The organism is Streptomyces sp. NPDC048182, from assembly GCF_043202555.1.
Classification (GTDB): domain Bacteria; phylum Actinomycetota; class Actinomycetes; order Streptomycetales; family Streptomycetaceae; genus Streptomyces.
Map to the genome: position 1 here is coordinate 226,023 of NZ_JBIDAQ010000009.1, position 55,551 is coordinate 281,573.

51 protein-coding genes, 2 pseudogenes and 1 riboswitch (1 of these 54 cut by a window edge) are annotated in these 55,551 nt (G+C 73.2%); of the genes and pseudogenes, 19 read left to right on the top strand and 34 right to left on the bottom strand.

The genetic code is table 11. The annotated features are described in order from the left end of the window. A protein-coding gene (gene mnmA, locus ACGFZL_RS19730; RefSeq protein WP_393693238.1) for a tRNA 2-thiouridine(34) synthase MnmA crosses the window boundary here: on the bottom strand, positions 1 to 67 show its 5' portion. It extends 1,061 nt beyond the left edge of the window; the window shows 67 of its 1,128 coding nt (coding positions 1–67); its start codon is at positions 65 to 67; the stop codon falls past the left edge of the window. A gap of 60 nt (positions 68 to 127) precedes the next feature. Here mnmA and ACGFZL_RS19735 point away from each other — a divergent pair, with 60 nt between their 5' ends. Continuing rightward, positions 128 to 814, top strand: coding sequence for an N-acetylmuramoyl-L-alanine amidase (locus ACGFZL_RS19735; RefSeq protein WP_393693240.1), 687 nt, complete (start codon positions 128 to 130; stop codon positions 812 to 814). 9 nt (positions 815 to 823) lie between these two features. Here ACGFZL_RS19735 and ACGFZL_RS19740 read toward each other — a convergent pair whose 3' ends face one another. The 3 genes from ACGFZL_RS19740 to ACGFZL_RS19750 form a co-directional block, all read right to left on the bottom strand. Continuing rightward, positions 824 to 1,993, bottom strand: coding sequence for a cysteine desulfurase family protein (locus ACGFZL_RS19740; RefSeq protein WP_393693242.1), 1,170 nt, complete (start codon positions 1,991 to 1,993; stop codon positions 824 to 826). 71 nt (positions 1,994 to 2,064) lie between these two features. Beyond that, a complete protein-coding gene (locus ACGFZL_RS19745) occupies positions 2,065 to 2,331 on the bottom strand; it encodes a DUF4190 domain-containing protein (protein WP_355175978.1) in 267 nt (88 codons plus the stop codon). A 53-nt stretch (positions 2,332 to 2,384) separates the two neighbouring features. Beyond that, a complete protein-coding gene (locus ACGFZL_RS19750; RefSeq protein WP_355175979.1) occupies positions 2,385 to 2,552 on the bottom strand; it encodes a hypothetical protein in 168 nt (55 codons plus the stop codon). Between the two features lie 115 nt (positions 2,553 to 2,667). Here ACGFZL_RS19750 and ACGFZL_RS19755 point away from each other — a divergent pair, with 115 nt between their 5' ends. Beyond that, positions 2,668 to 3,342 carry a TetR family transcriptional regulator gene (locus ACGFZL_RS19755; RefSeq protein ID WP_393693245.1) on the top strand — a complete coding sequence of 225 codons (675 nt, stop codon included), beginning with the start codon at positions 2,668 to 2,670 and terminating at the stop codon, positions 3,340 to 3,342. Between the two features lies 1 nt (position 3,343). Here the strand turns inward: ACGFZL_RS19755 and ACGFZL_RS19760 are convergent, their stop codons facing one another. After that, positions 3,344 to 4,201, bottom strand: a complete 858-nt coding sequence (locus tag ACGFZL_RS19760; RefSeq protein WP_355175981.1) for a thioesterase family protein — start codon at positions 4,199 to 4,201, stop codon at positions 3,344 to 3,346. 133 nt (positions 4,202 to 4,334) lie between these two features. On the opposite strand from ACGFZL_RS19760, the gene tsaD reads away from it, so the two are divergent. Together tsaD and alaS are read left to right on the top strand one after the other, a co-directional pair. After that, on the top strand, positions 4,335 to 5,411 hold the full coding sequence (gene tsaD, locus ACGFZL_RS19765; protein ID WP_393693247.1) for a tRNA (adenosine(37)-N6)-threonylcarbamoyltransferase complex transferase subunit TsaD: 1,077 nt from the start codon (positions 4,335 to 4,337) through the stop codon (positions 5,409 to 5,411). Positions 5,412 to 5,451: 40 nt separating this feature from the next. Further along, complete coding sequence (gene alaS / locus ACGFZL_RS19770; RefSeq protein WP_393693249.1) at positions 5,452 to 8,094, top strand: alanine--tRNA ligase; 2,643 nt, start codon at positions 5,452 to 5,454, stop codon at positions 8,092 to 8,094. A gap of 30 nt (positions 8,095 to 8,124) precedes the next feature. Here the strand turns inward: alaS and ACGFZL_RS19775 are convergent, their stop codons facing one another. From ACGFZL_RS19775 to ACGFZL_RS19820, 10 genes are all read right to left on the bottom strand, one after another. Beyond that, positions 8,125 to 8,670, bottom strand: coding sequence for a cupin domain-containing protein (locus tag ACGFZL_RS19775; RefSeq protein ID WP_393693251.1), 546 nt, complete (start codon positions 8,668 to 8,670; stop codon positions 8,125 to 8,127). 102 nt (positions 8,671 to 8,772) lie between these two features. After that, positions 8,773 to 9,438 carry a trimeric intracellular cation channel family protein gene (locus ACGFZL_RS19780; RefSeq protein ID WP_355175985.1) on the bottom strand — a complete coding sequence of 222 codons (666 nt, stop codon included), beginning with the start codon at positions 9,436 to 9,438 and terminating at the stop codon, positions 8,773 to 8,775. Positions 9,439 to 9,525: 87 nt separating this feature from the next. Further along, complete coding sequence (locus ACGFZL_RS19785; protein ID WP_393693253.1) at positions 9,526 to 10,941, bottom strand: ABC transporter ATP-binding protein; 1,416 nt, start codon at positions 10,939 to 10,941, stop codon at positions 9,526 to 9,528. Next, the gene (locus ACGFZL_RS19790) at positions 10,938 to 12,035 is read right to left on the bottom strand and encodes an ABC transporter ATP-binding protein (protein ID WP_393693255.1); all 1,098 of its coding nucleotides are present in this window, start codon (positions 12,033 to 12,035) and stop codon (positions 10,938 to 10,940) included. Before ACGFZL_RS19790 ends, ACGFZL_RS19785 begins: the two co-directional genes overlap by 4 nt. Beyond that, positions 12,032 to 13,039: an ABC transporter permease gene (locus ACGFZL_RS19795; protein ID WP_355175988.1), complete on the bottom strand. Its 1,008-nt coding sequence runs from the start codon at positions 13,037 to 13,039 to the stop codon at positions 12,032 to 12,034. The genes ACGFZL_RS19790 and ACGFZL_RS19795 overlap by 4 nt, the downstream gene beginning before the upstream one ends. A gap of 69 nt (positions 13,040 to 13,108) precedes the next feature. Beyond that, positions 13,109 to 14,881, bottom strand: coding sequence for an ABC transporter substrate-binding protein (locus ACGFZL_RS19800; RefSeq protein WP_355175989.1), 1,773 nt, complete (start codon positions 14,879 to 14,881; stop codon positions 13,109 to 13,111). Between the two features lie 38 nt (positions 14,882 to 14,919). Continuing rightward, on the bottom strand, positions 14,920 to 15,918 hold the full coding sequence (locus ACGFZL_RS19805) for an ABC transporter permease (RefSeq protein WP_355175990.1): 999 nt from the start codon (positions 15,916 to 15,918) through the stop codon (positions 14,920 to 14,922). A gap of 409 nt (positions 15,919 to 16,327) precedes the next feature. Further along, positions 16,328 to 17,122, bottom strand: a complete 795-nt coding sequence (locus tag ACGFZL_RS19810) for an enhanced serine sensitivity protein SseB C-terminal domain-containing protein (protein ID WP_355175991.1) — start codon at positions 17,120 to 17,122, stop codon at positions 16,328 to 16,330. 58 nt (positions 17,123 to 17,180) lie between these two features. Continuing rightward, the gene (locus tag ACGFZL_RS19815; RefSeq protein WP_393693258.1) at positions 17,181 to 18,008 is read right to left on the bottom strand and encodes an enhanced serine sensitivity protein SseB; all 828 of its coding nucleotides are present in this window, start codon (positions 18,006 to 18,008) and stop codon (positions 17,181 to 17,183) included. 373 nt (positions 18,009 to 18,381) lie between these two features. Then, a complete protein-coding gene (locus ACGFZL_RS19820) occupies positions 18,382 to 19,026 on the bottom strand; it encodes an AAA family ATPase (protein ID WP_393693260.1) in 645 nt (214 codons plus the stop codon). 180 nt (positions 19,027 to 19,206) lie between these two features. After that, positions 19,207 to 19,315: riboswitch (glycine riboswitch) on the top strand. Between the two features lie 156 nt (positions 19,316 to 19,471). Here ACGFZL_RS19820 and gcvT point away from each other — a divergent pair. The 4 genes from gcvT to ACGFZL_RS19840 all read left to right on the top strand — a co-directional run bounded on the left by gcvT (position 19,472) and on the right by ACGFZL_RS19840 (position 23,820). Further along, on the top strand, positions 19,472 to 20,605 hold the full coding sequence (gene gcvT, locus ACGFZL_RS19825; protein ID WP_393693262.1) for a glycine cleavage system aminomethyltransferase GcvT: 1,134 nt from the start codon (positions 19,472 to 19,474) through the stop codon (positions 20,603 to 20,605). 92 nt (positions 20,606 to 20,697) lie between these two features. Then, entirely contained in the window at positions 20,698 to 21,075 is a 378-nt protein-coding gene (gene gcvH / locus ACGFZL_RS19830; protein ID WP_393693264.1) for a glycine cleavage system protein GcvH, read from the top strand. A 14-nt stretch (positions 21,076 to 21,089) separates the two neighbouring features. After that, positions 21,090 to 22,352 carry a serine hydroxymethyltransferase gene (glyA, locus tag ACGFZL_RS19835; RefSeq protein WP_393693266.1) on the top strand — a complete coding sequence of 421 codons (1,263 nt, stop codon included), beginning with the start codon at positions 21,090 to 21,092 and terminating at the stop codon, positions 22,350 to 22,352. Between the two features lie 100 nt (positions 22,353 to 22,452). Continuing rightward, a complete protein-coding gene (locus tag ACGFZL_RS19840; protein WP_393693268.1) occupies positions 22,453 to 23,820 on the top strand; it encodes an L-serine ammonia-lyase in 1,368 nt (455 codons plus the stop codon). A gap of 29 nt (positions 23,821 to 23,849) precedes the next feature. Here ACGFZL_RS19840 and ACGFZL_RS19845 read toward each other — a convergent pair whose 3' ends face one another. Then, a complete protein-coding gene (locus tag ACGFZL_RS19845; RefSeq protein ID WP_393693270.1) occupies positions 23,850 to 24,434 on the bottom strand; it encodes a TetR/AcrR family transcriptional regulator in 585 nt (194 codons plus the stop codon). A 101-nt stretch (positions 24,435 to 24,535) separates the two neighbouring features. On the opposite strand from ACGFZL_RS19845, the gene ACGFZL_RS19850 reads away from it, so the two are divergent. Together ACGFZL_RS19850 and ACGFZL_RS19855 are read left to right on the top strand one after the other, a co-directional pair. Continuing rightward, positions 24,536 to 25,456, top strand: coding sequence for an alpha/beta fold hydrolase (locus ACGFZL_RS19850; RefSeq protein ID WP_393693356.1), 921 nt, complete (start codon positions 24,536 to 24,538; stop codon positions 25,454 to 25,456). A gap of 199 nt (positions 25,457 to 25,655) precedes the next feature. After that, entirely contained in the window at positions 25,656 to 26,387 is a 732-nt protein-coding gene (locus tag ACGFZL_RS19855) for a hypothetical protein (protein ID WP_393693272.1), read from the top strand. Positions 26,388 to 26,409: 22 nt separating this feature from the next. Here the strand turns inward: ACGFZL_RS19855 and ACGFZL_RS19860 are convergent, their stop codons facing one another. Continuing rightward, positions 26,410 to 28,125: a hypothetical protein gene (locus ACGFZL_RS19860; RefSeq protein WP_393693274.1), complete on the bottom strand. Its 1,716-nt coding sequence runs from the start codon at positions 28,123 to 28,125 to the stop codon at positions 26,410 to 26,412. A gap of 70 nt (positions 28,126 to 28,195) precedes the next feature. Next, complete coding sequence (locus ACGFZL_RS19865; protein ID WP_393693276.1) at positions 28,196 to 30,259, bottom strand: hypothetical protein; 2,064 nt, start codon at positions 30,257 to 30,259, stop codon at positions 28,196 to 28,198. A gap of 218 nt (positions 30,260 to 30,477) precedes the next feature. Between ACGFZL_RS19865 and ACGFZL_RS19870 the strand changes: the two genes are divergently transcribed. Together ACGFZL_RS19870 and ACGFZL_RS19875 are read left to right on the top strand one after the other, a co-directional pair. Next, positions 30,478 to 30,891: a hypothetical protein gene (locus ACGFZL_RS19870; protein ID WP_393693278.1), complete on the top strand. Its 414-nt coding sequence runs from the start codon at positions 30,478 to 30,480 to the stop codon at positions 30,889 to 30,891. Positions 30,892 to 31,120: 229 nt separating this feature from the next. Further along, positions 31,121 to 31,959, top strand: a pseudogene (locus ACGFZL_RS19875) (sugar nucleotide-binding protein). Here the strand turns inward: ACGFZL_RS19875 and ACGFZL_RS19880 are convergent. Together ACGFZL_RS19880 and ACGFZL_RS19885 are read right to left on the bottom strand one after the other, a co-directional pair. Further along, positions 31,941 to 32,516, bottom strand: a complete 576-nt coding sequence (locus tag ACGFZL_RS19880) for a hypothetical protein (protein ID WP_355176004.1) — start codon at positions 32,514 to 32,516, stop codon at positions 31,941 to 31,943. The pseudogene ACGFZL_RS19875 and the gene ACGFZL_RS19880 sit on opposite strands and share 19 nt — an antisense overlap. Positions 32,517 to 32,589: 73 nt before the next feature. Next, positions 32,590 to 33,012: a hypothetical protein gene (locus ACGFZL_RS19885; RefSeq protein WP_355176005.1), complete on the bottom strand. Its 423-nt coding sequence runs from the start codon at positions 33,010 to 33,012 to the stop codon at positions 32,590 to 32,592. Positions 33,013 to 33,171: 159 nt separating this feature from the next. On the opposite strand from ACGFZL_RS19885, the gene ACGFZL_RS19890 reads away from it, so the two are divergent. The 3 genes from ACGFZL_RS19890 (at position 33,172) to ACGFZL_RS19900 (ending at position 36,116) form a co-directional block, all read left to right on the top strand. Next, complete coding sequence (locus tag ACGFZL_RS19890; protein WP_393693281.1) at positions 33,172 to 34,332, top strand: anion permease; 1,161 nt, start codon at positions 33,172 to 33,174, stop codon at positions 34,330 to 34,332. 32 nt (positions 34,333 to 34,364) lie between these two features. Further along, positions 34,365 to 34,595 carry a hypothetical protein gene (locus ACGFZL_RS19895; protein ID WP_393693283.1) on the top strand — a complete coding sequence of 77 codons (231 nt, stop codon included), beginning with the start codon at positions 34,365 to 34,367 and terminating at the stop codon, positions 34,593 to 34,595. A 72-nt stretch (positions 34,596 to 34,667) separates the two neighbouring features. Next, a complete protein-coding gene (locus ACGFZL_RS19900; RefSeq protein WP_393693285.1) occupies positions 34,668 to 36,116 on the top strand; it encodes a glycoside hydrolase family 76 protein in 1,449 nt (482 codons plus the stop codon). 10 nt (positions 36,117 to 36,126) lie between these two features. Here the strand turns inward: ACGFZL_RS19900 and ACGFZL_RS19905 are convergent, their stop codons facing one another. The 4 genes from ACGFZL_RS19905 to ACGFZL_RS19920 all read right to left on the bottom strand — a co-directional run bounded on the left by ACGFZL_RS19905 (position 36,127) and on the right by ACGFZL_RS19920 (position 40,223). Then, complete coding sequence (locus tag ACGFZL_RS19905; RefSeq protein ID WP_355176011.1) at positions 36,127 to 37,149, bottom strand: LacI family DNA-binding transcriptional regulator; 1,023 nt, start codon at positions 37,147 to 37,149, stop codon at positions 36,127 to 36,129. A 25-nt stretch (positions 37,150 to 37,174) separates the two neighbouring features. Beyond that, entirely contained in the window at positions 37,175 to 38,047 is an 873-nt protein-coding gene (locus ACGFZL_RS19910) for an ATP-binding cassette domain-containing protein (RefSeq protein WP_393693287.1), read from the bottom strand. Beyond that, complete coding sequence (locus tag ACGFZL_RS19915) at positions 38,044 to 38,985, bottom strand: ABC transporter permease (protein WP_393693358.1); 942 nt, start codon at positions 38,983 to 38,985, stop codon at positions 38,044 to 38,046. The genes ACGFZL_RS19910 and ACGFZL_RS19915 overlap by 4 nt, the downstream gene beginning before the upstream one ends. A gap of 218 nt (positions 38,986 to 39,203) precedes the next feature. Then, positions 39,204 to 40,223: a sugar ABC transporter substrate-binding protein gene (locus ACGFZL_RS19920; RefSeq protein ID WP_393693289.1), complete on the bottom strand. Its 1,020-nt coding sequence runs from the start codon at positions 40,221 to 40,223 to the stop codon at positions 39,204 to 39,206. Between the two features lie 336 nt (positions 40,224 to 40,559). Between ACGFZL_RS19920 and ACGFZL_RS19925 the strand changes: the two genes are divergently transcribed. Both ACGFZL_RS19925 and ACGFZL_RS19930 read left to right on the top strand, forming a co-directional pair. Next, positions 40,560 to 42,953, top strand: a complete 2,394-nt coding sequence (locus ACGFZL_RS19925; protein WP_393693291.1) for a glycoside hydrolase family 32 protein — start codon at positions 40,560 to 40,562, stop codon at positions 42,951 to 42,953. Positions 42,954 to 43,038: 85 nt separating this feature from the next. After that, entirely contained in the window at positions 43,039 to 43,593 is a 555-nt protein-coding gene (locus tag ACGFZL_RS19930) for a glycoside hydrolase family 25 protein (protein ID WP_355176015.1), read from the top strand. Positions 43,594 to 43,596: 3 nt separating this feature from the next. Here ACGFZL_RS19930 and ACGFZL_RS19935 read toward each other — a convergent pair whose 3' ends face one another. After that, positions 43,597 to 44,256 carry an NADPH-dependent F420 reductase gene (locus ACGFZL_RS19935; protein WP_393693293.1) on the bottom strand — a complete coding sequence of 220 codons (660 nt, stop codon included), beginning with the start codon at positions 44,254 to 44,256 and terminating at the stop codon, positions 43,597 to 43,599. Between the two features lie 107 nt (positions 44,257 to 44,363). Then, positions 44,364 to 44,576, bottom strand: a complete 213-nt coding sequence (locus tag ACGFZL_RS19940) for an EF-hand domain-containing protein (protein WP_355176017.1) — start codon at positions 44,574 to 44,576, stop codon at positions 44,364 to 44,366. A gap of 180 nt (positions 44,577 to 44,756) precedes the next feature. On the opposite strand from ACGFZL_RS19940, the pseudogene ACGFZL_RS19945 reads away from it, so the two are divergent. Beyond that, positions 44,757 to 45,209 (top strand): annotated as a pseudogene (locus ACGFZL_RS19945) (GNAT family N-acetyltransferase); the annotation flags it as partial. A gap of 4 nt (positions 45,210 to 45,213) precedes the next feature. Here the strand turns inward: ACGFZL_RS19945 and ACGFZL_RS19950 are convergent. From ACGFZL_RS19950 to ACGFZL_RS19965, 4 genes are all read right to left on the bottom strand, one after another. Further along, a complete protein-coding gene (locus ACGFZL_RS19950; protein ID WP_355176019.1) occupies positions 45,214 to 45,720 on the bottom strand; it encodes an ATP-binding protein in 507 nt (168 codons plus the stop codon). 101 nt (positions 45,721 to 45,821) lie between these two features. Further along, positions 45,822 to 46,589, bottom strand: a complete 768-nt coding sequence (locus ACGFZL_RS19955; protein ID WP_393693296.1) for an enoyl-CoA hydratase/isomerase family protein — start codon at positions 46,587 to 46,589, stop codon at positions 45,822 to 45,824. A gap of 44 nt (positions 46,590 to 46,633) precedes the next feature. After that, positions 46,634 to 47,869: an Ig-like domain-containing protein gene (locus ACGFZL_RS19960; RefSeq protein ID WP_393693298.1), complete on the bottom strand. Its 1,236-nt coding sequence runs from the start codon at positions 47,867 to 47,869 to the stop codon at positions 46,634 to 46,636. A gap of 272 nt (positions 47,870 to 48,141) precedes the next feature. Continuing rightward, positions 48,142 to 49,380, bottom strand: a complete 1,239-nt coding sequence (locus ACGFZL_RS19965) for an Ig-like domain-containing protein (RefSeq protein ID WP_393693300.1) — start codon at positions 49,378 to 49,380, stop codon at positions 48,142 to 48,144. 171 nt (positions 49,381 to 49,551) lie between these two features. On the opposite strand from ACGFZL_RS19965, the gene glgX reads away from it, so the two are divergent. Continuing rightward, on the top strand, positions 49,552 to 51,804 hold the full coding sequence (glgX, locus tag ACGFZL_RS19970; protein ID WP_393693302.1) for a glycogen debranching protein GlgX: 2,253 nt from the start codon (positions 49,552 to 49,554) through the stop codon (positions 51,802 to 51,804). A gap of 19 nt (positions 51,805 to 51,823) precedes the next feature. Here glgX and ACGFZL_RS19975 read toward each other — a convergent pair whose 3' ends face one another. Genes ACGFZL_RS19975 through ACGFZL_RS19990 form a run of 4 tightly spaced genes read right to left on the bottom strand, consistent with a single transcriptional unit; the run spans position 51,824 to position 55,478 of the window. After that, entirely contained in the window at positions 51,824 to 52,495 is a 672-nt protein-coding gene (locus ACGFZL_RS19975; RefSeq protein ID WP_393693304.1) for a response regulator, read from the bottom strand. Then, positions 52,485 to 53,747 (bottom strand): sensor histidine kinase, encoded by a 1,263-nt coding sequence (locus ACGFZL_RS19980; protein ID WP_393693307.1) that lies wholly within the window; start codon positions 53,745 to 53,747, stop codon positions 52,485 to 52,487. The genes ACGFZL_RS19975 and ACGFZL_RS19980 overlap by 11 nt, the downstream gene beginning before the upstream one ends. 25 nt (positions 53,748 to 53,772) lie before the next feature. Further along, positions 53,773 to 54,546 (bottom strand): ABC transporter permease, encoded by a 774-nt coding sequence (locus ACGFZL_RS19985; RefSeq protein WP_393693309.1) that lies wholly within the window; start codon positions 54,544 to 54,546, stop codon positions 53,773 to 53,775. After that, the gene (locus ACGFZL_RS19990) at positions 54,543 to 55,478 is read right to left on the bottom strand and encodes an ABC transporter ATP-binding protein (protein ID WP_393693311.1); all 936 of its coding nucleotides are present in this window, start codon (positions 55,476 to 55,478) and stop codon (positions 54,543 to 54,545) included. Before ACGFZL_RS19990 ends, ACGFZL_RS19985 begins: the two co-directional genes overlap by 4 nt. Between the last annotated feature and the right edge of the window lie 73 nt (positions 55,479 to 55,551).

Here is a 55,551-nt window from a genome sequence, read left to right on the forward strand (position 1 = left end):
AGTCGACGCCGCCCGACATGGCGGCGAGGACGCGGAGGGGACGGGTGCGCTGCGGGGAGTCAGTCATAACCCTTCCAGGGTACGGGGACGCGGGAACCGGAGCCCGTGAGTATGCGTTCACGCACACATGGAGGCAAAGGACGCCGATCGGCGCATCGGGCGGCGGGCGCTGCTGGTGGGCGGCGCCGTGGCGGCGACGGGCACCGCGGTGCTCGCCCGCGACGAGCTGGCCCGGCTGTGGTGGCGCACGCCCGGCGTGGAGAAACCGCGCGAGGCGGGCGTCGTCGACTACGCGGGCGCGCGCTGGGTGTCGGCCTCGGACGCGAACTGGCGGCGCGCGGACCGGCCGGACGACTACGGCATCGACATGGTCGTCGTCCATGTCACGCAGGGCAGTTTCAGCAGCGCGGTGAAGGCGTTCCAGGACCCCGGCCACCGGGCCGCCGCGCACTACATCGTGGGCCAGGACGGGCACGTCACGCAGATGATCCGCGAGCTGGACGTGGCGTTCCACGCGGGCAACCGGGAGTACAACGAGCGCAGTGTCGGCATCGAGCACGAGGGCTTCGTGGACCGGCCCCAGGACTTCACCGACGCGATGTACGCGGCCTCCGCGCGGCTGACCGCGGCGATATGCGGCCGGTACGGCATACCCGTCGACCGTAAGCACATCATCGGCCACGTCGAGGTGCCGGGCACCGACCACACCGACCCGGGGCCGCACTGGGACTGGGACCGCTACCTGCGCCTGGTCCGCCGCGCGGCCACCAGCCGCCCGTCGGCGGCCCCGTCGACCTCCAGCGGGCGCGCCTGAGCGGCATCCTCAGCTCAGCCCCGCCGCCCGGGCCCGCTCCACCGCCGGGCCGATGGCCTTGGCCAGGGCCTCGACGTCGGCCTCCGTGGAGGTGTGGCCGAGGGAGAAGCGCAGGGTGCCGCGGGCGAGATCGGGGTCGGTGCCGGTGGCGAGCAGGACGTGGCTGGGCTGGGCGACGCCGGCGGTGCAGGCGGAGCCGGTGGAGCACTCGATGCCCTGCGCGTCGAGCAGGAGCAGCAGGGAGTCGCCCTCGCAGCCGGGGAAGGTGAAGTGCGCGTTGGCCGGGAGCCGGCCGCCGGGGGCCGGGTCGCCGCCGAGCAGGGCGTCGGGGACGGCGGCGCGGACCGCGTCGACCAGGTCGTCGCGCAGGGCGCCGATCTCGCGGGCGAACCACGCGCGCTGCTCGGCGGCCAGCCGCCCGGCGACCGCGAAGGAGGCGACGGCGGGGACGTCCAGGGTGCCGGAGCGCACGTGCCGCTCCTGGCCGCCGCCGTGCAGGACGGGCACCGGGGTGTACTCGCGGCCGAGCAGCAGCGCGCCGATGCCGTACGGGCCGCCGATCTTGTGCCCGGAGACGGTCATCGCGGCCAGCCCGGAGGCGGCGAAGTCGACCGGCAGCTGGCCGAGGGCCTGCACCGCGTCGGCGTGCAGCGGCACGTCGAACTCGGCGGCGACGTCGGCCAGTTCGCGCACCGGCATGACGGTGCCGATCTCGTTGTTGGCCCACATCACGGTGGCGAGGGCGACGTCGGCCGGGTTGCGCGCGATGGCCTCGCGCAGCGCCTCGGGGTGGACGCGGCCGTACGCGTCGACCGGCAGGTACTCCACGGTGGCGCCCTCGTGCGCGCCGAGCCAGTCGACGGCGTCCAGGACGGCGTGGTGCTCGACGGGGCTGGCCAGGACCCGGGTACGGGCCGGGTCGGCGTCCCGGCGGGCCCAGTACAGGCCCTTGACGGCGAGGTTGTCCGCCTCGGTGCCGCCGGAGGTCAGGACGACCTCGCTGGGGCGGGCGCCGAGCGCCTCGGCGAGGGTCTCGCGGGCCTCCTCGACCGTGCGGCGCGCGCGTCGGCCGGACGCGTGCAGGGAGGAGGCGTTCCCGGTGACGCCCAGGTGCGCGGTGAGCGCCTCGACCGCCTCGGGGAGCATCGGGGTGGTCGCGGCGTGGTCGAGGTAAGCCATGGTGGGCCCGATTCTACGGGGCCCGTCGGGGCGGCCTCAGGCCACGGGGCGCGCGGGGCCGGCGGGCCGGCTCACAGGCTCCACGAGAGGGTGCTGTCGGTGCCCATGACGCACGCGAGGACCACCAGGTCGGCGATGCCCAGGGCGAGGCCGAGGTAGGCCCGGCGGGGGCGGCCGGTGCCGCGCCACAGGGCGACGACGGCCAGCGCGATGGCGACGGGGCCGAGGAAGAGGTTGAGCACGAGCAGGCCGAGCAGACCCAGGACGAACGAGGCGACGGCCATGCCGTTGGTGTCCCGGATGCCGGTGCGACGACCGGCCGGAGCGGTGAGCTGCATGATGATCTCCCTTCTGGACTTATGGACTTGTGGACTTACGGACGACGCGTGGGTCAGTGGGCGGAGGTGCCGCGGCGGCGGCCGTGGCGCTCGCGGAGCGCGAAGACGGCGAGCCAGACCGCGATCACCAGGCCGAGCGCGACGGAGACGCCGAGCGGCGCGTGGGCGACGGTGCCGAGCACGACGCCGAAGAGCAGCAGGGCGAAGACGAGGACCAGCATGATCCGGACCCCCCAGGAGTCGGTGAACGCTTGTAGGTACAGTTGTTTACTGACTGCCCAGTCTAGCGCGTCTCATGGGTGGCCGATCTCGGAGAACAGTTGTTGACTGCATGGCATGAGTCACACCCTCGGCGTCCGGCAGGCCCAGAAGCAGAAGACCCGTCAGGCGCTCCTGGACGCGGCGCTCGAACTGCTCCAGGAGCAGAGCCTGAGCAGCCTGGGGCTGCGCGAGGTCACCCGCGCCGTCGGCGTCGCCCCGACCGCCTTCTACCGGCACTTCCGCTCCATCGCGGACCTCGGGGTGGCGCTGGTCGAGGAGGCGCTTGGCAGTCTGCACCCGATGATCGGGGCGACGGTCTCCCCGGGCGAGGACAGCGCCGAACGGATCGCGCGCGCCGTCGAGTTGATCGAGGGCCATGTGTCCCGGTACCCGGCCCACGTCCGCTTCATCGCCCGGGAGCGGCACGGCGGGGTGCAGCCGGTGCGCGAGGCGATACGGCGCCAACTGGCCCGGTTCGCCGAGGAGGTGCGGGCCGAGCTGGCCAAGGACCCCGAGGCGGCGGGCTGGAGCGAGGCGGACCTGCTGATGCTGGCCGGCCTCTACGTCGACCAGATGCTGAGCACCGCCGACCTGTTCCTGGAGGCGTACGAGGCCGCGCCGGAGGCACCGGAGGAGGGCATGCGCCGGGCCGGCGAGACCGCGCGGCGCCGGATGCGGCTGATCAGCGCGGGGCGCCGGCACTGGCTGGACCCCGACCCCGACCCGCGCGGCGGGGACCGGGAGGGCTGAGTCAGGCGAGCCGGACCCGGGCCAGCTGACGGGACTGGGCCACCAGGCGGTCGGCGCTGTCCCAGACCTCGGCGTCCTCCTCCAGGAAGCCGCCGGCCAGGTTGCGGGTGGTGATGGCGACCCGCAGCGGCCCAGGGGCCGGGCGGCACCGCACGTGCACGGTCAGCTCCACCGTCGGCACCCAGCCCTTGATGCCCAGCTCGAAGGCGGTCGGCGGCAGCGCGTCCACCGCGAGCAGCAGCGAGAGCGGGTCGGCGTCGCGGCCGTCGGCGAGCCCGAACCAGGCCCGCATCTCCCCCCTGCCGGACGGCTCGCCGAGCGCCCAGCCGAGGGTGGCGGGGTCCAGCTTCAGCCTGAGCCGCTCGGTGATGGCCGAGCTGCCGTCCACCGGCGCGGGACCGTCCTCGGGGCCGAAGCACTGCTCCGGGGGCGGGAAGGCGGGCGGCTTGGCCGAGGTGCGGACGTCGTCGGGCAGCGCGTCCAGGTCGCCGTAGGAGGCGAGGACGCGGATGCGCTCGACCTCGGCGCCGTGCTCGTCGTACTGGAAGAGCGAGGCCTGGCCGGTGGAGAGGGAGCGGCCGGTGCGGACCGTCTCGGTGCGGACGACCGCCGGCCCCGGCTGGGAGGCGGTGAGGTAGTGCGCCGAGACGGTGAAGGGGTCGGCGTGCGGGAGCGCGTCCGCGAGGGCGCGGCCGAGGACGGCCAGCAGGTAGCCGCCGTTGACGGCGCTGATGATGGTCCAGCCGGCGGACAGGTCGATGTCGTAGACGCCGGGGGCGCGCCGGGTGACGGCGGTGTCCCGGTCGAACTCGCTGTCGCCGATGGTGGCCCGGATGTCCGCGGAGGCTGCTTCTGGCATGGCAGCACGGTACCCCAGGACGCTACTAAGCGGTAGCTTTCTCCCCTCCCGCCCTCCTCCGGCGGGCGCGCGGCACCCTGGGTCTTATTGCACATATATTGCAAGTGCACAATGGAGGCAGAAGGAGGTCGCGGTGAGCGGGCCGGTGGTGCTGGGGATCGAGTCGTCGTGCGACGAGACCGGCGCGGGTGTCGTGCGGGACGGGAAGCTGCTGGCCCACGTGGTGGCGTCGAGCATGGACGAGCACGCCCGCTTCGGCGGCGTGGTGCCGGAGATCGCCTCCCGCGCGCACCTCCAGGCGTTCACGCCGGTCGTGCGGCAGGCCCTCGCCGAGGCCGGGCTGCGGCTCGGGCAGCTGGACGCGGTGGCCGTCACCACCGGTCCCGGTCTGTCCGGTGCCCTCCAGGTCGGCCTGGCGGGGGCGAAGACCCTCGCCTACGCGGCGGGCGTTCCGCTGTACGGGGTGCACCACCTCGCCGGGCACGTCGCCGCCGACACCCTGGCGCACGGTCCGCTGCCCGAGCCGTGCGTCGTCCTCATCGTCTCCGGCGGCCACACCTCGCTGCTGCTCGTGCGGGACCTGGTGCGCGAGCCGATCCGGCACCTGGGCGACACCCTCGACGACGCGGCCGGCGAGTGCTTCGACAAGGTCGCCCGCATCCTCGGCCTCCCCTACCCGGGCGGCCCGGCCATCGACCGCGCCGCCCGCGCCGGGGACCCGGCCGCGGTGGCCTTCCCGCGCCCCCTGACCAAGGCCGGCGACGACCCCTACGCCTTCTCCTTCTCCGGCCTCAAGACGGCCGCCGCCCGCTGGGTCGAGCAGCACCGGCTGCGCGGTGCCGAGCCGTCGGTCGCCGACGGCGCCGCCGCGCTCCAGGAGGCGGTCGCGGACGTGCTGACCCGCAAGGCGCTGCGAGCCTGCCGCGACCACGACGTACGGACGCTGATCGTGGTCGGGGGCGTCGCGGCCAACTCCCGGGTGCGGGCGCTCGCCGAGGAGCGCTGCCGGGCCGCGGGCATCGAGCTGCGGGTGCCGCCGATGACGCTGTGCACGGACAACGGCGCCATGATCGCGGCGGTGGGCGACCTGCTGGTGCGCTCCGGAGCCGCCCCCGCGCCGCTGAACGTGTCGATCGACCCGTCGGCGCCCCTGGAGTACGCCTCCCTGACCCCGCTGCCGACCCCAGCGGTGCGGGCCCGCCCCGCGTGACCCCCTCCCTGTGACCCCCTCGATCGTGGAGCACCGCCCCATGCGCACTGCCGACATCCGCACCCGCTTCCTGGACTTCTTCGCCGAGCGCGGCCACACCGTGGTGCCCAGCGCCCCGCTGCCCACCCCCGACCCGACCCTGCTCTTCGTCAACGCGGGCATGGTGCCGTTCAAGCCGTACCTGACGGGCGAGCAGGAGCCGCCCTGGCCGCGGGCCACCAGCGTGCAGAAGTGCGTGCGCACCCTGGACATCGAGGAGGTCGGCAGGACCACCCGGCACGGCTCGTTCTTCCAGATGAACGGCAACTTCTCGCTCGGCGACTACTTCAAGGAGGAGGCCATCGCCTTCGCCTGGGAGCTGTCGACCGGGTCGCGGGCCGAGGGCGGGTACGGCCTCGACCCGGACCGGATCTGGGTGACCGTGCACCACTCCGACGACGAGGCCCGCGCCCTGTGGCGCGCGGTGGCCGGCCTGCCCGACGAGCGGATCGTGGCCCGGGGCGACGAGGACAACTTCTGGTCCATGGGCGTCCCCGGCCCGTGCGGCCCCTGCTCGGAGCTGTACTACGACCGCGGCCCCGCCCTCGGCCGGGCGGGCGGCCCGGCGGTGGACGAGGACCGCTACATGGAGTTCTGGAACCTGGTCTTCATGCAGTACGAGCGCGGGGAGGGGACCGGCAAGACGGGCTATCCGATCCTCGGTGAGCTACCGCGCCGCAACATCGACACCGGCATGGGCCTGGAGCGCATGGCCACCCTCCTCCAGGGCGTGGACAACCTCTACGAGATCGACGAGACCCGCCCCGTCCTGGACCGCGCCGCCGAGCTGGCCGGCGCCCGCTACGGCGCCGACGCGACGGCCGACGTCCGGCTGCGGGTCGTCGCCGACCACGTCCGCACCGCGCTGATGCTGCTCGCCGACGGCACCACGCCCGGCAACGAGGGCCGGGGCTACGTGCTGCGCCGCATCATCCGCCGCGCCGTGCGCTCCATGCGCCAGCTCGGCACCCAGGACCCGGTCCTCGGCGACCTCCTGGCCGTGGCGCGGGACTGCATGGCGCCCAGCTACCCCGAGGTGGCGGAGGGGTACGCGCGGATCCTGGACCGGGCGCGGGGCGAGGAGGACGCCTTCCGGTCCACCCTGCGGCAGGGCACCACCGTCCTGGACACCGCCGTCGGCAAGGTCAAGGAGGCGGGCGGCCTGGCGCTGCCCGGCGCGCAGGCGTTCCTGCTCCACGACACCTACGGCTTCCCCATCGACCTCACCCTGGAGATGGCCGCGGAGCAGGGCGTCGAGGTCGACCGCGCGGGCTTCACCGCGCTCATGGAGGAGCAGCGCGAGAGGGCCCGCGCCGACGCCCGGGCCCGCAAGTCCGGCGGCTCCGGCGACACCGCCGCCCTGCGGAGCGTCCTGGACGCGCACGGCCCGACGGAGTGGCGGGCCTGGGACACGCTGACCACGGAGTCGACCGTCCTCGCCGTGCTCGGCGCCGAGGGGGCCGTCCCGGTCGCCCGGGAGGGCGCGCTGGCCACCGTCGTCCTCGACCGCTCCCCGTTCTACGCCGAGTCCGGCGGCCAGGAGGCGGACGCCGGCCGGATCTCCGGCGCCTCGGGCGAGGCCGAGGTCGTCGACGTGCAGCGCCCGCTGCCCGGCCTGGTCGTCCACCGGGTGCGGGTCCTCTCCGGCGAACTCGCCGCCGGCGACGCGGTGGTGGCCGCCGTGGATCCCGAATGGCGGCTCGGCGCCCGCCAGGCCCACTCCGGCACCCACGTCCTGCACGCCGCGCTCCGCGAGGTCCTCGGCCCCACCGCCCTGCAGTCCGGCTCGTACAACCGCCCCGGCCACCTCCGCCTCGACTTCCCCTGGCGCGGCGCCCTCTCCCCCGCCGCACGCGGTGACATCGAGGAGGCCGCCAACCGCGCCCTGCGCCGCGACCTGCCGGTCGGGGTGCGCTGGATGACGCTGCCGGAGGCCAGGGAGCTGGGCGCGCTCGCCCTCTTCGACGAGAGCTACGGCGAGAAGGTCCGCGTCGTCGAGATCGGCGGGGCCTGGTCGCGCGAGCTGTGCGGCGGCACGCACGTCGAACACGCCTCGCAGATCGGCACCGTGGCCCTCACCGCCGAGTCCTCGGTCGGCGCCGGCATGCGCAGGCTGGAGGCCGCCGTCGGCATCGAGGGGTTCGGGTACCTCGCCCGCGAGCGCGACCTGGCGCACCGGATCGCCGAACAGCTGGGCGCGCCCCGCGCCGAGCTGCCCGAGCGGATCACCGGGCTCCTGGACCGGCTCAAGGCCGCCGACCGGGAGAACGCCCGCCTCAGGGCCGCGGCCACCGCGGTCCGCGCCGGCGAACTGGCCGCCGGGGCCGTCGACGTCCGGGGCACCCTCGTGGTGACCACCACCCTCGACGGCCAGGCCCAGGACGCGCGCGCCCTGGCCCTGGCCGTCCGCGACCGGTTCGAGGACACCCGCCCGGGCGTGGTGGCCGTGGCCACCGAGGGCGGTGCCTTCGTGCTGGCCGTCAACCGCGCGGCGCGGGAGGCGGGCCGGGACGCCGGGGCGCTGGTGAAGGCCCTTCTCGGTGGCCGGGGCGGGGGGTCCGGGGAGATCGCGCAGGGCGGTGTCCCGGCGGGTGACGCGAGCACTGTCCTGGCGGACGTGCCCCGCCTCGTGGCCGCGCCCTGAGCACGCGGGCCACTCGGCGGGGGCGGACGGTCAGGAGGCGTTCGCTCCCGGAGCGGCGGCGGCCGGCGGCTCGAAGCGCATCGGAGTGATCTGCCGGACGTCGTAACGGCTCCGCATGCGTCGGACCGCTTCCGGGTCCACCGAGTCGCCGGCGGACCAGATCTCCGCGATCTCCTCGAAGTAGTGCTCGTGCTCGGGAGAGGGGTTGCTCTGGAACAGCATGCGCACCGGTTCCCCGGTGGCGTTGCGGAACGCGTGCGGGGTGTTCGGCGGCACGAACATGCTGCTGCCCGCGGGGGCGCGGACGACCCGGTCCCCGTCGACGGACTCCCAGTCCAGCCAGTCGTCGGTGCGTTCGGCCGGCTCGAAGGCGAGCAGCTCCAGCTCGCCTTCGAGGATGTAGAAGAACTCCTCCGACCGCTCGTGGTAGTGGCCGCCGGTGTCGAACCCCGGCGGCACCACCACCTCGAAGACGGAGGCGGAGGAGCCCTGCGCGCCGGTGGCCTTGAAGGTCACTTCCTGGGCCTTCGTGACCAGTCTGCGTCCCTCACCCGGCAGACGGACGAGATCACTCATGCGATCGACTCCTTGCGGCAGCGGTAGTGGTAGTGGTCGCAATTACGTTACGACCCTTACCTCAAGCGCGACTCGCGCTGCCGTCCAGAGCCGTGCACCCCGTCACTCGCCCTCCCCCTCCACCGCCGTCGACCGCCGGTTCCAGGCCCGCGGGGCCCGCCAGTGGAAACGCATCGCCAGCAGCCGCAGGACGAACGCGGTGACCACCGCGACGCCGCTGGTGAAGGGCGTCAGCGCGTCCTGGCGGATGCACAGGGCGACCATCGCGGCGCCGACGATGGCCGGGACGGCGTACAGGTCGCGGTCCCAGCGCAGCAGCGAGGGCACCTCGTTGGCGAGCACGTCGCGCAGCACCCCGCCGCCGACCGCGGTGGCCAGGCCCAGGCAGGCGGAGGCGGTCAGGCCGAGGCCGTAGCCGTACGCCTTGGTGGTGCCGGTGACGCAGAACAGGCCGAGGCCGGCCGCGTCGAAGATGTTCACGCCGGTCTGGAGCCGCTCCACGTGCGGGTGCAGGAAGACCACGAGCAGCGCGGCGGCCAGCGGCGTCACGAAGTACCCGAGGTCGGTGAAGGCGGCGGGCGGCACCGCGCCGATGACCAGGTCCCGGAAGAGCCCGCCGCCCAGCGCGGTGACCTCGGCGAGGACGGCGATGCCGAAGACGTCGAAGTTCTTGCGCACGGCCAGCAGCGCGCCGGAGATGGCGAAGACGAAGATGCCGATCAGGTCGAGCGTGTGCTGGACGGAGGGTGTGAAGAGTTCCTGGTACACGCCGTCATTCTCGCCCGCGGGAGAGCCCCCGCCCCGCAGCGCGGTCGCGCGGCAGGACGGGGGCTGAGCCCTACGAGGGGTGCGGGGCTACTTCGTCTCCTCGCCGGGGGCGTCGGAACCCCGCTCCGGGGCCGGGGACGCCTTCGTGTCCGGCAGGACCGGGGCCGCGGCCTCGGTCTTCACCGGACGCGGCTCGGCCACCTCGGCCTCGGCGCGGGCGGCCGTGTCGCCCGCGGCGGGGTCGGCCTCGGCGGCCTCGGCCCCGGCCGTGACGCCCTCGCCCGCGTCGCCCTTGGCGGCGTCGCCGTCGTGGTCGTGGCCCAGCTCGATCGTGCCGGCCTCGACCTCCGCGGCCACCGCCGCCGAGGTCTCCGCGGACGCGGCGATCACCTCGTCGGCCACCAGCTCGGCCGCCTCCTTCGCGGCGGTCAGCAGGACCACGTCCTGCGGCGCCTGGTCCGCGAAGTCCTCCGGGTGGTGGCAGGCGGCCTGCTGGCCGGGGCGCAGCTCCAGGAGCGGCGGCTCGGTGGTCCGGCAGATCTCCGTGGCCTTCCAGCACCGGGTGTGGAAGCGGCAGCCGGTCGGCGGCGAGATCGGCGAGGGCACGTCGCCCTTGAGCAGGATGCGCTCGCTCTTGGCGCCCTTGCGCGACGGGTCCGGGATCGGCACCGCGGAGAGCAGCGCCTTGGTGTACGGGTGCATCGGCGACTTGTAGAGCTTGTCGCGGTCGGCCAGCTCCACGATCTTGCCGAGGTACATCACCGCGATCCGGTCCGAGACGTGCCGGACGACGGACAGGTCGTGCGCGATGATCACGTACGTCAGGCCCAGCTCCCGCTGGAGGTCGTCGAGCAGGTTGACGACCTGGGCCTGGATCGACACGTCGAGCGCGGAGACCGGCTCGTCGGCCACGACCAGCTTCGGGTTGAGCGCGAGCGCGCGGGCGATGCCGATGCGCTGGCGCTGGCCGCCGGAGAACTCGTGCGGGTAGCGGTTGTAGTGCTCGGGGCTCAGGCCCACCAGCTCCAGGAGCCGCTGGACCTCCTTCTTCACCCCGCCCTCGGGCTCCACGCCCTGCAGCCGGAACGGCGCCGAGACGATGCCGCCGATGGTGTGGCGCGGGTTCAGGGAGCCGTACGGGTCCTGGAAGATCATCTGGATGTTGCGCCGCAGCGGACGCATCCCGGCCGTGCTCAGCCGCGTGATGTCCTGGCCCTCGAAGTGGATCGAGCCGCCGGTCGGGTCCTGGAGCCGGGTGATGACCCGGCCCATGGTCGACTTGCCGCAGCCCGACTCGCCGACCACGCCGAGGGTCTCGCCCTTGCGGACCTCGAAGTCGATGCCGTCGACGGCCTTGACGGCGCCGGCCTGACGCCTGAGGACGCCCTTGCGGATCGGGAAGTGCTTCTGCAGGCCCTCGACCTTGAGCAGCACGTCCGACGCCCCGGAAGCGGTCGCCTGGGCGGGGATCGGCGGCGCGTCCGTCTTCTTCGTCTCACTCACAGGTTCGGCGCAATCTCTTCGGTCCAGATCCGCGTGCGGTCCTCCGGGGAGAGGTGGCAGGCGGTGAAGTGCCCGCCACCGATGGGCTGCAGCTCGGGGCGCACGGTACGGGTGACGTTCCCCTTGGGGAGGTCGGCGTACGGGCAGCGGGGGTGGAAGGCGCAGCCCGAGGGCACGTTGATGAGGCTCGGCGGCTGGCCCTTGACCGGGATGAGCCGGTCGGTGGTCTCCCGGTCCAGGCGGGGCATCGAGCCGAGCAGGCCCCAGGTGTAGGGGTGCTGCGGGCGTTCGAAGACGTCGCCGACCGTGCCGCGCTCGACGCACCGGCCGCCGTACATCACCAGGACGTCGTCGGCGATCTCGGCGACCACCCCGAGGTCGTGGGTGATGAGGACGACCGCGGAGCCGAACTCCTTCTGCAGGTCCCGGACGAGGTCGAGGATCTGCGCCTGGACGGTGACGTCGAGGGCGGTCGTCGGCTCGTCCGCGATGAGCAGTTCGGGGTTGTTGACCAGCGACATGGCGATCATCGCGCGCTGGCGCATACCGCCGGAGAACTCGTGCGGGTAGTTGTCGACCCGCTTGTCGGGCTCGGGGATGCCGACCCGGTCGAGCATCTCGATGGCCCGCTTGCGCGCGGCCTTCTTGCTGACGTCGTGGTGGACCCGGTGCGCCTCGATGATCTGGCTGCCGACGGTGTAGTACGGGTGCATCGCGGACAGCGGGTCCTGGAAGATCATCGCCATCTCGCGCCCACGCAGCCGGCGCACCTCGTCCGGCTGGGCGGAGATCAGCTCCTTGCCGCCCAGCCAGATCTCGCCGGACATCCGCACGTTCTTGCCGCGGGCGCCGAGCCGGTGCAGGCCCATGATCGCCAGCGAGGTGACGGACTTGCCGGAGCCCGACTCGCCCACGATGCAGAGGGTCTTGCCCTTCTCCACCTGGAAGCTCAGCCCGTCGACGGACTTGACCAGGCCGTCGTCGGTGGGGAAGTGCACTTTGAGGTCGCGGACCGAGAGGAACGCGTCGGACGGGTCCGACGGCGCCTTCGTGGGCTCTCCCACAGCTGTCTCGGTCTTGGAGAGTTCGGTCACGAGAGCCTCACGCGAGGGTCGGCGGCGGCGTAGAGCAGGTCCACCAACAAGTTGGCGATGACGACGAAGAAGGCGGCGATCAGGGTCACCCCGAGGATCGGGGGCAGGTCGTTGTCCGTGATGCCCTGCACCGCGTACTGCCCGATGCCGGGCAGCGAGAAGACGGTCTCGGTGATCACGGCGCCGCCGAGCAGCAGGCCGAGGTCCATGCCGAACACCGTGATGATCGGCGTCAGCGCGGCCCGCAGCCCGTGCCGGGCGACGACCTTGTGCTCGCGCAGGCCCTTGGCGCGGGCCGTGCGGATGAAGTCCTCGTTCATCGTCTCCAGCATGCCCGAGCGGGTGAGCCGCGCGTAGATGGCGGAGTAGAGCAGTGCGAGCGAGCACCAGGCCGGGAAGAGCGTGTTGGCCCACTGCCCCGGGTTCTCGGTGAACGGCACATAGGTGCGGCCGAAGATCGGCCACTGGAAGGTGAAGAGCAGCAGCGCGAGGTTGCCGGTGAAGAACATGGGCAGCGAGACGCCGGCGAGCGCGACGCCCATGAAGGCGCGGTCGAAGAAGCTGCGGGGCTTGAGCGCCGAGATCACGCCGATCAGGACGCCGGAGACCAGCCACAGCACGGCGGCCCCGCCCGCCAGCGACAGCGTGACCGGGAGGCGCGAGGTGAGCTGCGGCCACACCTCGACGTGGTTCTTGAAGGAGTACCCGAAGCACGGCGCGGAGCAGTGCGTCGTCGTGGGGCCCAGATCGTAGGTGGCGCCGGCGACGATCCCCTTGATGAAGTGCCAGTACTGGACGTAAAGGGGCTGGTCCAGGCCGAGGTTCTGCTTGACCGCGATGATGTCGGCCTTCGTCGGGCTCTTCCCGATGTACTGCTGCGCGAGCTGGTCGGCGGTCTGACCTGCCAACCGTGGCAGCAGGAAGAAGATCGCGAAGGTGACCGCGGTGACGACCAGCAGCAGGATCACTGCCGCGAACGTCCGGCGGAGGATGTACGAGATCACGGGGACCGGCGCCGGTACCCGCGGACCGCGAAGTCCGCGGGCACCAAAGCCTTCACCTGCCTTCCGGGGCTACTTCTTGGTCGTGCCGATGTTGAGGTAGTCGTACTGACCGCTGAAGGCCGCCGTGGACACCAGGTTGGTGAAGGTGGTCGGGCGGTACAGCAGGACCTTGAAGTAGGTCAGCGGGACGACGGTGGCCAGGTCCATGGCGCGCTTGTCGATCTGGCCGTACAGCGCGTTGCGCTCGGTGTCGTCCTGGGTGGCGATGGCCTTGCCGAGCAGGTCGTTCATCTGCTTGTCGTCGATGTACGACAGGTTGGTGTTGCCGGACCCGCCGATGGCCTCACCGTTGAGGATCTGCTGCAGGAAGCCGTAGCCGGACGGCCAGTCGGCACCCCACTGCATCATGTGCAGGCCGATCTTCTGCTTCTTGTCGAAGGACGGCACACCCGCGTAGTCGGTGAAGTACTTGCCCGACGGGTACTGCTTCAGCGTGGCGTCGATGCCGACCTTCTTCAGCGCGGCGATGATCGCGGTGGCCGCGTCGATCTCCTGCTGACGGTCGCTGCGCGCCGAGATGTTGGTCTTGATGCTCGACGTGCCGCAGGCCTTCAGCTGCTCCTTGGCCTTGGCGACGTCGCCCTTGTTGCCGTCGGTGGCGTACGCGTCCGACTTCTGGTAGCCGGGGATGTCCGGCGGCAGGACGGTGCTGGCGATGTCACCGCGGATCGGGCCGCCGAGGGCGGTCTGCACCGAGGTCTTGTCGATGGCGTACTCGACGGCCTTGCGGCACTCGACCTTGTCGAACGGGGCGACCTGGGTGTTGATCGCGGCGTAGACGAGGCGGCCACCGTAGGTGTTGTCGGTGTTGGCCTTCAGCTTGGTGTCGTTGACGACCTTGGCCTGGGTCGCGGCCTGGACGCCGGTGCCGCCGAGGTCGATCGCGGTGCCCGCCTGGACGTCCTGGTCGATCGTCTCGGAGTTGACCTTCAGCTTGACGACGATCTTCTCTGGGAGCTGCTTGCGCAGCGGGTCCGTCTTCGCGTCCCAGTTCTCGTTGCGGACGAGGACGGCCTGCTTGCCCTCCTCGTAGCTCTGGAACTTGTACGAGCCCGAGGAGACGATGCTCTTGACGTAGTCGATGCCCTTGTCCTTGGCCTGGGGCACCGGGGCCGTCTGCGGCGTCGCCACCAGGTAGTCGAACTCCTGGAAGGGCCGGCTCAGGTGGAAGGCGATCGTCGTGTCGTCGGGCGTCTCGATGGCCTTCAGACCCGTGGCGCTCTTGTCCTTGTACGGGCCCTTGTACTTGGCGCCGTCCTTCAGGAACTGCTGGAAGTAGTTCGGGCCGAGGGAGAGCACGTCACGCGCGAAGTTGGAGCGCTCGACCGCGTACTTGACGTCCTTCGCCGTGATCGGCGTGCCGTCCTCGTACTTCAGCCCCGCACGCAGCTTGTACGTCCAGGTCTTGCCGCCGTCGCTCGGCACGCCCTTGCTGGCCGCGAGGTCCGGGACCAGCGTGTTGCCCTCCTCGCCCGCGCCGGGCTTGAAGGTCATCAGCGGACGGGCGTACAGCCGGCTGAGGTTGTACATGTACGCGTAGTACGTGTTGCCGGGGTCGAAGGAGTCCGGCACGTCCGAGTACTCGTACGTGACCGTCCCACCCTCCTGGGTGGAGGCGTTGACGACACCCTTGGTCGCTGCGTTGGCCTCTGCCGACTTGTTTCCGTTGTTGTCCGAGCTGTCATCGGCCTTGCTGCAAGCCGAAAGCAGCAGGCTCGCACTGCCGATGGCCGCGACAGCGGCCAGAGCTGACCTTCGCATGATGGTCTGCTTCCCCTCCATTGTTGGCAAATCTGTGGGACTCTCAGGGCGGCCGCGGGTCAGCGGCTGCGCGGGTCGAGAGCGTCGCGGAGACCGTCGCCGAGCAGGTTGAACGCGAGGACGGTCACGAAGATGGCGAGACCCGGCACGATCATGAACTCGGGGTCGACCTGGTAGAAGCCCTTCGCCTGGTTGATCATGCCGCCCCACGATGCCTGCGGGGGCTGGATGCCGACGCCGAGGAAGCTCAGGGACGCCTCGAAGAGGATGTTGGTCGGGATCAGCAGCGTCGAGTAGACGATGATCGGGCCCACCAGGTTGGGCAGCAGCTCCCGGAAGAGGATGTACGGCCCCTTGGCGCCCATCCCCCGGGAGGCGTCGACGAACTCCCGCTCGCGCAGGGCCAGCGTCTGGCCCCGGACGATGCGTCCCAGGTAGGGCCAGTTGAAGAAGCCGATGACGAAGATCAGCACGGTGATGTGCAGCGGCAGGCCCTCCAGGCCGAAGGCGCCGCCCTGCAGGGTCGCCGAGATGGCGATCGCGAAGAGCAGGAGGGGGAAGGCCAGGAAGGTGTCCATCAGGCGGCTGATGACCGTGTCGACGCGCCCGCCGTAGTAGCCGGCCACCACGCCGAGGACGGCGCCGATCGTGTTCGACAGGATCGTGGCGCCGAAGGCGACGACCAGGGAGACCCAGGAGCCCTCCAGGACGCGGGTGGCGATGTCGCGGCCGAACTTCGGCTCCACGCCGAGCGGGTGGTCCCAGCTCATGCCGCCGAACGAGCCCTTGGGGAGGGAGGTGTTCGGGTCGATCAGGTCCTGGTTGAAGGCGTTGGGGTCCAGGTCGAAGATCGCCTGGATGGGCCGGGAGAGGATCGCGAGCAGGAGCAGCAGGATCACGATGACCCCGCCGGCCACGGCCACCTTGTCCTTCTTGAAGCGGGTCCAGGCGATCCGCCCCAGGGAACGGCCCTCGATCGGCCCCTTGTCGGAGCCGGCGAGAACAGCCTCGGGCTGTGCCTCGGCTTTCGCCCCGGTGGTCTCGATCGGTGCGGTCACGGTGACCCGACCCCTCTGGCCGGCGGTGACCGGCCTCTGTCCGCCGCTGTGGCGGCGTGTTTCCTTGACTGCTGTGTGGCGAGAGCGAATTGACGCGATCGCGGTGCCCGACCGGCTCCCGGTGCACCTGACGGGCACCCGCTCAAACGGTCGATGGCTTTCCCCTCGGCGAGTCTTCAGTGCGCCGGTGATCACGCGCCAGGGTCGGCGGGGAAAGTATGCGCAACTGTGACACCGCCTAGGGGGTTCCGTTATCCGAACGCCGGGGGATTCCCACCGGACGTGGGCGGTCGGTCACGGTCAGCAGCGCGAGGGCCGTCGGGCTCGCCGGAGCGGGTACGTCATCCGGACAATTCGCCCGCGGACCGGGGGCAGTTGGCGTGTGCGGGGCGCAGGCCGCCCGGCGGGATCAGTACATGCCGCCCGGCTGGGGGAAACCGCCCATCGGGGCCTGCGCGGGGGCGGCGGCGTGGGCCTCGCGGTCGTAGAAGGGGCGGGCGTTGGCACGCAGCCACATCGCGACCGGGTCGTGGGTGTCGCTGGTCGCCACCGTGGAGACCGGCAGTCCGTCCGGCACCGCGGCGAGCGCCTGCCGCATCATCGCGCGCACCGCCTCCACGGCCGGCGGGGAGGCGTCGTAGACGTCCAGGCCGATGGCGAGGTACGGCGCGCCGAGGGCCGGCTGCACCCAGGCGCGGCGCAGCGCGCGGACCGGCGGGGTGCGGTGGGCGCTCTGCGCGAGCAGGGCGTAGAACTGCGGGATCTCGATGGCCGGTTCGGAGAGCCGGAGGGGGCCGGCGGGCTGGCGGTCCAGGCCGGAGGCGATGCGGCGCAGGTCGAGCCAGGGGATGCCGAGGCCGCCACCGTGCGCGTGCGGGTTGAGCCAGAGGCCGTGGTGGCCGGGGAAGAGGGCGCGGGCCACCTCCAGGCCGTCGACGACCTCGTACGACCGGTTCCAGCCGCTGGCCGACAGCTCCTGGGCGGAGGTGACGCAGGGCGCGTAGGCGTGGCCGCCGACGTCCATGGCGCCGTACTGGGCGTCCGGGGAGCCGGCCCGGCCGTGCCACAGCAGCATCCAGACCTGGCCGGTGGTGGGGTTGGCGAGGGCGCGGAGCAGGGCCTCGTAGGCGTCGTAGCGCCCGGGCGTCACCTGGCGCAGCATGTGCTCGACCTGCCCGGTCGCGGCGGTACCGCTCGCGCTCACCTTTTACCGACCCTTCGCGAATCGTCCCCTGGCTGCGGAACCAGGCTGGGCAACCAGCTTATTGCGCCACGGGCGGCAGGCCGTGCGGTGCGCCGTGCGGCGGGCCGGGCGGGGCGGTCCAGAAGGGGCGGACCCGTTCGCGCAGGAAGTCGCAGACCGGGTCGTGGGCGGCCTCCAGGAGGACGAGGTGGACCTGCCACGGCGGCGGGATCCGGCCGAGGGCGCGGGCGAGGGCGTCCATGGGGAGGGCCTGGGCGTCGCCCTCCCAGTGGGCCAGCTCCACGCCGACGAAGAGCACCGGGTCGGCCGTCTCGATCTCGGCCAGGCAGCGGCGGGCGGTGCGGACGGCTCCGGTGGCCGCGAACTCGGCGCCGGCCGCGGCGAGGAACTCCACGGGGTCGTCCTGCCAGTCCGGTTCGTACAGCCGGACCCGGCCGCCGGCGGCGGGGCCGTCCAGCGGGGTGCGGCCGGCCCGGCACAGCTCGGCCACGGCGGGCGGGGGGAGCGGTACACCGACGACGCCGTCGGGGTTGACGGCGATGCCGACCTGCGGGGGCAGGCCGCGGGCGAACTCGGCGGCGGGGGCGACGGTGTACGGCATGTGGGGGCCGGTGGCCCTGCGCAGCTGCTCCTCGGAGCTGAACACCGGCACGTAGCCCTGGCCGGCGAGTTCGAGGGTGGGGAGGTCGAGGGGGGTGCTGTCGGGGCCGCCGCCGTTGGGCAGGGGTATCCAGAGGGCGCTGCGGCCGAGCACCTCCATGATCCGGGCCTCCGCGCCGGGGACGCCGAGGGAGGCGGAGAGGACCTCCTCCAGCTCGTTGCCGGGCCAGCCGCTGTGGTTGTGGTGGGGGTGCGTCTGCGCGGGGAAGCCCGCGGGGATGTCCATGTGCCTACCTCTTCGCGTGCCGCCGCTTGTGCCGTGGCTGAAAGGCTAGCCGGTCGGGGGTGCGCCGTCGGGTGCGGCCACGTCGTGGCTGGTCGCGCAGTTCCCCGCGCCCCTAGGGCACCTAGCTGCGGGCAGTCGTGCCGCACCCGCCCACCCCGCCCGCGTAGCTGCGGGCAGTCGTGCCGCTGGGGCGGCACGGGTGGGCGCAGCGGCACCCCGTCGCGCCGGGCTGCGCCACGCCCCCCTGTAGTGCCGGGTTGCGCAATGATCCCGGGGTGCGGGCGCGTCGTGGCTGGTCGCGCAGTTCCCCGCGCCCCTGAGGGCGTGCAGTCACGCCGGCTGTCATCGACACCGCCCCGCGCGTGCGCCCGACTCAGGACGTGAAGGCGATGCGGTGTAGGGCGTCTGCTGCTGGGCGGTCCAGGAGGACTGCTGAGGCGCAGCCCGTGGGGAGGGTGCCGTCGGTGATCGTGCGGAGCAGGCGGGTGCTGGAGGCGCGGTGGCGGTGGAAGGCGTAGCGGCTGACCCCGCGGCCCCGCACGCGCTGGCCGGCGAGCGCCTGGTCGGGGCCGACATCGAGCAGCACCAGATGGAGCGTGCCGCCCCGGCGGCGGGCCTCCCGGGCCAGCCACCCCCGCACCCACGCCTGCGTGCCGCAGTCGTGCACGACCACCCCCTCCCCCGAGCGCAGCGCCCGCCGCAGCCCGGCGTAGTGGGCGAGACGGACCAGCGGCCGGTAGAGCGCGTACGGCAGGAAGCGGGGCAGACGCGCGGCCCAGCGGTCCCGGGCGTCCTGGGAGTCCACCCGCGCCCCCCGCACCGCCCGCCGCATCAGCGTCGACTTGCCGCTCCCCGGCAGCCCGGTGACGACGACCAGGTCACGGGGGCCGAAGAGCAGGGCCCGCGGTCCGCGCCCCGCCCGCTCGCGCAGATCGCGTACGACGGGTGCGGTGCGGGCGGCGCCCTGTCCGGGCAGGGCGAGGCCGGTGGTCGTGGCGTAGGCGCTGGTTCGGTTCACCGTCGTCGTCCTCCCCCTGGGGCGGTTCGTGAGTGCCCCTCCCCGCCGAGTGTAAAGAGACGGTAATGCGCCGGTCTCGCGAATCCATGCGCTTTCCGCCACAGGCCGGTCACAGATCACCCTCTGCCGCGATCCGGCCGGGCGTGCGATGATGGCGGCGCCAACTGCATACCGGCCGCTTGAATCCGCGCGGGAGAGTTCCCGGGCCGCCCCAGACGGGCCGCCCGGGGCGCCGAAGGAGCAAGTCCCTCCCTTGAATCTCTCAGGCCCCCGTTACCGCGCGGGCGAGGCACATCTGAAAAGCGGGCCGCCCCGGCGGTCCCACCCAAGGTGCAAGTCCTGACCGCCGCCGCGCGGTGGTCATGGCGAACCTCTCAGGTTCCGATGACAGATGGGGAGGATCCACCTCGCCCGCCTGCCCCCTGCCCTGGGAGACGACCGACCGATGAGCAGTACCGCATCCACCCCCACCGAGCCGCGCCGCACCGCGCTCGACGCGCTGCACCGCTCGCTGGGCGCGACGATGACCGACTTCGCCGGCTGGGACATGCCGCTGCGCTACGGCTCCGAGCGCGACGAGCACGTGGCGGTGCGCACCCGGGCCGGTCTCTTCGACCTCTCCCACATGGGCGAGATCACCGTCACCGGACCTGACGCCGCCGCCCTGCTGAACTTCGCCCTGGTCGGCAACATCGGCTCGGTCGGCGTCGGCCGCGCCCGCTACACCATGATCTGCCAGGCCGACGGCGGCATCCTGGACGACCTGATCGTCTACCGGCTGGGCGAGACCGACTACATGGTCGTCGCCAACGCCTCCAACGCCCAGACCGTCCTCGACGCGCTGACCGAGCGCGCCGCCGGCTTCGACGCCGAGGTCCGCGACGACCGCGACGCCTATGCGCTGCTCGCCGTGCAGGGCCCGCAGTCCCCCGGCATCCTCGCCTCGCTCACCGACGCGGACCTGGCCGGGCTGAAGTACTACGCCGGGCTCCCCGGCACCGTCGCCGGCGTCCCGGCGCTGATCGCCCGCACCGGCTACACCGGCGAGGACGGCTTCGAGCTGTTCGTGAAGCCGGAGCACGCCGTGGAGCTGTGGCAGGCGCTGACCAAGGCCGGCGAGAGCGCCGGGCTCGTGCCGTGCGGCCTGTCCTGCCGGGACACGCTGCGCCTGGAGGCCGGCATGCCGCTGTACGGGCACGAGCTGACCACCTCCCTGACGCCCTTCGACGCCGGGCTCGGCCGGGTGGTGAAGTTCGAGAAGGACGATGACTTCGTCGGCCGTGCGGCGCTCACCGAGGCCGCCGCGAAGGCCGAGCAGACCCCGCCCCGCGTCCTGGTCGGCCTGGTGGCCGAGGGCCGGCGGGTCCCGCGCGCCGGGTTCTCCGTCGTCGCCGGCGGCGAGGTGGTGGGCGAGGTCACCTCCGGCGCGCCGTCGCCGACGCTCGGCAAGCCGATCGCCATGGCCTACGTCGACGCCGAGCACGCGGCTCCGGGCACGACCGGGGTGGGCGTGGACATCCGGGGCACCCACGAGCCGTACGAGGTCGTGGCGCTGCCCTTCTACAAGCGGCAGAAGTAACCGGCGTCCGTCGCCGTGACCCCGCACTCACCTGCGGTGACCGCCCTCCCCCCTTCCCCCAGCACACCCCCGCGTACAGGAGAATCCAGGACATGAGCACCCCCGCGCAGCTGCGCTACAGCAAGGAGCACGAGTGGCTGTCGGCCGCCGAGGACGGCGTCTCGACGGTCGGCATCACGGAGCACGCGGCCAACGCGCTCGGCGACGTGGTCTTCGTCCAGCTCCCCGAGGTCGGTGACACCGTCTCCGCCGGCGAGACCTGCGGCGAGCTGGAGTCGACCAAGTCGGTCTCCGACCTCTACTCCCCCGTCGGCGGCGAGGTCACGGCCGTCAACCAGGACGTCGTCGACGACCCGTCGCTGGTGAACTCCGCGCCCTTCGAGGGCGGCTGGCTGTTCAAGGTGCGCGTCGCGGAGGAGCCGGGCGACCTGCTCACCGCCGACGAGTACACCGCCTTCACCGCCGGCTGAGGAGTCGTAGCCACATGTCCGTCCTGAACACCCCCCTGCACGAGCTGGACCCGGACGTCGCCGCCGCCGTCGACGCGGAGCTGGTGCGCCAGCAGTCCACCCTGGAGATGATCGCCTCCGAGAACTTCGCGCCGGTCGCGGTGATGGAGGCCCAGGGCTCGGTCCTGACCAACAAGTACGCCGAGGGCTACCCGGGCCGCCGCTACTACGGCGGCTGCGAGCACGTCGACGTGGTCGAGCAGATCGCCATCGACCGGGTCAAGGAGCTGTTCGGCGCCGAGCACGCCAACGTGCAGCCGCACTCGGGCGCCCAGGCCAACGCGGCGGCGATGTTCGCGCTGCTGAAGCCGGGCGACACGATCATGGGCCTGAACCTGGCCCACGGCGGCCACCTGACCCACGGCATGAAGATCAACTTCTCCGGCAAGCTGTACGACGTCGTCGCCTACCACGTGGGCGACGACGGCCGGGTCGACATGGCCGAGGTGGAGCGCCTGGCCAAGGAGAGCCGGCCCAAGCTGATCGTGGCGGGCTGGTCGGCCTACCCGCGAAAGCTGGACTTCGCCGAGTTCCGCCGGATCGCGGACGAGGTCGGCGCGTACCTCATGGTCGACATGGCGCACTTCGCCGGCCTGGTCGCGGCGGGCCTGCACCCGAACCCGGTCGAGCACGCGCACGTGGTGACCACCACCACGCACAAGACGCTCGGCGGCCCGCGCGGCGGTGTGATCCTCTCCACGGCCGAACTGGCCAAAAAGATCAACTCCGCCGTCTTCCCCGGTCAGCAGGGTGGCCCGCTGGAGCACGTGGTCGCCGCGAAGGCCGTCGCCTTCAAGGTGGCCGCCTCCGAGGACTTCCGCGACCGCCAGCGTCGTACGCTGGAAGGCGCCCGCGTCCTGGCCGAGCGCCTGGTGCGGGACGACGCGAAGGCGGCGGGCGTCTCCGTCCTCAGCGGCGGCACGGACGTCCACCTGGTCCTGGTCGACCTGCGCGACTCGGAGCTGGACGGCCAGCAGGCCGAGGACCGGCTCCACGAGGTCGGCATCACGGTCAACCGCAACGCCGTGCCGAACGACCCGCGGCCGCCGATGGTGACCTCCGGGCTGCGCATCGGCACGCCGGCCCTGGCGACCCGCGGCTTCACCGCCGAGGACTTCGCCGAGGTCGCCGACGTGATCGCCGAGGCGCTGAAGCCGTCGTACGACGCCGAGGCACTGGCGGCCCGGGTGAAGGCCCTGGCCGCGAAGCACCCGCTCTACCCGGGCCTGGGCAAGTAACCAGACCGGTAACGGGCGGGGTGCCGCACCCGCCACAAGCGGACGCGGCACCCCGCCCCCACCCCCCTCTGCACCACCCCCGTATTGAGGAGTCCGTCCCGTGGCCATCTCGGTCTTCGACCTGTTCTCGATCGGCATCGGCCCCTCCAGCTCGCACACGGTCGGCCCGATGCGCGCGGCCCGCATGTTCGCGAGCCGCCTGCGCAACGAGGAGCTGCTCGGCTCCGTGGCCTCCGTCCACGCCGAGCTGTACGGCTCCCTCGGCGCCACCGGGCACGGCCACGGCACGCCCAAGGCGGTGCTGCTCGGCCTGGAGGGCGACTCGCCCCGCACGGTGGACGTGGAGTCGGCGGACGACCGGGTCGAGGCGATCCGCTCCGCCGGCCGCATCAACCTCCTCGGCGAGCACGAGATCGCCTTCTCCTACGACGACGACATGGTCCTGCACCGCCGCAAGGCGCTGCCGTACCACGCCAACGGCATGACCCTGTGGGCCCGCGACGCCGACGGCGCGGACCTCCTCTCCAAGACGTACTACTCGGTCGGCGGCGGCTTCGTCGTGGACGAGGACGCGGTGGGCGCGGACCGCATCGTGCTGGACGACACGGTGCTGAAGTACCCCTTCCGCACCGGCGACGGGCTGCTCCGCCTGACCCGCGAGACCGGCCTCTCCATCTCCGCCCTGATGCTGGAGAACGAACGCGCCTGGCGCACCGAGGACGAGATCCGCGCCGGTCTGCTGGAGATCTGGCAGGTCATGCGCGCCTGCGTCTCCCGCGGCATGTCCCAGGAGGGCATCCTGCCGGGCGGCCTCAAGGTCCGCCGCCGCGCCGCCAACACCGCGCGCAAGCTCCGCTCCGAGGGCGACCCGCTGGCCCTGGCCATGGAGTGGATCACCCTCTACGCGATGGCCGTGAACGAGGAGAACGCCGCCGGCGGCCGGGTCGTCACCGCCCCCACCAACGGCGCCGCCGGCATCATCCCGGCGGTCCTGCACTACTACGTCAACTTCGTGCCCGGCGCCGACGAGGAGGGCGTGGTCCGCTTCCTCCTCGCCGCGGGCGCCATCGGCATGCTCTTCAAGGAGAACGCCTCCATCTCCGGAGCCGAGGTCGGCTGCCAGGGCGAGGTCGGCTCCGCCTGCTCGATGGCGGCGGGCGCCCTCGCCGAGGTTCTGGGCGGCTCGCCCGAGCAGGTCGAGAACGCGGCGGAGATCGGCATGGAACACAACCTCGGCCTCACCTGCGACCCGGTCGGCGGCCTCGTCCAGATCCCCTGCATCGAACGCAACGGCATGGCCGCGGTGAAGGCCGTCACGGCGGCCCGCATGGCCATGCGCGGCGACGGCTCGCACAAGGTGTCCCTGGACAAGGTCATCAAGACGATGAAGGACACCGGCGCGGACATGTCGGTCAAGTACAAGGAGACGGCCCGGGGCGGGCTGGCGGTGAACATCATCGAGTGCTGAACGGGTGCCGGCCACCACGTCCGCTCCCGTCACGGACGCGAAGCCCGCGACAGCGCATCGACCGTCACCCCCACGATGGCCCTGAGCTGCGCCGGGCCGGCCCCGGCCCTGCTCATGACGGCGAGCGACTGGTTCACAGCCGCCGCGTGCAGAGCGAAGGCCTCGGCGCCCTGGTCGGTCAGCCGGCCGGCCTTCAGCGCGGCGCGCAGGCGCGAGTGCTGCCGGCCGAGCGCCTGCTTCGCGTGCGCCGCGACGCTCGGACTCAGCACGGGTACCGCCATGGCCGACTGGGCGATCAGGCATCCGTCGGGTAGTTCGGGATCGGCGATGCGCTCGAGGGTGACGTCGAAGAACGCCCGAACCGCGGCAACGGGTTCCGAGGCCGCGCACGACAGGGCGGCGTCGTACTTCTCGCCGTAGCGCGCGGCGTAGAGATCCAGGCAGCGCAGGAAGAGCGTGTCCTTGTCGCCGAGCGAGGAGTAGATGGAGCTGCGGTTCAGGCCGGTTGCCCGGGACAGATCGTCCACAGAGGTGTCGGCGTAGCCGTCGCGCCAGAACTGGATCATCGCGGCGTCGAGCGCCGCGTCCATGTCGAACTGCTTCTTGCCTGCCACGTGGCATTCCCTTGCCGATGCGTCGATGGTCCGGACCGTGCTGCGCACCCATCCTATCTTGAACCAATCAGTTCAAGATGTGTTAGCCTCCGAGCGTGGCCATGACCCCGTACCGCCCGGAAAGCAACCCCGTCCGCGACCTGCCCCTGCGGCACGTGGCCGACTTCACCCACCGCTGGGTCGACGCGGACGGTGTCCGCCTGCACGCGGTCGAAGGCGGACGGTCGAGCGGCCCGGCCCTCGTCCTGCTCGCCGGGTTCCCGCAGACCTGGTGGGCGTGGCGGAAGGTGATGCCCGGCCTCGCCCGCCGGTTCCGCGTCATCGCGGTCGACCTGCCGGGGCAGGGCCATTCCGAGCGTCCGGAGAGCGGCTACGACACGCACGCGGTCGCCGCGCGCGTCCACACCGCGGTGAAGGCTCTCGGGGTGCCGACCTACTCCCTGGTCGCCCACGACATCGGCGCCTGGGTCGCCTTCTCCCTCGCCCTCGACTTCGAGAGGCACCTGCGCGGGGTCGCTCTGCTCGATGCCGGGATCCCCGGCATCACTCTCCCGGAGGCGGTTCCCACCGACCCGGATCAGGCGTGGAAGACCTGGCATTTCGCGTTCCACACCGTGCCCGACCTGCCCGAGACGCTGCTCGCCGGCCGCGAACGCGAGTATGTCGGCTGGTTCCTGAAGGCGAAGGCCCTGGCTGCCGACACGTTCGACGAGGCCGAGATCGACCACTACGCGGCGGCCGTCGCCGTCGACGGCGGCCTGCGCGCCTTCCTCGCGTACTACCGAGACGCCGCGGAGTCGGCGCGCATGAACCGCGAGGCGCTCGAGGGGCGGCAGCTGACCGTGCCGGTCCTCGGTATCTCCAGCAGTCACGGCTCCGTTCCGGACATGGCCGCCTCCCTCAGCCCCTGGGCCCACGACACCACCGGACTCGTCGTGCCCGACGCCGGACACTTCATCCCCGACGAGCAGCCCGAGGCCATCGTTGCCGCGGTGACGGGCTTCCTCGCCGGCGACGCCTGAGACCACGGGGCCCGGCCGCGTGACCAGGTGTACCGGCGTGGCAGAGGGGCCGCGATCACTCGTTCGGCACACTTTCGCCCACTCAGGGGTGGTTCGCGGGGGCGCCCCGGTGCTCAACGTGGGGGAAGGCGTTGGGTCGATCATGGAACCCCGGGAGTTGTGGACACGGCATGCGGTGCTGGCGGAAGCGTTCTGCGGAATGGACGAGCGCGTTCGGATGTCCCGGACGGTGCTCGACGACGCCCAGGCGGAGCGCTCTCTGACGCTTGCCGCCTTCGCCGTGACGGTCGGTGACGACGACGCGGTGGCGCAGATGATGGGGCTGACCGAGCGCGAGGTCCGGGCCGCCCGGCGCGCGGTGGGCAAGGACTCCGCGCGGGCCCGGGCGGAGGTGCTGCTCGCCGAGGCGTGCGAGGCCGCGGAGGTGTCGGCCGGGCCGGACGGGACAGAGGGCGGCGCGGCCGGTCAGGTTCAGGTGCCCGTCGAGGAGGCTGCCCCCGTGCCGCAGCCGGCGCCGGGGCCGGTCCTCGGGCAGGAGCCGCAGCCGCAGTGGTCGCCGGCGATGGACGCGGTGCTGGTGGGCGCGTGGCAGACGCAGGTCGATCCCGCGGTCGTGGCCGCCGAACTCGGCCTGGATCTCCAGGTGCTGGCCGCTCGCGCGCACCAGTTGTCGCTCGAAGGGCGGCTGCGCCCACCGGCCGTCGGCGGCGCCCAGCCGGGCCGTCACCGCCGCGGTGCCGAGACGGCGGCCCCTTCGGTACAGAGCAGCCCCGTGGCGGGGCCGGCGTCGGCGGAACCGGGGCACGTCTGGCATCACTGGCAGTGGCAGCGGCCCGCCGAACCGGTCTGGGGCGACAGCACGACGACGGTGGCGGCGCACGACTGGGACGGCATCCTGAACCAGTGGCAGGCGGCGCAACAGGTCTGGTAGCCGCCCGGGCGGGCGGTTCGCCTCACTCCGGCCCGCCCCCGCCGTCGGCCGGGCTCGTGAAGCGGACCTCGATGCGGCGGCGGCCGGTGCGGATCGTCAGGCCCCGGGGGAGGCGGGCGCCGGGGCCGGCGTCCGTCAGCCACAGGTTGACGGCCGCGCCGAGGAGCAGGGGGTCGAGGGCCGGCTGCGGGGTGCCCCAGTGGCGGGTCGTGCGGGCTTCGAGCAGCGTGCCGTGCAGCCGGAGGACGGCGGACACCTCGTCGATCCGGGCGACCAGGACGGCGGCGCCGGGGCTTCGCGCGGCCTCGCCGAGGCACCACTCGGGCGGGGGCGGTTCGGCGACGGGGACCGTGCGGGCGACGACGTCGGCGCTCTGCTGCCACACCGTGTGGGCCGTCTCGACGGCGACGGCGTAGAAGCCGCGCTCGCCGCCCTGGTGGCCCGGCACCAGCGGCCAGCGCCGTACGTCGACCGTGCCGTCGGCCAGGACGGTGCCGGCCACCTCGTAGGCGGTCGGTGGCCGCCTGCGTACCGGCTCCGGGTCGGGGACCGGGCTCGGGTCGGGCGGTTCCTCGGGCGGGCGTACGCCCTTGTGTTCCAGGAAGGCGTACAGACGGCGTCGGGTGAGCTCCCCCGACTTGTCGATGTCGGCGAGCTGACTGTCGACGATGGGCCGCAGCAGGCCGGGGTCGTGGTCCTGTTCGGCGCGCAGCAGTTGGGCGTGCAGGTCGCCGGCGGGGTCGAGCCGCGGGGCGGTCCGGCCGAACGCCGCCGCGGGTGAGGAGGGGTCCAGCTCCTCCAGTCCGGCCGTGGCCAGGAGCGTCATCCGGTCCGCGGCGGCCGAGTAGAACGTGGTGCTGCCGTGGTCGCCGATCACCCAGTCGCCGGCCACTACGGCGGCCCGCCAGCCCTCCTGGGGCGGGATCACCAGTAGCCCCGCGTCCATCGCCCGTCCCAGGCGTTCCAGGACGGCGAGCGGCGTGTGCCGGGCCCACACATTGGGGTGGAAGACGGTGGCCACCGCGAACTCGTCCGAGGGGAGGGAGGTGACGAGGTCCAGGGGGAGGCGCGGGTGCCGGCCGAGCAGCGAGTGCTCGCTCCACGTGGAGTGGACCACCACGAGGCGACGGCCGTCGGCGATGCCGAGCTGGGCGCGGTACCGGTCGCGCAGCTGCCGGCTCGCCATGATGCGCTGGAAGCACCAGTCGCCGAGCACCTCGGCCCGGGGGACGGCCTCGGGGCACGCCTGGAACAGCCGGGTGAGCTGGTCGTGGTGGGACAGGCCGATGGCGGCGGGCACCACCTTGCCGCGGTGGACCAGTTCCCTGCGGGAGAGCCCGGCGGGCGAGGTCAGGTCCCCGGTCGACTCGGTGACCAGGCGGTTGTAGCCGGCGCCGTGCGGCAGCACCATCAGCGGGGCGCGCAGCCGGCGCATCGACGGGTGCACGGCGCAGGCGACGGCCAGGTCGAAGCGGCGCCGGGTCGCCTCCTTCCACGTCAGCACGGTCACGCCCACGGAGTCCAGGTACTCGGGCAGCCCGTCGGCGAAGGCCGAACCGGGGTTGACAGTGCAGTACTTGTCGATGCCGTCCTCGGGGCGCAGCAGGCCGAGCACGTCGAGCACGCGGGTGGCGGAGGTGAGCGTGCGGGCGACGCCCAGGACCGTCGCCTCGGCGGGCGCCCAGGTGTTCCAACGTGGCCGGGTGCGCGAGGGGCGGCGGCGACGCGGCAGGGGCACAGTCTCTCCGGAGCGTCAGGGATGGGGATACGGAGCAGGACAGGGTACGCAGGCCCGGTCGTCGGCCGCCTCAGTCGTCCTGGGGCCGCACCCCGGCGTCCCGGCGCAGTTGCCGCAGCTTCGCGTCGCACGCCGCGCGCAGCCGGGCGTCCCGGGTGCTCGCGGAGAGCTCGGACAACACGGCCAGCGCCTGGTCGAGCTTGGCGTGCAGCCTCATGGCGGCCGCCTGCTCCGCCGCGCGTATCGCCGTCTCCGTCGCTGCCTCCGGCCGGCCGAGGCCCTGCAGCGCCCGGGCCTGCACGACGCCGATGCGCGGGAGCATCGTGTCGTCACCGGTGTCGGTCGCCGTCACCCGGGCCGCCTCCAGCACGTCGTACGCCTCCTGCCGGCGCTCGGCGGCGAGCAGGGCCTGGCCGACGTTGTACGTCTGCACCACGACGCCGTGCCGGTCGCCGGTGGCGGAGTTGGCCTCCAGGGCCCGGGTGAACAGCTCGTGGGCGTCTTCGTGCCGTTCCCCGGCCAGGGCGACCAGGCCCTGCGTCTCCCAGATCATGCCGCTCAGCCGGGCGTCGTCGACCGTGCCGAGCAGTTCCTCGGCGGCGGCCAGCTCCCGCCGGGCCTCGTCGTGGGCGCCGGTCTCGTAGTACGCGCGGGCCCGCTGGTTGCGCATCCGGACCTCGACGTCCGGGCGCCCGGTCCACTGCGCCGCCTCGATGCCCAGGGCGTGGGCCTCGATGGAGTCCGCGTGGTGCTTGCGGCTGTGGTACAGCGCCCACAGCGACTCGCACATCCGCCACACGAGGTCGTACCAGCGCTCGTCGGCGGCGGCCCGCAGCACGGCCAGCAGGTTGCCGCGCTCGGCGTCGAGCCACTCCAGCGCCTCGGCACGGTCGGTGAACGGCGTCTCCTGCGCGCAGAGGTCCGCCAGGGACCGCGCGGGTGGCGCCTGGAGGCGGAAGCGGCCCGGGCCGAGGACGAACACGTCGGCGTGGGCGGCGACGGCCGCATAGAACTCGGCCCCGGCGCGCAGGCCGGCGGCGCGCTCCGCGTCCGGGAGTGCCCGCGCCGTCTCGCGGGCGTGCGCCAGGACCACGTCGTGCAGCCGGAGGCGACGCGGCCGGTCGGCGGAGGCGGCGATGACGGCCAGGTGCGCGGTGAGCAGGTCGCCCGCCGCGTCGTCCCAGTCCGGCACTCCCGCCGCCGCCGCGAGGGCGCCGGTCACCGTGGTCCCGGGCAGCACGCCGAACAGCCGGTACAGCTTGCGCGTGGGGTCCGGAAGGCTCGCGTAGGCCAGGTCCAGGGCGGCGTTCACGGACAGGGTCCCGTCCTCCATGTGCGGTAAGCCGCGGGCGCCGAGCCTGCGCACCGCGTCGGCCAGGTTCAGGTGCGGGCACCGGGCGAGCCACTCGCCGACCGCCCGCAGCGACAGGGGCAGGCCGCCGCAGAGCCGGACCAGCGCCTCGGCGGCGCCGTCCGCCTCCGCGACCCGCCAGCTGCGGACGAACTCGACCCCGGCCCGTTCCCCGAGCGGGTCGAGGGTGATGTGCACCGCGCCGTCCATCCGGAGGGCGGGCAGGCTGGTGCGGCTGGTGACCACGAGCAGTCCGGCGGCCGGGACGAGCGGCCGGACCTCGGCCGCCTGGCGGACGTTGTCCGCGACGACGAGGGTGTCGTGCCCGGCGGTGACGCTCCGGAAGAGCGCGGTGCGCTCCCCCAGCCCTGCCGGGATGAACTCCGGGTGCACCCCCAGGGAGCGCAGGAAGCCGGCGACGACACCGCCGACGTCGACCGCGCCGTGCCGTCGGATCTCCGCCAGGTCCGCGTAGAGGTGGCCACCCGGGTAGGAGTGCCGGAGCGCCCTGGCGACCCACTGGGCCACCAGCTGCGTCTTGCCCACTCCCCCGAGGCCGGAGACCACGACGATGCCCGGGGTGCGGTCCGCCCGCCGCTCGGTCTCGGTGGCTTGCAGGCGGGCGAGTTCGCTCTCCCGGTTGACGAACAGCGCGCTGGGCGAGGGGACCTGCCGGGGCGTCGCGGACGGCGGGGCCGCGGGCAGCGTCAACGACTCCACCCGGCCGGCCATGACGAGTGGGCCGGTGATGACCGCGTTCCCGGCGACGGAGTTGTGCGTCACGGCCGCTGTCCCGTCTCTGCGCTCGCCCACCCGGCCGCCCCTCGTCAGACCCTGCCACCAGGACCCCAACTTACTACTCCGGCCAACTCCGCCGATATCACCTCACGGTGGCCGGTCGGCGGCCACCGGCCTACGGTGGACGACCGGGGGACCGACCGGCACACCGATGTGCGTCCGACAGACAAGGGAGCGCTGTGGAAGCGGAGTTGGCGACACTCGTGGCAAGCGGGGCGACGACGGCGGTCGGCCTCATGGTCACCGACGCGTGGGGGCAGGCGAAGCAGCGTTTCGTGGCGCTGTTCTCACGCGGCGGCGACCCGGCCGCCGCGGACGGGGAACTGGACCGGGCGCGGGAGGCCCTCCTCGCGGCGGCCGGGACCGACGACGAGGAGGCCCTGGTCGCCGACATCACGGCGATGGTACGGCTCCGGCTGCGCGGCCTGCTCCGACAGGACCCCGGCGCGGCCGACGAACTCCGCGACCTCGTTTCGAGGTTCGCCCCGGGCGCCGGAGACTCGGTGCACAACAGCATCAGCGGCGGCACGGTGCACGGGCCGGTGTTCCAGGGACACACCTTCTCGGATCTGACCTTCCACCGCTCGGACGGCCCCGCCGCCGACCGGACCGACTGAGTCCGGGACGTCAGCCGAGGACCCGGACCGGGGTGCCAGTCGGCGTACGCGCTCGCCACGTTCTGGAAGTCGTCGAGCACGGCGCAGCGGAATCGCATGTCGGTCTCTCCTGGAGCCTCTCGCTTCCGAGGCGCGGACGCGCGCCCGGTCCGGGGCCGCCCGGCAGCACGGTCTTCTCAGGCTGCTCCCCGGGTGCCGGAGGCCGGTGGGCCGGGCTAGCGTGTCGTGCATGACCGTTCTGATCGTCGGCGGGAGCGGCTTCCTGGGGACCGAGCTGGTCCGGCAGGTGACGGCGGCCGGGCATCGGGTGGCGGCGACATACGCGACCGCACCCGGCGCCGGGCCGGCCGCCGAGTGGCACGCGCTCGACCTGCGGGACCCGGGCCGCCTGGACGTGGTCCTGGCCGAGGCGGACCCCGAGGTCGTGATCAACGTGACCGGTGGCAAGGACGACTGGGTCACGACGGCCGAGGGGCCGGTACGGATCGCACTGGCCGCGGCCCGCCGGGCGCGCCTGGTCCATGTGTCCAGCGACGCGGTGTTCTCCGGGGCCGGCGTCACCTACGACGAGACCAGCCTCCCCGACCCGGTCACGCCCTACGGCGCCGCGAAGGCCGCCGCGGAGACCGGTGTCCGGCTCGTGCTGCCGGAAGCCGTCGTCGCGCGCACGTCGCTGATCGTCGGCCACGGCCGCTCGGTCCACGAGCGGCTGGTGCACGAACTCGCCGCCGGCACCCGCCGCGGCACCCTGTTCACCGACGACGTCCGGTGTCCCGTGCACGTCTCCGACCTGGCCGCGGCCCTGCTGGAGCTGGCGTTCGGTGACGCGGCGGGCGTCCGCCATCTCGCCGGGGCGGACGCCGTGAGCCGGCACCGGCTCGGGATGCTGGTCGCCGCCCGCGACGGCCTGGACGCCGCCCGGCTGCCGGCTGGCCTGCGCGCCGGCAGCCCCTTCCCCGGGGCCCTCGACGTGCGCCTCGACAGCCGGGCCAGCAGCGGGGGCTGCGCACCAGGCTGCGCGGTGCGCGGGAGTTCCTGTCGGGTCGGGGTCAGCCGCGGAGCCGGTAGCCGAGGAGGCGGGAGCGGGTGGCGGCGGGGCTGAGGCCGAGGGCCTTGCTGATCGCGTCGGTGGGCAGTTCGTCGGCCTCGGCGGCGTGGGCGGCGTCGCGGGCGATGCCGTGGGTGAGGCGCTCGAGTTCGCCCACCGCGCGCAGGGCCGCGACGGGCGCCTGGTCGGCGAGGAGGGTGAGCTGGGTGGCCAGGCGGCTCATCGTCTCGGCGAGTTCGTCGGGGAGCGGTACGGTCTGGCGGTCGACGGCGTCGATGTGGTCGGCCCACTCGTTGTACGGGGGAACCAGGTCCAGGTCGTCCAGGCCGTCCTCGCCGATCGCCGCCCAGTCGACGGCATGGCTCGCGCCGCGCCAGCCGCACGCGCACGCCGCCCGGTAGCCGGCGGCCCGCGGCCGGCCCCACCGGCCCGTGTACGCCCACCACTCCCTCGTCGAGCAGCCGTTCGTGCCGCTGCCGACGTCGATGTACACCTGCTCCGGCTCGGCGCCGTCGGGCAGGACGGCGCCGACCCACCCCTCGTGGGACTCGCCGTACTCGTCCGTCTGCCAGGCCATGGCCGCCTCCCTGTCGCAAAGGGGTTGTCCCCTCAGGGTGACGCAACCGGGGGCGAACCGGGTAGGGGCACCTTCACCGGGCGCCGGCGACACACCCCTCCGTGGTGGCACGCGCCAGCTCGGCGCCGTCCTTCGGCTCGGGCCTCACGTGGGCCGTGCACCAGCGGTAGACGTCGTCCGCCATGCCGGACCCGGGCCCCTCGCCCCGCTCGGTCAGCTCCGCGGCCCGGGCGCGGGCCTGCCGGTACCTGTCGTGGGCGGCGGTTCCCGGCCGGTAGGAGGGGGTCGCGACTCGGCCGGGGTCGGGCCGGTCCGAGCCGCCGTGGACGGCGACGAGCCAGCCGGCCAGCAGCACGCCGGGCAGCCCCACGGCGAGGGCGGCGAACCACCAGCCCGCCCTGGGCGACTGCCTCCGGCCCACGCCGTACGACAGCAGCGCGAGGGCGAGCAGGACGACGATCACCAGGACGGTGATGATTCCCGCGCCGGATCCCATCGTTCGCTCGCCCTCCCTGCCGTTCTCCCTGCATTTTGCCCCCTCCGGTGGACAAAAGGGGTGCCGTGGCGGCTGGGGGTCTCGTTCACGGGGAGAAATCCGCCCAGACTTCACCGTCCCGTTCCCCACGCACCGCCCCGTACGGGGAACGCGCGTCGCATGGAACACGTGACGTTTCTCGTCGTGGCGGTCGTCGTCGCGGCGCTCGCCTTCGACTTCACCAACGGCTTCCACGACACGGCCAACGCCATGGCCACCTCGATCGCGACCGGCGCGCTGCGGCCGAGGACCGCCGTCCTGGTCAGCGGAGCCCTGAACCTGGCCGGCGCCTTCCTCTCCACCGAGGTGGCGAAGACGATCTCCGACGGGATCGTCGACGACTCGCTGGTCACGCCGGGCATGGTGCTCGCCGGCCTCGTCGGCGCCATCCTCTGGAACCTCGCCACCTGGCTGCTCGGCCTGCCGTCGAGTTCCTCGCACGCCCTGTTCGGCGGGCTGATCGGCGCCGTGTGGGTCGGGGCGGGGGTGGAGGGCGTGCACTTCTCCAAGGTGCTGGAGAAGATCCTGATACCGGCGCTGGCCTCGCCGCTGATCGCCGGCCTCGCGGCGCTGTGCGCCACCTACCTGGCCTATCGCATCGCCGGGCGGGCGCGGGGCGACGCGGGGGCCGAGCGGGTCGGCCGCGGCTTCCGCGCCGGGCAGATCGCCTCCGCCTCGCTGGTGTCCCTCGCCCACGGCACCAACGACGCCCAGAAGACGATGGGCGTCATCACCCTGACCCTGGTCGCGTCCGGCGCCCTGCCGCACGGCAGCGGCCCGCCGGTGTGGGTGATCGGCTCGGCGGGGCTGGCGATCGCGCTCGGCACCTATCTGGGCGGCTGGCGCATCATCCGCACCATGGGCCGGGGGCTGACCGACATCAAGCCGCCGCAGGGCTTCGCCGCCGAGACCGCGGCGACCTCGGTGATCCTGGCCTCCGCCCACCTCGGCTTCGCGCTCTCCACCACCCACGTCTGCTCCGGCGGGGTCGTCGGCGCGGGCCTCGGGCGGCGCACGGCGGAGATCCGCTGGGGCACCGCGGGCCGGATGCTGCTCGCCTGGTGCGTGACGCTGCCCGCCGCGGCGGCGGTCGGCGGGTTGGCCGCGCTGGCGGTGGTGCGGGGCGGGACGCCGGGCACGGTCCTGGTCCTCCTCGCCGCCGCGGCCGTCACGGCGGCCCTCGTCCTGCTGGCCCGCCGCAACGCCGTCCACTCCGGCAACGTCAACGACGAGCACCGCGTCAGCGTCCGCCCGGCGCCCGCCGAGCCGGCCGCCGCCTGAACCCACCCGAACTCCCCTAGGAGGCAGCACCGATGGACCTGGACTGGACCGCCCTCGGCTCCGTCGCCCTGGTGGGCGTGGGCGCGACCGTCGCCCTGGTCGTCGTCTTCACCCTCGGCGTCACCCTCCTCGCCGGCCCCGCCCGGGACCCCGAGGAGCACCACACCGCCACCCGCACCGCAGCCGTCCTGTGCTTCACGGCCTGCGTCGTGGCGGCCCTGTACGGGCTGTACCTCGTCGTCCCGCAGTTCCACGGAGGTTGACGACCCCCCGGCCGGTGGCTAGCTTGCGTCGCGATCCGGCAGTTGGTCCGAACCAGGAGCCGAGGAGCCCGCATGCGTACCAGGACGTCGAGTCGCGCGGCGGTGCTCGCGCTCGCGCTGACAACGTTATCCGCCGCCTTCTCCCCGCACGCCGCGACGGCCGCCCCGCAGGCGGCCCGGGCGGCGATCTGCAACAAGTACTGCGACGCCCGCGACCCCGCGCTGTCCCCGCAGGACCGGGAGCCCGTGCGGGCGACGCTGCAGAACCGGTCCGTCGTGCTGCACTTCGACGACGCCGACGCCATGGGCTGGGCGTCCGTCGACGGCGGCGGCGCCGGCGACCAGGTGTGGCTGGACCGGTCGATGGACGGCGGGCTGACCTGGGCGGCCGGCAGCAAGCTGGGCGCCACCACCGTGCCGGCCGGCAGCGGCGGCTGGCGTACGCAGCTGTACAACGTGGACGACTGGAACACCCAGGGCGTCGGCGCGCTCCGCGCCTGCGGGCAGGTCGGCGGCGCCATCGCCTGCACGCCCTGGGCGCGGACCACCTGGAACGCCGGCGAGCGGCGCACCGCGGCGGCGACCGCGCTGATGATGTCGTACGACCGCACCACCAAGCTGTTCGGCGGCAACGGCTGGTGGACGGCGGCGAACGCGTTGACGGCGGTCATCGACAACATCCGGCTGACCGGGATGGGCAGTTACCGCTACGCCGTCGCCGACACCTACGACAAGAACCTGCGCGCCCAGGGCGGGAACTTCACCAACGAGTACCTGGACGACACCGGTTGGTGGGGCCTCGCCTGGATCGCCGCCTACGACCTGACCGGCGACGCCCGCTACCTGGACACCGCCAAGGCCGACGCCGAGCACATGTGGGCCAACTGGAACGCCACCTGCGGGGGCGGGGTGCGCTGGAACAGCAACGGCAACTACAAGAACGCCATCACCAACGAGCTGTTCCTGTGGCTGTCCGCCGCCCTGCACAACCGGATCTCCGGGGACACCACCTGGCTGAGCCGCGCGCAGAGCGAGTGGACCTGGTTCCGCGGCAGCGGCATGATCAACGGCGACCGGATGATCAACGACGGTCTGACCGACGCCTGCGCCAACAACGGCCAGCCCACCTGGACGTACAACCAGGGCGTCGTCCTCGGCGGCCTCACCGAACTGCACCGCGCCACCGGCGACGCGAGCCTGCTCACCACCGCCCGCGGCCTCGCCGACGCCAGCACCGTGCACCTCGAAACGGGCGGCGTACTGCGCGAACCCGGCGAGGGCGACGGCTGCACCGGGGACGGCCCCAGCTTCAAGGGCGCCTACGTGCGCGGCCTGGGCCGGCTGAACGCGCAGCTCACCGACCACCCGTACACCGCCCGACTGCGAAGCTGGGCCGACTCGGCCCACGCCAGGGACCGCAACCCCCTCGACCAGTACGGCCCGCACTGGGCCGGCGGCCCCGGCACGAGCGCGTACGGCTGCCAGCAGAGCGCCTTGGACCTGCTGAACGCGGCGAGCTGACCCCGCTCCCCTACGCCGGCGGCGGCACCTCGCCCGAGCCTCGGGGGATGAGCCGTACCGGGATGGTCTCCCGGCGGGCCGCGGTGCGGGTGCCGTCCAGGCGGGCCAGGGCGAGGCGGGCCGCGGTGCCGCCGATGGCGGCGGGGTCCTGGGCGACGACGGTGAGGCCCGGCTGGAGGACGTCGGCGAGCATCGGGTCGTCGAAGCCGACCAGCGCCACGTCCCGGCGGCCGCTCTGGGCGAGGGCCTTGACCACGCCCACGGTGGCGAAGTTGTTGCCGGTGAGCACCGCGGTCGGCGGCTCGTCCAGCGCGAGCAGGCGCCGCATGGCGTCGGCCGCCGCCTCCGGGTCGTGGCCCTCGGCCAGCAGTTCGGGGCGGTAGGGCAGGCCGGCCTCCTCCAGGGCGTCGCGGTAGCCGCGGAAGCGCTCCCGGCGGGTGAACAGGATGGCCGGGCCGTCGCCGAGGAAGGCGATCCGCCGGTGGCCGCGCGCGATGAGGTGGGCGGTGCCCAGGGCGCCGCCGGTGCGGTTGGCGCTGACCACGCAGTCCGTCGTCAGACCGGCGGCGGGGCGGTCGACGAAGACCAGCGGCAGGCCGCCGGCGCGTTCGCGGCGCAGGAAGCGGTGGTCTCCGCCGACCGCCGGCACCACCATGAGCACGCTGACCCGGCGGGCCAGGAAGGTCGCGATCAGCGAGCGCTCCCGCTCCACCGACTCCTCCGAGGACCCCATGATCAGGGTGAGCCCCCGCTCCCGGGTGACCTCCTCGATCCCGCCGGCCACCGCGCCGAAGAACGGGTTGCCGATCTCCGGCACCACCAGGCCGATGGTGGAGTCCCGGGAGCCGATGCGCATCGTGCGCGCCATGAGGTCCGGGTGGAAGCCCAGCTCGCGCGTGACGGCGAGCACCCGGTCCCGGGTCTGCTCGGACACCGGCCCCTCGCCGTTGAGCACGCGCGACACGGTCTTGGCGCTCACCCCCACCCGTTCGGCGACGTCGGACAGGGTGAGCCGCCGGTTGGAGGGGGACATGCCGTCAGCCTTCTCTTCCCAGGTGTCAGGTCGACCGCACACCGGCGGCGTCCGCGGCGCGAGAGTCGGCTACGACAGTACCCCCGTCGGCCTCGGACACCTCCAACGCCCCGGTCATGATCGCCACCACCTCGGCCATGGTGTGGTCGGCCGGGCACAGTTGGGCCACCCGGCGGCCCAGGCGCTGCACGTGGATGCGGTCGGCGATCTCGAAGACCTGCGGCATGTTGTGGCTGATCAGCACCGTCGGCAGGCCCCGCTCGCGCACCTTGCGGATCAGGTCGAGCACCTGCCCGGACTCCTTCACGCCGAGCGCGGCGGTCGGCTCGTCCATCACCACCACGTGCCGCGACCAGGCCACCGCACGGGCCACCGCCACCCCCTGGCGCTGGCCGCCGGAGAGGGACTCCACGGGCTGGGTCAGCGAGCGAAGGCCGATCTTCAGGTCGGCCATGTGCGCGGCGGACTCGGCCCGCATCCGCTTGGTGTCCAGCATCCGGAAGACGCTGCCGAGCAGGCCCGGGCGGCGCACCTCCCGACCGAGGAACATGTTGGCGGCGATGTCCATCGAGGCGGCCACCGCGAGGTCCTGGTAGACCGTCTCGATGCCGCGCCGCCGGGCGTCCAGCGGGTCGCGGAAGCGGACCTGCTCGCCGTCCAGCTCGATGGTGCCCTCGTCCGGTTGCAGGGCCCCGGTGAGCGCCTTGATCAGGCTGGACTTGCCGGCGCCGTTGTCGCCGACGACCGCGAGGACCTCGCCGGGCAGGAGGTCGAAGTCCGAGCCGTCCAGGGCGGTGACGTGGCCGTACCGCTTGACCAGGCCGCGGGCGCGCAGCACGGGGGTGGGCTGCTCCGCGGCCTCCTTCCGCACGGTCGTCGCTGCGCTGTCGTCGCTCATCGGGCCGCCTTCCTGCGGGAGATCTGGTCCACGGACACCGCGAGGATCACCAGGACGCCGGTGATCAGGGTCTGGTAGATCGAGCCGACGCCCATCAGCTGGAGCCCGTTGCGGAACACCCCGACGATCAGGGCGCCGATCAGGGTGCCGACGACCAGGCCCCGGCCGCCGAAGAGGCTGGTGCCGCCGAGCACGACCGCGGTGATGGAGTTGAGGTTGTCGTCGGTGCCGGCCTTGGGGTCGCCGACGCCGGTGCGGGAGACCAGGAGCAGCGCGGCGATGCCGTAGACGAGACCGGCCAGGGTGAAGATGCCGAGCCGCAGCCGGTCCACCCGGATGCCGGTCAGCCGGGCCACCTCCGGGCTGTTGCCGAGGGCGTAGGTGTGCCGGCCCCAGGCGGTGCAGCCGAGGAGGTAGGCGAAGACGGCGAACAGGGCCAGGGTGAGCACCGAGCCGTAGGTGACGTCGGTGTGGCCGAGCGGGAACGTCTCGCCCAGCGCGGTGAGTTCACCGGGCAGCGCGGTGATCGTCTGGTCGTCGGAGAGGATGTGGGTCAGCGCGAAGGCGACGTTGAGCATGCCGAGCGTGACGATGAACGGCGGCAGCCGGACGAAGGTGACGAGGGCGCCGTTGGCGAGGCCGAGCAGCGCGCACACCGCGAGCCCGGCCAGGATCGCGAGCAGCGGCGGCAGGCCGCTGTCGGTGGCGAGCTTGGCCATCACGATGCTGCCGAAGGCCATGATCATGCCGCAGGACAGGTCGATGCCGGCGATGAGGATGACGAGGGTCTGCCCGAGGGCGAGGGTGCCGACCACCATCACCTGCTGCATGACCAGGGAGAGGTTGCCGCCGGAGAGGAACTGCTCGCTCTGGGTGGCGAAGAAGACGCCGGCCAGCAGCAGGGCGGCCAGCGGTCCGGCGACGGAGTGGGTGACGATCGACCGCCAGCCGAAGGGGGTCGAGGAGGCGGGGGGTGCCGTGGGCGGCGGCGCCGAGGACGCCGGCCTGGCGGTGGTGCTCACGTCGGGGGGCTCCTTGCTGTCGGAGGCGGTCGGGGGCGGTCGGGGGCGGTCGGGGGCGGTCGGGGGCGATCCGAGGGGGCGATCGGATGCGGTGAGAGGCGATCCGGTGGTTCGGGAGGGCCGTGCCGGGGCCGTCAGCCCCAGCAGTTGTCCAGCCCGTACGCCGTGTCCTTGGCACTCACCCCGCCGGCCGGCCGGTCGGTGACGAGGTTGACGCCGGTGTCGGTGTAGCCGGAGACCTTCTTGTCCTGCTTCACGTGCGCGACCACGGCCTCCACGCCCTTGCTCGCCATGAGCAGCGGGTACTGCTGCGAAGTGGCGGCCAGCTGACCGGCCTTGACGGCCTTGACGCCCGCGCAGCCGCCGTCGACGGAGACCACCATGACGTCGCCCGCGCGGCCCTTGGCCTTCAGCGCGGTGTAGGCGCCCATGCCGGCCGGCTCGTTGATGCTGTAGACGATGTCGATGCCGGGCTCCTTCTGGAGGCAGTTCTCCATCGCCGTCTGGCCCTTGGCCTGGTCGCCGCCGGTGTCCTGGGCGCAGACGACCTGCGGGTCGTTCTCCTTGATGCCGTAGCCCTTGAGGAAGCCGTCGCGGCGGAGTTGGCCCACCGAGACGCCGGGGGCGAGGTTGAGCAGCGCGATCTTGGCCGGCTTGTCCCCGTGCCTGGCCTTGGCGTACTGGCCGATCAGCTCGCCGGCCTTGAGGTTGTCGGTGGCGAAGAGGGCGTCGGAGGCGTCCTGCGGCTCGGTGGGGGTGTCCAGGGCGATGACCACCACGCCCTTGTCCCGGGCCCGCTGGATCGCGGGCACGATCGCCTTGGAGTCGTTCGGGGTGATCAGGATGCCGTCCACCCCGGCGGCGACCATGTTCTCCAGGGCCGTGACCTGTCCTTCGTTGTCACCGTCGAACTTGCCCGCCGCGCTGGACAGTTCGACGCCGTTCTTCTTCGCGGCGCGCTCGGCGCCCTCCTTCATCTTGACGAAGAAGGGGTTGGTGTCGGTCTTGGTGATGAGGCCGACCTTGACGGATCCGTCGCCGCCGGACGAGCCCTTCGCCCCCTCGCCGCAGGAGGTGAGCAGCAGGACACCGGCCGCGCAGGCGGCCACCAGGGTGACGGGGACGGGGCGCGCGGTGCGCCTTGCCTGAGACATGAAGGGGGCTCCTCGCAGAGGGGATCGGGCACGAAACGGGCGCCTTGCCGGGCGGGAATGTCAACGTTGACATCCCGACGGGCAACGATGATGGGGGCGTGTGAGCGGACACGTCAATGCCCGGAGCTGGTAACACTTCGGCAACGCGGGTGCCGAGTGGCTGCGGGGCGCCAACTGGCGGGTGCCCGGGTGCGGTTGATTCTGCGCAAGACATTGACGCCATCCGGGCAGGGGCCCATCATCTCTCCCCGTCGAGATGTCAGCGTTGTCATGTGACAACGCTGACATTCCCGCCGACATGCCGAGCCGCATCCGCGCACAGAGAGTGGGTCCCCCATGCGCGCAAGAGCCGGGGCGCTGGTCGTCGCCCTCGTCGCGACCCTGATGGCGCTCCTGCCGTCGGGCACCGCGTCCGCCGGGACACCGGCCGAGTATCCGGAGTTCCCCTATCCCCCGACCTCCTACAGCGAGCCCTACCGCGGCCAGTTCCACTTCAGCTCGCGCTCGGGCTGGATGAACGACCCCAACGGTCTGGTGTACGCCAACGGCGAGTACCACTTCTTCTACCAGCACAACCCGCACGGCCTGGAGTGGGACACCATGCACTGGGGCCACGCCACCAGCCCCGACCTGGTGCACTGGACCCAGAAGCCGATCGCCCTGGAGCCGGACGTCAACCCCGGCACGCTGTTCTCGGGCGGCGGCGTGGTCGACAAGGACAACACCTCGGGGCTGAAGACCGGCGGGTACGACCCGATCGTGGTGTTCTCCAACACCGACGGCGTCAGCGTCCACTACAGCAACGACAACGGGAAGACCTTCCAGTCCTACGACCACGGCCGCAAGGTCATCACCATTCCCGAGCAGAGCCGCGACCCCAAGGTCTTCTGGGACACCGCCCGCAAGCGCTGGACCCTGGTGGTGTGGTCGGACAAGAGCGGCAACGGGGTCCACTTCTACACCTCGCCCAACCTGCGCGAGTGGACCTACGCCAGCCGCTACCAGGCGTCCTGGCTCTTCGAGTGCCCCGACATGTTCCCGCTCCAACTGGACGGCAGGCAGCGCTGGGTGCTGACCAGCGCCTCCGACCAGTACGTGGTCGGCGACTTCGACGGCACCACCTTCCGCACCGACATGGCCCAGCCGCAGAAGATGGACTTCGGGTCGGGCAGCGACTTCTACGCCGCCCAGACGTTCACCGGCGACCCCGGGGGCCGGATCGTGCAGATGGCGTGGCAGGCCGGCAACCGCGGCAGCGTCTGGACCGGCAACGCCTCCTTCCCGGCCGAGCTGAAGCTGGTGGGCACGCCCGACGGGCCGCGCGTCACCCGCACCCCGGTGCCCGGTCTCGACTCCCTGGCGGCCGGTGGCCGCACCGTGCGGGACAAGGTCGTCGGCGGCGGGGCGGCCGACCCCTTCGCGAGCGTCAAGGCGGACGCCTACCGGCTGACGGCCACCTTCGACGTCGGCCGGGCCACCGCCACCCGCTTCGGCTTCGGCCTGCACACCGGCCCGGACGGCCGGGCGGACCACACCCTCGTCTACGACCGGGCCGCGCAGACCCTGGACGGACAGCCGCTGAAGCCGCGGGACGGGAAGATCTCCCTCACCGCCCTCGTCGACCGGGGCCAGCTGGAGGTCTTCGCCGACGGCGGGCGGTACTCGTACACCCGCAACGTCAACTTCGACTCCTCCGCCGACAGCCTCGGCCTGACCACCTTCGCCGAGGGCGGCACGGTCCCCCTCACCCAGGCCCGGCTGACCACGCTGGCCACCAGCTGGGGCCGGGGCGAGTCCACGCTGCTGAGCAACCTCCAGGGACCCTGGCGGGCCCCGCGCGGCGCCTGGACCGACGTGACCGGCGGCAAGCGCGGCACCTCCGGCGGCGACGGCTTCTACCTCAGCGCCCAAAGCGGTGCCGACGCCGTCTACCAGGGCGACGTCACCCTGGAGACCGCGCGGGCCGCCGGCCTCACCTTCCGCGCCGACGCCACCGGGGCCGGCTACACCGCGACCCTGGACACCAGCGGCGTACTCAAACTCTGGCGCCCGGGACGGGAGATCGCCGTCCGGAACGTGCCGCTGGCGGCCGGGGAGACCCACCACCTGAAGGTGCGCACCGAGGGCACCCGCATCCGGGTCTGGCTGGACCACGGCGCCGACCCGCTGATCGACGCCACCGACGACGCCTACCGCGAGGGGCTGTTCGGCGCGAACGTCTTCGGCGGCACCGCCACCGTGCAGAACCTGTACCTCGGCGACGAGGAGTTCGCCGGCTTCCCCGCGGGCCGCTGGACCCCACGCGGCGGCAGCTGGACCAGCGCCCCGGAGGGGCTGCACGGGCGTTCCGCCGGGGACGGCTTCTACCTCGGCGACCGCGCCGGCACGGACTTCGCCTACGAGGGCGACCTCCAGGTCGTCAACGGCACTGCCGGCGGCCTCACCTTCCGCGCCACAGCCTCCGGAGCCGGCTACACCGCGACCCTGGACACCTCCGGCGTGCTCAAACTGTGGCGCCCGGGACGGGACATCGCGGTGTACCGGACGCCCGTCGTGGAGGGCCGCACATACCACCTGAGGGTGCGCGCCGACGGCTCCCGCCTGCGGGTGTGGCTGGGCGACGGCGCCGACCCGGTGATCGACGCGACGGACACCACGTACGCCTCCGGGGTGTTCGGCGTCAACGCCTACGACGCGTCCGTGCTCGCCCGGAACCTGCGGATCGGCTGACGCGGCGTACGGCGCCCGCAGCGCGGGCATAACAGGAGTCACCCTCGGGGCACCCGGCCCCACGGCACCACCGCAGGGAGTCTCCATGCTGCGTGGCATCGACGTCAGTTCGTACCAGTCCTCGTCCTACGCCACGGACGGCCTCTCCTTCGTCTTCGTCAAGGCGACGGAGGGGCGTTCGTACGTCAACCCCAGGCTCGCCGCCCAGACGAAGCGCGCCCGCGACGCCAAACTCGTCGTCGGCTTCTACCACTTCCTCTGGCCGGGCAACCTCACCGCCCAGGCGGAGTACTTCGTCTCCAAGGCCCCCGAGCGGGCCGGGGACATCCTCGCCGTCGACTGGGAGACGACCGGCGAGGGCACCCGGGCGAGCAACGCGGAGAAGGACTCCTTCATCCGCAAGGTGAAGGCGCTGCGCCCGCACAACCGGGTGCTGCTGTACTGCAACCGCGACTTCTGGCTGAACGTGGACACCACGTCCTACGCCGGTGACGGCCTCTGGATCGCCGACTACGTGACCGCCGGCAAGCCCCGCATCCAGGCGTCCTGGCGCTTCCACCAGTACACCGACGACCCGCTGGACAAGGACGTGGCGAACTTCGCGAGCACCGCCGCGCTGCGCGACTGGGCGACCCCCTGAGGCTCAGCCCCGGAAACCCGCCGGGCGGTCCGGGGACGCCTTGGCCAGGGCCTCGGTGACCTCGGCCGCGGAGGCGCGCAGGCCGTAGACCGGGGTGTCGGGCTGCTGGCGCCAGGAGTCGTCGAGGCCGCCCGTGTCAACGGTGTCGAAGCCCAGTTCGTCGATGAGGGCGCGGACCCGGGCCTTGGCCGCCGCGTCGTCGCCGGCCACCGGGAGCGCCATGCGGTCGGGGGCGCCGGCCGGGCGGGGGCGGTCGAGGATGTCCTGGGCGTAGGTGCCGTTGAACGCCTTGATCACCGGGTGGCCCAGACGGCCCTCGGTCCAGCGGCTCTCGGTCAGGCCCTCGTCCTCGATGCCGGCGATCCGGCCGTCGCGCTGGGGGTAGTAGTTGCCGGTGTCGATGACCGCGACGCCCTCGGCCGCGCCGTCGAACAGGCCGGCGGGGAGATCGGGGACCGCCTTGAGCGGGACGGTGACCACGACGACCTCGGCGCCGCGCGCCGCGTCCTCGGCGCGCACCGGCGTCGCGCCGGTCTCGTCGGCCAGCGCGGCGAGGGTCTCGGGGCCGCGGGAGTTGGCGACCGAGACGTCGTGCCCGAGGGCGGTCAGCCGCCGGGTGAGGTTGCCGCCGATGTTGCCCGCACCGATGATGCCGATCTTCATGACGTGCCCTCCGTGATCCGGGACGCACGCGGGAGCGTGCGCGTCCACGGAGGGCGTCAACCGGGCCCGCCCCGGGATTGTTCCGCCCCGGCGCCGGGGCGGCCCGGTCACTTGTCGATGTGCGCCCAGAACTCGTCGAACGACAGCAGCTTGTCGCCGTTCAGGTCGCGGCTGGCGATGATCGCCTCGGCCACCGTCTCGGTGACGTTCCAGTCGCCGCCCTGGGCCAGCGCGGACTTGAACTCGGCGGCGGTGATGAAGCCGTCACCGTCCGTGTCGATCCGCTCGAACTGCTTGCGTGCTTCCTCGATGTCCGCCACCGGTCCGCCCCTCGCTCTCGTGCTCCGGCGCTGCTGTCTGCCCGCCGCTGTCGCAGGTCAGGTTAACCGCCCGCGCCGGCCCGCGGTGCGGCGACCGCCGATGGGGGAGAGTGGGGGTACGGGAACCGAGGGAACCGGGGGGCGTCGGTGGCAACGACACTGCGGGACATCCTGGAGGCCGCGGGGTGCGACCCGCTGGCTGCGGCGATGAACGCCCGGTTCCTCGCCGCGCTGCTGGCGCGCACGGGGCGGCGCACCGACACGATCGACGTGCTGCTGACCGCGGCCCCGCTGCCGGGCGGGCCGGATCCGGCGCTGCGGGAGGTCGCCGACCCGGGCCATCCGCGCGTGGTGCGGGCCGGCGGGCGGCGCGACGAGGTGCGGGTGTGGCGGGCCGAGGGCGGGCTGCTGGTGCTGGGGCGCGGGGTCGGCGGGCGGCTCGAGGTCGCCGTGGAGGTGGCGGCCGAGGCGGGGGGCCGGGGGCTCGGACGGCGGCTGGTGCACGCGGCGCGGCGGCTGTCCGGGGGCGAGCCGGTGTGGGCGCAGGTGGCGGCGGACAACGCGCGCAGCCTGCGGGCGTTCCAGGCGGCCGGTTACGTGCCGGTCGGGTCGGAGGCGCTGCTGCACACGTAGGGCGTCAGCGGTCGGCGGTGCGCAGCTCGAACCAGGTCGTCTTGCCGCGCGGCAGCAGGTCGACGCCCCACCGGTCGGAGAGCTTGTCGACGAGGAAGAGGCCCCGGCCGCTGAGGTCGGTGGGCCGGACCGGCAGCAGGCAGGGCAGGCCCCGGGAGGGATCGCGGACCTCGACCCGGATCCAGCCGGGGCGGCGGCGCAGGTGGAGGCCGACGATCCGGGCCCCGGTGTGGCGGACGGCGTTGCCGACCAGTTCGGAGACGAGCAGGACGGTGTCCTCGGTGGCCTTGGACCCCAGGTCCCAGTGGCGCAGGGCCACGACCTGGGCCAGGCGGCGGGCGATGGCCGCGGACTCGGGGCAGGAGGGTAACTCGACCTCCTGCTCCGCCGGGTTGCCGAACAGCTCCATCGCCTTGAGCCCGTACGCGTCCTCGACCGCCGGCGACCAGCGCGCCGCGGCGGCCGCGCGGCCGGCTCCCCGCGGCTGCTCCGAACCCTCCAGCCCCGCCATGCTCCCATCATGGCCGCCCGGCACCGGCTTGGTGGGCGTTCCGCCGGAATACGCCGGTGCCTGGCCGAAGGACCACGCCTCACGCCTCAAAGGGACAAGGCTCAGCGGAACTCGGCCTTGCCCGGCCCCTCCTCGACGAAGCTGCGCATCCCGCGCTCCCGGTCCTCGGTGGCGAACAGCCCGGCGAACCAGGTGCGTTCCACGGCGAGGCCGGTCTCCAGATCGGTCTCCAGGCCGGTGTCGACGGCCTCCTTGGCGGCGCGCAGCGCGAGGGCCGGGCCCTTGGCGAGCGCGGCGGCCCAGGCGTGGGCCTGCTCGTAGACCTCGGCGGCCGGCACCACCCGGTCCACCAGGCCGAGCGCGAGCGCCTCGTCGGCGCGGACCTGCCGGCCGGTGAAGATGAGGTCCTTGGCCCGGGAGGGGCCGATCAGCCGGGACAGCCGCTGGGTGCCGCCGGCGCCGGGGATCAGGCCGAGCAGGATCTCGGGCTGGCCCAGCTTGGCGTTCTCGCCGGCGATCCGGAAGTCGGCGCACAGCGCCAGCTCGCAGCCGCCGCCCAGCGCGTAGCCGGTGACGGCGGCGACGACCGGCTTGGGGATGCGGGCGACGGCGGTGAAGGCGTCCTGGAGGTCGCGGGCCCGCAGCACCATGGCCGCGTGGTCCATGGCCTGCATCTCCTTGATGTCCGCGCCCGCCGCGAACACCTTCTCCCCGCCGTGGATCACCACGGCGCGCACGTCGGCGCGCCGGGTGACCTCCGCGGCGAGTTCCTTCAGCCGGTCCTGCGTGGCGGTGTCGAGGGCGTTCATGGGCGGGCGGTCCAGGCGCAGTACGCCGACGCCGTCCGCGACTTCGAGGTGTACGGTCATGCCGGCAGGTTAACGCGCGCTAACCCGCCGGCGGCCCGTCGGCGTCACGCCTTCCACTTCTCCCAGGACATGTTCCAGCCGTTGAGGCCGTTGTCGGGGGCGATGATCTCGTCGTGCGAGTTCTTCACCACGACGACGTCGCCGATCATGGAGTTCCTGAAGAACCAGGCGGCGGTGACGTCCTTGTCCCAGCCGCCCTTGACGTCGCGCAGACCGACGCAGCCGTGGCTGACGTTGCGGTTGCCGAAGGCGTCGCCGCCCCAGTAGTTGCCGTGGATGAAGGTGCCGGAGTCGGACAGGCGCATGGCGTGCGGGACGTCCTTGATGTCGTACTCGCCGCCGTAGCCGACCGTCTCGCCGTTCATCCGGGTCTCGGTGAACTTCTGGGTGATGACCATCTGGCCGTTCCAGGTCTCGTAGCCCGGGCCGCCGGTGGTGACCTTGACGGTCTTCAGCGGCTTGTCGTCCCGGACGACGCTCATGGTGAGCTTCTTGGCGTCGACGGTGGAGACCTGGCTGCGGCCGATGGTGAAGGAGACGGTCTTGTGCTGCTTGCCGTAGACCCCGTCGCGGCCCTCGACGCCGTCGAGGTCGAGGTCGACGGTCACCTTGGTGCCGGGCTTCCAGTACTTCTCCGGGCGGAAGTCGAGCCGGTCGTTGCCGAACCAGTGGCCGGCGACCTCCACGGCCGGCTCGGTCTTGACGCGGACGGACTTCGCGACGTCGGCCGGGTTGGTGATGCCCCGCGAGAAGCGGAGCGAGAACGGCATCCCGACGCCGACCGTGGAGCCGTCCTCGGGGGTGAAGGTGCCGGTGAAGGTGGACTCCGGCTTGAGCGTGGTGAAGCGGGAGTCCTTCGCCGCGCTGCGGCCCTCGGAGTCCTTGGCGACCGCGTGCACCGTGTAGGCGGTGTCGGCGGCCAGGTGGGAGGACGGCGTCCAGGAGGCGCCGTCCCCGGATATCTTCCCGTCGACCGCCGCGCCCTCGGCGTCCTTGACGGTGACCTCGGTCAGCTTGCCCCCCGCGGCGCCGACCTTGAGGGCGCCGCTGGTGTCGACGGCCTTGGCGCCGTCGGCGGGCGCGACGGTGACGGTCGCGGCGGAGCGGGCGCTCTGCGCGGTGGCGCCGCCCTTGCCGTCCTTGCCGCCGTCGCCTGACCCCGCGTCCGAGTCCCCGCCGCCGCATGCGGCTGTCGCCAACAGCGCGGCCCCCAGCACCAGGGCCGGCACCATGCGCCTGGCCCGCTTCACCGACGCCCCCGATATCGGTCGCACGTTCAAGACCTCTCCCCTGTCCGGGCCCGCCCGGGCCCCCGCCCCCGTGCGCCAACGTGCGCACTGGCGCATCGTAACCGCAGGCCAGGGGGGCTGGGTGCGGCGGAATTGTCACCGTTCCGTACCGAGTTGACGGTGCGGGGTCGGGTGCGGGTGCGTCGTGGTTGCTCGCGCAGTTCCCCGCGCCCCTAAAAGACGGGCGTCGGCGCCAACGGCCGCTTTTCAGGGGCGCGGGGAACTGCGCGACAAGCCACAGCGCTCCCGCACCCGACGACGAATCAGCGCACTGCACTGCCCGCCTTCCACCGCTTCCAGTCCATGTTCCAGCCGCTCAGCCCGTTGTCCGGCGCCACCGTCTTGTCGTTGCTGTTGACGACCTCGACCACGTCCCCGACCAGACTCCGGTCGAAGAACCACCCGGCCGGCGTATGCGCGCCCCCACCCTTCACGTCACGGAGCCCCACACACCCGTGGCTCACGTTGGCCCGGCCGAAGGTGTCGACCGGCGCCCAGTAGTTGCCGTGCAGGAACGTGCCGGTGTCGGTGAGGCGGATGGCGTGCGGGACGTCCGGGATGTCGTACTCGCCGCCGAACCCGACCGTCCGGCTGTTCATGCGGGTGACGTCGAGCAGCTCGGTGATCACCATCTTGCCGTTGTACGTCGGTGTCGCCGGCGCCCCCGCGGTGATCGGCACGGTGGCCAGCAGGGAGCCGTCCCGGCGGACCTCCATGGTGCGCTCGGCCGCGTCGACGAGGGAGACCTGGCTGCGGCCGACGGTGAAGGAGACGGTCTTGTCCTGGAGCCCGTACACCCCGGGCGCGGCCTGCACGTCCCGCAGGTGCAGGGCGACGGTCACCTTGGTGCCGGGCTTCCAGTACGCCTTCGGCCGGAAGTCGACGCGGTCCTTGCCGAACCAGTGCGGGCGGATCTCGGTGGCGGGCTCGGCGGTGACGGAGACGGCGCGCTCGACGGCGGCCCGGTCGGTGATCTCCCGGCTGAAGGCGAGGGAGACGATCATGCCGGTGCCGACGACGGAGCGGTCCTCGGGGGCGACGTAGCCGATGAAGCGCTCGGCGGGGACGTAGGTGGTGAAGGTGGTGTGCCGGGCGGAGCGGCGCCCGCGGCCGTCCACGGCGACGGCGTCGACCGTGTACTTGGCGGCGAGCGCGAGGCGCGCCTCGGCGGGCTCCCAGCGCCGGCCGTCCTCCGTGACCCGTCCGGCCACCTCGGTCTCCCGGGCGTCCTGCGAGCGGACCACCCGCACCGACTCCAGGTGCCCGTCGGCCACCTTCACCGAGAGCGCCCGCCCCGGCGGGACCGCCCGGCTGCCGTCGTCCGGCGTGACGCGGATGACGTCCTCGGCGGTGCGCGGCGCGCCGAACACCCCGCTGATCCCGCCGCCGCCCCCGGAGCCGACCGCGTCGCAGCCGGCGGCCCCGGCGAGGAGTCCGGCCCATGTCAGTGCGGCGGCCAGTGCGGCGCCCGCGCGCCGTGCGCGCCCATGTACGTGCCTCACATCCCTCCACAACGACCCATCCGCCCTGGGGAAACGTGAGTGCGAGCCGCGCTCTGGGCAGAACTCTGGGGAGGAGCAGGCGAGGGGGAGCGGCGGCCGGGACGCCGTGCGCCCTTCTTCAGGCACTTCCAGGCAGGTCAGGGAGTTCCACGAGCCGCAGGAGGCTGACAGGTGTCCAGCGCAGCCGAGCAGGAGGCGGTGGCCGGTGAGCAGGCCGCCGAGGACGGGCGCCCCGCCGTGGTGACGGGTGGGCGGCGCCGCGCCGCGCCCCCGCCCGCCGCGCCCGCGTGGCCGGGTACGGCGGTGCCGCTCGGCGCCCGGTACCGGGACGGCCCGGTGGGCGAGGCGGGCACCAACTTCGCCCTGTGGGCGGGCGGGGCCGAGGCCGTCGAGCTGTGCCTCTTCGACGAGCGGGGCACGGAGAGCCGGCGGCGGCTGACCGAGCTGACGCACGAGATCTGGCACGGCTTCGTGCCGGGCGTCGGCCCCGGGCAGCGCTACGGCTTCCGGGTGCGCGGCCGCTGGGACCCGTGGACCGGCGCCCGGTGGAACCCGGCGAAGCTGCTGCTCGACCCGTACGCCCGCGCGGTGGACGGCGACTTCGCGCTGCCCCCCGAGGTGTACGGGCATGTGCGGGACTGGCCGGAGCAGCACGTGGCGGACACCGTGCGCGACGACCGGGACTCGGCGCCCTTCGTGCCCAAGGGCGTGGTCGTCCACGACGACGACGACTGGTCGGACGACCACCGGCCCAAGACGCCGTGGGCGGACTCGGTCATCTACGAGCTGCACGTGCGCGGCTTCACCAAGCTGCACCCCGGCATACCCGAGGAGCTGCGCGGCACCTACGCGGGCCTCGCCCACCCGGCGGCGATCGAGCACCTGACGCGGCTCGGCGTGACGGCCGTGGAGCTGCTGCCGGTGCACCAGTTCGCGCACGAGGACCACCTGCTGCGGCGCGGCCTGAAGAACTACTGGGGCTACAACTCCATCGGCTACTTCGCCCCGCACGCCGGCTACGCGGCCAGCGGCACCACCGGCGGGCAGGTCGGCGAGTTCAAGCGGATGGTGCGCGCGCTGCACGCGGCCGGCATCGAGGTCATCCTCGACGTGGTCTACAACCACACCGCGGAGGCCGGCGAGCTGGGCCCGATGCTCTCCCTGAAGGGCATCGACAACCGCGGCTACTACCGCCTCCAGCCGGACGCCCGCCGGTACGCCGACTACACCGGCTGCGGCAACACCCTGAGCGTGGTGCAGCCGCACGTGCTGCGCCTGATCACCGACTCGCTGCGGTACTGGGTCACCGAGATGGGCGTGGACGGCTTCCGCTTCGACCTGGCGGCGGCGCTCGCCCGCTCCATGCACGACGTCGACATGCTCTCGCCGTTCCTCGCGGTGATCGCCCAGGACCCGGTGCTGCGCCGGGTCAAGCTGATCGCCGAGCCCTGGGACGTGGGCTCCGGCGGCTACCAGGTGGGCGCCTTCCCGCCGCTGTGGACGGAGTGGAACGACCGCTACCGCGACGCCGTACGGGACTTCTGGCGGCACGCGCTGCCGGACGTGCGGGAGATGGGCTACCGGCTGTCCGGCTCCAGCGACCTGTACGCCTGGGGCGGGCGCCGCCCGCAGGCGTCGGTCAACTTCGTCACCGCGCACGACGGCTTCACCCTGCGCGACCTGGTCAGCTACGGGCGCAAGCACAACGAGGCCAATGGGGAGGGGAATCGGGACGGCAGTGACGACAACCGGTCCTGGAACTGCGGGGTCGAGGGCGAGACCGACGACGCGGATGTGCTGGCCCTGCGGCGGCGGCAGTTGCGCAACCTGCTCACCACCCTGCTGCTGTCGACCGGCGTGCCGATGCTGGTCGCCGGTGACGAGATGGGCCGCACCCAGCGGGGCAGCAACAACGCCTACTGCCAGGACAACGAGATCAGCTGGGTGGACTGGAGCCTGCTGGACGACCCGGGCTGGCGCCAGTTGTGCGAGCTGACCGGGCGGCTCATCGCGCTGCGCCACCGGCACCCGGTGCTGCGCCGCCGGGCCTTCTTCTCCGGCCGCCCGCACTCCGCGGACGGGCTGCGCGACCTGGCCTGGTTCACCGCGCGGGGCACGGAGATGACCGAGCGGGACTGGTACGCGCCGGCCGCCACGCTCGGCATGTACCTCTCCGGGCGGGACATCCCGGGGCGGGACGAACGGGGGGCGCCGATCGTCGACGACAGCTTCCTGGCCGTCCTGCACGCCGGGGACCGGCCTGCCGAGTTCGCGCTGCCGGGTGCGCCGTGGGCGCGGGAGTACGAGGTGGTGGTGGACACCGGCGGGGAGGAGCAGGCGACGGCGCCGGGGACCGTGCACCGGGCCGGGGCGCCGATCACCGTGCCGGCGCGGACGGTGCTGCTGCTGCGGGTCAGCAGCTAGGGGGTCAGCAGCTAGGGGGTCAGCCGAGGATGCCGCGGTCGTAGCCCACGGCCACCGCCGCGGCGCGGTCGTTGACGCCGAGCTTGGCGTACAGGTGGGTGAGGTGGGTCTTGACGGTGGCCTCGCTGACGAACAGCTCGCGGGCGATCTCCCGGTTGGAGGTGCCCCGGGCGACCAGGGCGAGCACCTCCCGCTCGCGGGTGGAAAGCTGGTCGTTGGCGGCGGCGGGGGCGCGTACGGCCGAGACCAGCCGGGAGGCGACGGCCGGGGAGAGCACCGTACGGCCCTCGGCGGCGGCGCGGACGGCGGTGAACAGCTCGTCGCGCGGGGCGTCCTTGAGCAGGTAGCCGGTGGCGCCGGCCTCGATCGCGGGCAGCGTGTCGGTGTCCGTGTCGTACGTGGTCAGCACCAGCACCCGGGCGCGGGCGCCGCGCCGGGCCAGCTCGCGGATGGCGTCCACGCCCGGGCCGCCCGGCATGCGCAGGTCCATGAGGATCACGTCCGGGTCGAGCGCGAGGGCCCGCTCCACCGCGGCCACGCCGTCCGCCGCCTCGCCGAGGACGGTGAAGCCGGGCGCGGACTCGAACATGCCGCGCAGGCCGTCGCGGACGACGGGGTGGTCGTCCACGATGAGCAGGGTGATGGGCGCGGGGTCGGTCGCGGGTCCGTCGGGCAGGGCGTCATCCGTCATGGCGCACCAAAGGTACGCGAGCCGAGACCGCCGTGCCGCCGCCGGGCTCGGACTCGACGGTGAGGGAGCCGGCGATGCGCTCGGCGCGGGCCCGCATGCCGTCCAGGCCGAAGCCGCCGGCGCGGGTGCGGGCGGGGACGGCGACCGGGTCGAAGCCGGTGCCGTCGTCGCGGGTGTCGAGGCTGACCTCGTCGCCCATGAAGGAGAGGGTGACCCCGACGCGGGTGGCGCGGGCGTGCCGGGCGGTGTTGGAGAGGGACTCCTGGGCGATCCGCAGCAGCGTCGCCGACACCTCGTCGTGCAGCTGCTCGGCGGTGCCGGTGACGGTGAAGTCGGCCCGCACGCCGGTGCGTTCGCCCCACTCGGCGACGGTACGGCGCAGCGCCTCCGGCAGGCCGGTGTCCGTCAGGGCGACGGGGGCGAGGTTGTGCACGGAGCGGCGGGCCTCGCCCAGGCTGTGCCGGGCGAGGGTGGCGGCCCGCTCCAGATGGGTGCGGGCGATGTCCAGGTCGGGGGCGTTGGCGACGACCTGGAGCTGGGCGATGATGCCGGTCAGCCCCTGGGCGAGGGTGTCGTGGATCTCGGCCGCCAGGCGCCGGCGCTCGTCGGCGACCCCGGCCTCGCGGGCCTGCACGAGGAGCTGGGCCTGCAGGGCGGCGTTCTCGTCGAGGGCCTGCTGCAGGGCGGTGTTGGTGCGCTCCAGTTCGGCGATGGTGGCGTCCTGCTCGACGGCCCGCAGCTGCTCCTGCTCGGCGAACCGGGTGAACACGCCGACCAGGCCGACGTTGGCGGCGAGCACCACGACGAAGCCGCACCACAGCACCAGGCCGCGCGGCGGCATGCCGCCGATCTCGCTGCCCGCCATGGTGATCGCGGTCAGGCACAGGCCGGGCAGCACCAGGCGGCGGGGCAGCCGGCCCGCCGTGTAGTAGCCGGCGACGGCGTAGAAGGCGAAGAAGGGATTGAGCCAGGTGAGGACGAAGGCGAGCGCCCAGCGCAGGAGGTAGTGGCAGGCGTTCGCCCGCCCACGCGGCGGCCACCCGGGCTTGCGCCGCGCCCGCACCGCCTCCAGGACCACGGCGACGACCACCAGGGCGAGCGCCACCCAGATCTCGGTCCGGGTCATGCCGACCACCGCCGCGGAGCCGGCCGACGTCAGCACGCCCACGCCGAGCAGGGCCCAGGGCCCCCAGTCGTCGAAGGTGGCCCGGCCCGGCTTCCAGGGGGTGCGGGCCACGTCGGTGTCGGTCATGCGTCCAGTCTCCGGCACGTACCGCTCACTCCCAGCGGAACCAGCGCGCGGCCCCGGCGGTCAGCAGCACCGTCCAGGCGGCGAGCACGGCCAGGTGCGTCCAGCCCGGCCAGTCCCCCGCGGCGGCCCGGCCGAGGGCCTGGGCGGCGGCGCCGAACGGGGTGTAGCCGGTGATCCGGGCGAGCACGTCGGGCATGGCCTGCACGGGCACCCACAGGCCGGCGCAGAACATCATCGGGAAGAGCACCGCGCTGCCGACCGCGCCGGCCACCTTCGTGGTGCGGGACAGCGCCGAGACCACCGCGCCGAGGGCGAGGGCGACGGCCACGGCGAGCAGCAGGGCGAGCGCGTAGCCAGCGCCCTGCTCGGGCAGCCGCACGCCGAAGGCGAGCCGGCCGACGGCGAGGGCGAGCACCGCCGAGGCGAGAGCGGCGCCCGCGAAGACCACCATGTGCGCGGCGAGCAGGGCGGCGGGGCGGACCGGGGTGGTGGACATCCGGCGCAGGATGCCGCGTTCGCGGTAGCCGGTGAGGACCTGCGGCATGCTCTGGATGCCGCCGAGGATCATGCCGAGCAGCACGGCGACCGGCACGTAGGTGTCGACCAGGCGGAGGCCGCCGAGGGAGTCGTCGTGCTCCCGGAAGGACGGGATCGAGCCGAGGATCACCAGCAGCAGGGTGGGGAACAGCACGATCCAGAAGATCGCGCCGGGCTCGCGGCGGAAGAGGCGGGCCTCGGTGCGCAGGACGGCGGGGTCGAAGGCGGTGGCACTGGCACGGGTACTGGTACTGGCGCTCATGAAGCGGTCTCCGTGAGGTCGGTCTGCGTCAGGTCGAGGAAGGCGTCGTCCAGCGTGGCGTCGGTGACGCGGAGCTGGTGGGCGGTGATGTGCCGGCGGGCCAGCAGCGAGAGGAGCGCGGTCACGGTCGCGTCGGTGCCGGACAGCGTGAGCCGGCCCTCCTTGTGCGCCACCGACGCCAGTTCGGGCAGGGCGCTCAGCTCGGTGCCGTCCAGCGGCGCGGACGGCGTGAAGGTGATGACGGTGGCGCCCGCCGAGCGGCGGATCAGGCCCTCGGGGGTGTCCAGGGCGGCGACCCGGCCCCGGTCGATCACGGCGATCCGGTCGCAGAGCCGCTGCGCCTCCTCCATGAAGTGCGTGACGAGCAGCACCGTGACCCCGCCCGCCCGGACGTCCTCGATGAGCTGCCAGGTGTCGCGGCGGGCGCGCGGGTCGAGCCCGGTGGTCAGCTCGTCCAGGACCACCACCCGGGGGTTGCCGATCAGGGCGAGCGCGATGAACAGGCGCTGCTTCTGGCCGCCGGACAGCTTGGCGAACCGGGTGGTCAGCCTGCCGGTCAGGCCGAGCCGTTCGGCCAGGGGGCGCCAGTCGGCGGGGCGCGGGTAGAAGGAGGCGTACAGCTCCAGGGCCTCTCGGACGGTGAGCTTGGCCTGCAGCTCGCTCTGCTGGAGCTGGGCGCCGAGGACGCGGGTGACCTCCTCGTGGTCGGCGACCGGGTCGAGCCCGGTGACCCGGACCCGCCCGGCGTCGGGGACGCGCAGCCCCTCGACGCACTCGACGGTGGTGGTCTTGCCCGCGCCGTTGGGGCCGAGGACGCCGAAGATCTCGCCCTCCTCGACGGCGAAGGACACCCCGTCGACGACGGGCCGGCCGCCGTAGGACTTGCGCAGTCCGCTGACTTCGATGACGGGGGTGGCTGACGTGGTTGGCATGGCTCAAGACTCCCGGTGGCCGGGGCGCCGGCGCATCGGCCGACGCGCTCGCGCCGGCATCGTCCGATCGGTT

Excerpts from the sequence above, each read along its gene's own strand:
- ACGFZL_RS19735 (WP_393693240.1), top strand. The coding sequence starts at position 128 with ATGGAGGCAAAGGACGCCGATCGGCGCATCGGGCGGCGGGCGCTGCTG.
- ACGFZL_RS19740 (WP_393693242.1), bottom strand. The coding sequence starts at position 1,993 with ATGGCTTACCTCGACCACGCCGCGACCACCCCGATGCTCCCCGAGGCG.
- ACGFZL_RS19745 (WP_355175978.1), bottom strand. The coding sequence starts at position 2,331 with ATGCAGCTCACCGCTCCGGCCGGTCGTCGCACCGGCATCCGGGACACC.
- ACGFZL_RS19750 (WP_355175979.1), bottom strand. The coding sequence starts at position 2,552 with ATGCTGGTCCTCGTCTTCGCCCTGCTGCTCTTCGGCGTCGTGCTCGGC.
- ACGFZL_RS19755 (WP_393693245.1), top strand. The coding sequence starts at position 2,668 with ATGAGTCACACCCTCGGCGTCCGGCAGGCCCAGAAGCAGAAGACCCGT.
- ACGFZL_RS19760 (WP_355175981.1), bottom strand. The coding sequence starts at position 4,201 with ATGCCAGAAGCAGCCTCCGCGGACATCCGGGCCACCATCGGCGACAGC.
- alaS (WP_393693249.1), top strand. The coding sequence starts at position 5,452 with ATGCGCACTGCCGACATCCGCACCCGCTTCCTGGACTTCTTCGCCGAG.
- ACGFZL_RS19775 (WP_393693251.1), bottom strand. The coding sequence starts at position 8,670 with ATGAGTGATCTCGTCCGTCTGCCGGGTGAGGGACGCAGACTGGTCACG.
- ACGFZL_RS19800 (WP_355175989.1), bottom strand. The coding sequence starts at position 14,881 with ATGGAGGGGAAGCAGACCATCATGCGAAGGTCAGCTCTGGCCGCTGTC.
- ACGFZL_RS19815 (WP_393693258.1), bottom strand. The coding sequence starts at position 18,008 with ATGGACATCCCCGCGGGCTTCCCCGCGCAGACGCACCCCCACCACAAC.
- gcvT (WP_393693262.1), top strand. The coding sequence starts at position 19,472 with ATGAGCAGTACCGCATCCACCCCCACCGAGCCGCGCCGCACCGCGCTC.
- gcvH (WP_393693264.1), top strand. The coding sequence starts at position 20,698 with ATGAGCACCCCCGCGCAGCTGCGCTACAGCAAGGAGCACGAGTGGCTG.
- glyA (WP_393693266.1), top strand. The coding sequence starts at position 21,090 with ATGTCCGTCCTGAACACCCCCCTGCACGAGCTGGACCCGGACGTCGCC.
- ACGFZL_RS19850 (WP_393693356.1), top strand. The coding sequence starts at position 24,536 with ATGACCCCGTACCGCCCGGAAAGCAACCCCGTCCGCGACCTGCCCCTG.
- ACGFZL_RS19855 (WP_393693272.1), top strand. The coding sequence starts at position 25,656 with ATGGACGAGCGCGTTCGGATGTCCCGGACGGTGCTCGACGACGCCCAG.
- ACGFZL_RS19880 (WP_355176004.1), bottom strand. The coding sequence starts at position 32,516 with ATGGCCTGGCAGACGGACGAGTACGGCGAGTCCCACGAGGGGTGGGTC.
- ACGFZL_RS19885 (WP_355176005.1), bottom strand. The coding sequence starts at position 33,012 with ATGGGATCCGGCGCGGGAATCATCACCGTCCTGGTGATCGTCGTCCTG.
- ACGFZL_RS19890 (WP_393693281.1), top strand. The coding sequence starts at position 33,172 with ATGGAACACGTGACGTTTCTCGTCGTGGCGGTCGTCGTCGCGGCGCTC.
- ACGFZL_RS19895 (WP_393693283.1), top strand. The coding sequence starts at position 34,365 with ATGGACCTGGACTGGACCGCCCTCGGCTCCGTCGCCCTGGTGGGCGTG.
- ACGFZL_RS19900 (WP_393693285.1), top strand. The coding sequence starts at position 34,668 with ATGCGTACCAGGACGTCGAGTCGCGCGGCGGTGCTCGCGCTCGCGCTG.
- ACGFZL_RS19905 (WP_355176011.1), bottom strand. The coding sequence starts at position 37,149 with ATGTCCCCCTCCAACCGGCGGCTCACCCTGTCCGACGTCGCCGAACGG.
- ACGFZL_RS19910 (WP_393693287.1), bottom strand. The coding sequence starts at position 38,047 with ATGAGCGACGACAGCGCAGCGACGACCGTGCGGAAGGAGGCCGCGGAG.
- ACGFZL_RS19920 (WP_393693289.1), bottom strand. The coding sequence starts at position 40,223 with ATGTCTCAGGCAAGGCGCACCGCGCGCCCCGTCCCCGTCACCCTGGTG.
- ACGFZL_RS19925 (WP_393693291.1), top strand. The coding sequence starts at position 40,560 with ATGCGCGCAAGAGCCGGGGCGCTGGTCGTCGCCCTCGTCGCGACCCTG.
- ACGFZL_RS19930 (WP_355176015.1), top strand. The coding sequence starts at position 43,039 with ATGCTGCGTGGCATCGACGTCAGTTCGTACCAGTCCTCGTCCTACGCC.
- ACGFZL_RS19935 (WP_393693293.1), bottom strand. The coding sequence starts at position 44,256 with ATGAAGATCGGCATCATCGGTGCGGGCAACATCGGCGGCAACCTCACC.
- ACGFZL_RS19950 (WP_355176019.1), bottom strand. The coding sequence starts at position 45,720 with ATGGCGGGGCTGGAGGGTTCGGAGCAGCCGCGGGGAGCCGGCCGCGCG.
- ACGFZL_RS19955 (WP_393693296.1), bottom strand. The coding sequence starts at position 46,589 with ATGACCGTACACCTCGAAGTCGCGGACGGCGTCGGCGTACTGCGCCTG.
- ACGFZL_RS19975 (WP_393693304.1), bottom strand. The coding sequence starts at position 52,495 with ATGACGGATGACGCCCTGCCCGACGGACCCGCGACCGACCCCGCGCCC.
- ACGFZL_RS19980 (WP_393693307.1), bottom strand. The coding sequence starts at position 53,747 with ATGACCGACACCGACGTGGCCCGCACCCCCTGGAAGCCGGGCCGGGCC.
- ACGFZL_RS19985 (WP_393693309.1), bottom strand. The coding sequence starts at position 54,546 with ATGAGCGCCAGTACCAGTACCCGTGCCAGTGCCACCGCCTTCGACCCC.
- ACGFZL_RS19990 (WP_393693311.1), bottom strand. The coding sequence starts at position 55,478 with ATGCCAACCACGTCAGCCACCCCCGTCATCGAAGTCAGCGGACTGCGC.